A 56,947-nucleotide genomic window follows, 5' to 3' on the forward strand; every position below is an offset into this window, starting at 1 on the left:
GCTTTATTTATCAAGGGTCCATGGCCAATTTTACTCTGCGAAGTTTGAGATATTGACTCCCAGCCGGGGGTCTTTTTTTCTTTAGCTCTTTTCGAAAATATTGTTGCTTATGCACTCTGTCTGTTTTTCTGATATAATGAATACGAACGTAAGTTTGTATTCAAGGGGGTGTACGCATGAATTGGGCAAATGCTTATGAGCTTTTCGATGAACTACCGAAATCGGAGCAGTTGCATGCAGCTGCGAAGCGTAGGTGGCGGGTAGTTCACGAGTACATTATATTTTATACAAGAGGAGATTGTAGTTGGTGAGTGACTTGAATAACGAAAAAATACCGAAGGAAGCGATCCAAGCATTTAAAGTTGTAGAGGAGTTGCTTGGTAGTGCAATAGTCGGGGTATATCTATTTGGTTCTGCAGTAACTAGTGGCTTACGCATTAATAGTGATGTAGATGTCTTAGTGGTTGTAAATCAAAGTTTGACTGAAGTAATTCGCAGAAAACTAACAGACAGACTAATGCATATATCCGGAAAGATAGGAAATTCAGATTCTGTGCGACCACTTGAAGTCACGGTAATAAACCATGGAGATGTTGTCCCCTGGCGATTTCCGCCAAAAAATGAATATATCTACGGTGAGTGGCTCAGGGATGAGTTTGAGAATGGACGAATTCAGGAACCAACTTATGACCCTGATTTGGCTATTGTTTTAGCACAAGTGAGAAAGAATAGCGTTTCTCTTTTTGGTTCTGATGCTTCTGATATACTTGAACCCGTGCCGATGACACATATTCGAAGGGCGATTATGGAATCTTTGCCAGGATTAATTGAAGGCATCAAGGGCGACGAACGAAACGTAATTTTAACCCTTGCACGAATGTGGCTGACAGTGGCTGTTGGTGAAATCTCATCAAAAGATATTGCTGCAGAATGGGCTATACCTCAGTTGCCTAAAGAGCATGCAACTTTACTCAACTTAGCAAGAAAAGCCTATCGCGGAGAGTATGTTGATAAGTGGGAAGGACTGGACAGCGAGGTAATAGCACTCGTTAATCATATGAAAAACTCTATAGAGTCTTATCTTAGTATCTGAACATGCTTTGAAAGACTTAAAAACATGTGAAAATTAAGAAGAGATTGTGAAGTAATGTAGGAACTCTTAACGCTATTGATTATTATTGTCGGAACTGTGAAAATTACCACTTTCCTATAATTTCCTAAAGCTTTCAAGGCGATTTGCCGATAAAATAATCTGTTGTCTAATTTACTGGGTTTGGAAAAATCTATAAACCATGGGGGCTTATGTTTTGAAAAAGTTAAATTCGTTTATTGCGCTTGCGCTGGTATGCTCGATGTTTACCGGTTGTTCTAATCTCAAATTGAATCGTCCGGCTGAGGAGCCAAGCGGTGCGACAGCCTCGGGGGGGGCGGGTTCGAACAAAAACGACGGGGCGAACAGCGAGGCTATGGAGGTCGAGAAGTATAACGCGTATGTGAATCTCAATAATTACATGACAAGTCGCTTTGATCAAGTGTTAAACGACTATTTTGAAAAGCTTGGGGACGGCGAGCAGCCGATCATCGAAAAAAACTTCAGCTTCACCATGCTGTCGATTACGGCCAGCAACAAGACCGACTTGAACAATCAATTCGGCTTCGCCGAGAAAACGCCTGCCTTTTCGGCCGTTGACCCTACTGTTGTCAAGCTGAAGCCAGTGATGAACGACCTGATCGTCATCCTGTCCGAGGCTCACGATTACTACGAAACCAAAGGGTATGTTGACGATAACTTTGCCAAGTCTAAGGAATTGCATACGAAGATCGTTAAGGCGAAGGACGCTTATTATGCTGCCGCAAACGAGTTCTTGAAGGCAATGACAAGCTTGGGAGCCGAGAACAGGCAGAAAAGTCTGAAGAAATACCAGGAACAGGACGAGCAGATCCGATACAGTGCTCTGAAGTTTTTAGCGGATGCCGAGGCGCTGTCCGCCGAGATGGAGGGGCAGGGAGTGACAGCCGCGAACATTCTGGATCTCAATATGGATAAGTATAAGGCGAAGTACGACGTGCTGCTCGAGGATTTTAAAAATCTGTCACAACACGTGCAAGACGACTCGCGGGTGAAGAAAGAAGAGCTCGATATCCATTCCCTGAAGCGGTATGTGGACGAAGCGAAGAACGTGAAGGTTGCCGCTTCCGAAATCATCGAGCGTGTGAACAAGAAGGAAAAAGTGAGTGATTTCGACTTGAAAAATCGCTTTTTTGTCGAGAATCGGGAAGGCACACCGGAAAAGTTCAGCAAGACGCTTAGTACCGCCATCGACAATTACAACCGCATGAAGTAAGGTTCAGATTTCCCGGACTGGAAGCGGCATGCTGCCTCCAGTCCGAGAACACAATACCCCTGCCTCTCAGTCGACCATATTCATGTTCACATAGACGAGAAGTATGAAATATCCCAGGATAACAAGGGGAACGAGAGCGTTGCCGTAAGGAAGGTTGAGCGCGCCGGTCAAGACGAAGAGCACGCTGACGGTCAGATTGTAGGCCCCGACGATTTTCACCAGCTTCTCTTTATCGCGGACCTGATTTTCGTTGAAACCGGATAAAAAACGGGTATATTTTTTCGCGCCGATCAGATAAGCTAAGAGATAGGTGATGAATCCCAGCAGAATGAGATGATAGTTCATAGGCAATAACCTCCTCGTATCATCGTTATTCATAGCCTTTGATTTCATTATACCAAGGATTCGTCGCCCCGGCATGAAAACATGAAGGGCAGGGGAGATAAATATGAACGCCAGAATCGCGAAGCTGCAAGCTTATATGGAGAGCTGCCAATTGGACGCGGTGCTGATTACGCTGCCGAAGCACGTATTTTATTTGACGGGCTACGCCTCGGACCCGCACGAACGCTTCCTCGGACTGCTGCTCGCCCGGGGAGAGGAGCCGACGCTGGTCGTCCCTGCGCTGGACGAAGAAGCCGCGCGGGGCGCGACTAAGGGTGTCGGCGCGTTCGCGACCCATACGGATACGGATGATCCGTACGCCGTGCTCAAGGGGCTGCTGCCGGGAGGAATCCGGCGGTTTGGCCTGGAGAAGACACATCTGACCGTCAGCCGGTTCGAGCGGCTTGCCGAGGCGGTTGTTGCTTCGGAATACGTCGATGTGGACGAACCGCTCCGCCAGATGCGGGTCGTGAAGTCGGAAGACGAAATCGTACGGTTGAAGCGGGCCGTGTCGCTGGTGGAAGAGGTGCTTCGACGCGGCTTGGAGAAGGTCGCGCCGGGAGTTACGGAGATCGAGATTGTCGCCGAACTGGAGTACCAGATGAAGAAGCTCGGCTCGGAAGGCCCGTCGTTCTCCACGTCGGTGCTGGCGGGGGAAAAGTCTGCGATGCCGCACGGAACGCCGGGACTCAGGAAAATACAGAGCGGCGAGCTGCTGCTGATCGACTTGGGCGTCTTCGCGGACGGATACGCCTCCGACATTACACGGACGTTCGCCGTCGGAGATATCGACGACAAGCTGAAGCACATCTACGACACGGTGCTGCAGGCGAATTTGCGGGCGATTGAGACAGTGAAGCCCGGGGTGACGTACGCCAGCATCGACAAGGCGGCCAGAGATGTAATCGAAGCGGCCGGGTACGGCCCGCAGTTCGTACACCGGCTCGGTCACGGGCTAGGCATCGATATCCACGAGTTCCCGTCGATTCATGCCGGAACCGCCGATCTACTCGTTGCGGGCGCGGTCTTTACGGTCGAGCCGGGCATTTATGTCCCGGGACTTGGCGGCGTGCGTATCGAAGACGACGTCCGGGTGACCGACAGCGGCGTCGAGGTGCTGACGTCGTTCCCGAAGGAACTGACGGTGATCGGGTAAACTCGCATGAAGAAAGGTCTGCTTGCTTGTCCTTCGGACGGCAGGCAGACCTTTTTCGTATTGTTGAAAAAGCGTCTATCCATTTACATCCGACAGACGCTTTTGAGCTCCACCAAAACGCAGCACAATCTCCGTCCCCTCGCCCGGCTCGCTGCGTACGGCAATCTCCCCGCCATGCGCTAGCGTCAATTGCTTGGCGATCGTCATGCCGAGCCCCGAGCCGCTTGTCGTTTCCTCCGTATTCGTGCCGCGGTAGTAGCGATCGAACAGCCGGTTCAGCGTCCTTGGGTCCATCCCCGCGCCGTTGTCGCGGATCGTGATCGAGAAGCCATATCCGGCCTCCTCGTTTACCGCAATGTCGATGGCTGTCTGCGCCGGGTTGTGCTTGATCGCATTGGAGATCATATTGTCGACGATGCGGGTGAACCATTTGCGGTCGATCGGGTAAGTGACCGGGCTGCTTGAAGGGGAAAACGTGATCGCGTAGGAGGCCGCTTGCGGATCGTTCATGAAGGCGACAACCGCCCGGCGCACGACTTCATTCACGTCCGAAGGCTTCCGGTCGAGCGGCAGCGCGTTGTTCTTCAAGCGGTACGTCAAGCTCAAATCCTCGATCAGCTCCGACATGAAATCGGACTTCTCGCGAAGGGTGCGGCCAATCGTTCGCAGCTCCTCCCCGGACCAGGAGTACGGGGCCGATTCGAGCACATGCGCGTAGCCGCTGATCGACGACAACGGCGTCTTCAGGTCGTGGGACACGCCGGTAATCCATTCCTCGCGCGTCTGCTCCAGCCGGTTCCGCAGCTGCTCGCTGTGGGCAAGCTCCAGCCTCAAGCCTTCGAGCGATTCGTTCACTTCCCGGAACAACCGGAAGGACCCCTTCGGCTTCCTGAGCCGATTCCCGCTGCCGCGGAACTTCCCTTTACCCGTCCGGGGCGGCTGCGTATAGTTCCCCGAAGCCAATTGCTCGATGAATTCCAGCATCGCCCGGAACGGACGGCCGAAGCGGACGCCGTATACGTAAGAGAGGAGCGGAATAAACACGGCCAGACTGATAAAATAGGCGAGAAACGCATTCGAAATGATCCGGTCCATCCCTTCCTTGGCTTCGGCGGACATCCCGTCCGAGGTGCGGACAATCCACGTCTGCCGGGTCGTCGGGTCAAAGTGCACCGCTTCCTCTGCCTCCGTCTTCCCAGCCTCGGCGGAGCTCCCGATCCTATCGCCGAGAGCGGCCTCCGGCCGGACGGCCGGCTCCTCCCCGAATGCGTGAAGCAGCTGGCCGTCGGCGTCGTAAATGTGCAGCGAAGCATGCTGCTGCCGCAGCGCCTGCTCGCCTGCCGGCGACAACGTGCGCCCGTCGAAGGCGGGCAGCGTTTGCTGCAGCGCCTGTTCGGCCTTGCGCTTCTCGCCGTAGACGACGACGTATGTCTTGTCGTCCTTCTCCACTCGATTGACGGTCAACGCGTATGGAAAAGAAAGCTTTTTCTTCCAGTAGGCGAACAGCTCTCCCGGCGCGTACTGCCCAGGGACGTCGGCGGGAGCCGCGGATGAGGCGAGCACACGCCCCTCCGGGCTCACGACCTGGAGCCAGCCGCCGCGCTCCGGCAGGGCGGACGCCCATGCGGCATCCATGACGGCTTGGCCGTCCTTCACGGCAAACGAAGAACGGAAATGCCCTAACCCCGGGAGGCCTTCGGGACTTTGTGCGGCGTGCTTATCCGTCTGCAGGCCGATGTAGACGAGCAATACCAGTAAGCCCAGCGTCATGACCCCAATGAACAAGACCAGCTGCGCAACGAATTGAAAGGTAAGCCTGTGGCTGATCCGGTTCATGGCAGCTCCTGAGGCGGGACAAGCTTGTAGCCGAGCCCGCGGATCGTCACCAGATAATCCGGTTGTCCCGGGTCCCGCTCAATGCGCTCGCGGATGCGCCGGATATGGACGATGACCGTATGATCGTCCCCCATGCTGTCGATGCTCCAGACCGCTTCGTACAGCTGGTCCTTTGTAAAGATGCGGTTCGGATGCTTGCAGAGGAAGAGCAGCAGCTGGAACACCTGGGCGGGGCAGGCGACCGGCTTTCCCTCCACGCGTAATTCCCCGGCTAGCTCGTCGACCTGAAAGCGCCCGTAATCGTAGACGAGCGCGTTCGCCCGGGCCGACTTGCCCGGTTCCTCCGCCTGCGGCTTGGAGCGGCGCAGCTGCGCCTTCATCCGCGCGACGACCTCCAGCGGGTTGAACGGCTTCGTAATATAATCGTCGCCGCCCATGGCGAAGCCAGTCAGCTTGTCCAGATCCGAGCCCTTCGCGGTCACGAACAGGATCGGGGCATCCGTCGTTTCCCGGATAAACGGGCAAATCGCGAAGCCGCTTTTATCCGGAAGCATCACATCGAGCAAAATGATGTCGTAGCGCTTCTGTCTGCACCGGGCGAGCGCTGCGGCGGCCGATTCGGCATGGTCGATGCGGCGGAAGCCTTCTTTTTTCAACACCATATCCAGCATCAGCAGAAGAGCCGGCTCGTCATCCACCAGCAAAACAGCCGTTTCTTCCATGTCTATCGTTCCTCTCTATAGTCCAAAGATGATCTATCCTTAAGTATAACGCTTCAGGGTTAACAGAACCTAAACGGCGCGGCGCATCATTCATCTTGTCTTTATCCGGTGTTTCGCCGTTGTTCAGCTCCGTGGGGTATGCTGGTTGGAGTGAAGGGGGAGAGCAGGATGTTGGCCATTTGGAAAAAAGAATTCGTGCAGTCCTTTAAAAGCGTATTTTCGATCGTGACGATTGCGATTTTTACGGCAGTCTCTTATTATTTGTCCGATTTCATAGCGAAGAACGGCGCCATGCTCGGCAAAGAGGTAGCCGAAGAAGGCTATGTCGGTGGCTTGGTACTGCTGATTTATCTCTTTGGGTTTCTATTTATGTTTTCCCTTTTCCACGATACCATAAATCGCGAGCTGGAAAGCCGGACCATCCGTTTTCTGGTGACCAAAACGTCGCGGCTGTCCATCGTGCTGGGCAAGTTTCTCGGTATTTTCACGTACTGGTTCGTCTGCTTGCTGGTATCGTTTGGCATCGTTGCGACGTTCGCAGAGAAGTTTTACTTCAAGTCGTTCGGCCATCTGCTGGTGATGCTTCTCTACATGGTGTCCATGTGCCTGCTGCTGTCCAGCCTGATTCCCAGACGCTCGATGTCGATGTTTACCGGGCTGCTCGTCGGCTTGGCCATCCCCGTGTTTGGGCTGTGGAGCCAGTTTTCCGACAAGGCTTGGTTGAAAATAATCAAGTACGCGACCCCGTATTATTATTTTATCGACGGCGGCACATGGGGCTGGGCGGTCGTTCTGCTGATGGCGGCTGTCATGCTGGGCGGCTCCATCCTGCTGCTGCAAAGGAGGGATCTGTAATGCTTGCGATCCAGACGAATGAGCTGAGAAAATCGTACGGCCCGCACGAGGTGGTGCGCAGCATATCGCTGCAGGTGAACGAAGGGGAGATATTCGGCTTTCTCGGCCGCAACGGCGCGGGGAAGACGACGTTCATCAATATGCTGACCGGCATCGTCCGGCCCTCGGGCGGGGAGTTTTCCATTCTGGGCACGCCCCACGGACAGCTGGACCGCGTCAAGCGGCATATCGGCGTGCTGCCGGATTACACCGAATTTTACGGAAACGACACGGCGCTTGAGCACCTGCGGTATTTCTCAGGTGTGAAAGGGCTGAAGGTTTCCAGCCAGGAATGTCTGGACGTACTGGAGAAGGTCGGCTTAAGCCAGGCGGCGCATGTGAAGACGAAGAAATTTTCGTTCGGGATGAAAAAGAAGCTGGGGGTCGCGCAGGCCATTCTCGGGCAGCCCGCACTGATTTTTCTGGACGAGCCGACCTCCGGGATGGACCCCGAGTCGGCCTTGGAGATGCAGCAGCTCATCCGCACGCTCGCGGACAAGCGGCAGACGATCTTCATGACCTCCCATAATCTCCATGAGGTGGAAAAGCTGTGCACGCGCATTGCGATCATGAAGCGGGGAACCATCACGGGGCTGGGTACGATCGAAGAGCTGCAGCGGACGTTTCAGCCGGGTATGCAGGTGACGGTCAAACTGGCGGCGCAAAGCGAAGAATTGTATGGGAAGGCGCGCGAAGCCTTGCAGCAGCAGGGCGTTTGCCGCATCCAAAGCTGGGACGAGCGGCGCCTCACGGCGGAGATCGCGGACGAAGCAGACATTGCCGCCATCATCCGCGTGCTTTGCTCGTATGAAGTGGACATGTTCAGCGTACAAACGACCCGTTTGTCGCTGGAGGACATATTTATGCTGGATTAGTCCTTGCGGACATTCCCCTCATGGTTGACCATGGAAATAGCCCGTCTTATTATAGGCGGACTGACGGCAGGCCTGGTCAACGAACTGCCCGTTCATTGCTGATCCGCACCCACACCTAAGGTCTGCTTCTTGCCCTCAACCGGGCAAAGAGCAGACCTTATTTTGTCGGGATAACGCTTCCTTCGTATCAACCCTTCAGCGCCCCTGCGGTTAACCCGCCGGTAATTTGCCGTTGGAATAAGCTGTAAGCGATGATGATCGGAATCATCGAGATGGCGAGTCCCGCGAACAAGGGGCCCCATTCCGTACGGTACTGCATCTCCCCCTGCATGAGGGCAATCCCGACCGGAACCGTATATTTTGTCGGATCGTTGATCAGAACGGTCGCCATAATGTACTCGTTCCAGACGGTCAGCGCGTTCATAATGGCGACGGTGACCAGCCCCGGCTTGGATAACGGCAGCATGATGCGGAAGAACGTTCCGAAATACGAGCACCCGTCGATCGTGGCCGCTTCCTCCAGCTCCTTCGGCAGCGATTTGTAGAAGCCGACGAGGAAGAAGACGCCGAAGGGTAATATGCCGATCGCCCCCACCGAATAGACCAACGTCAAGCCCAGCAGCGAATTCGACAACTGCAGCGTATTGAGCAAAAAGACGAGCGGAATCAAGCCAAGAATCGTCGGAATCATCATCGAGGCGACGTAGATGAAATAGAGTAAGCCCCGTCCCTTGAATTCGTAGCGGGCAAGCACATAGGCGGTCGTGGCGGCCATCGCCAACGAGAGCAGCGTGCTGCCCGTGGTGACCAGCGCCGAGTTGATGAAATAATCGCCGAAGTGCGCGCGGCTCCAGACGTTGGCGTAATTTTCGAAGATCAGCGGGAACGGCAGATCCCACGGCTTTCCCTGAAGCACCTGCGAGTTATCCTTCAGCGAGGTGAAGAAGGTCCACAGGACCGGGTAAATGACAAGAATGCTCCATACCAGAGGAAAAAAACGGACGAGCGCTTTCGTTGCGCCATGTGTGGGTTTGCCTGCGGTGGAAGTCCCGGCCATACCCATCCCTCCCTACAATTCGATGGTTTCCCGCTTCAAGAACCGGCCCAAGATCAGCGTGGTCAGCAAAGACAGGATTAAAATCAGGACGCCGATGGTCGCGCCGTAGCTTAAGTGATACTGCTTGAAGCCCATCTGGTACAAATAGTAGCCCATCACCTGCGTCGCGTTGTCGGGACCGCCGTCGGTCATAAGCCGGACGATAATGAACGACCCGTTCAGCGTGGTGATAACAATGTGCAGCACCGAGGTTTTGAACTGCTCCCAGATGAGCGGCAGCGTCACGTTCCAGAACTGATGCCACTGCCCGGCGCCGTCGATCTCCGCAGCTTCGTAGAGCGAGCTGGGAATGGCCAGAATGGAAGCGATGATTAGAATCATGTAGAAGCCCATCCCGGCCCACACGCTCGGAGGTAGCAGCGACCACATGGCGAGCGTTGCGTCGCCCAGCCAGTTCGTCTCCACCGGCTTGTCGGTGAAGAGCGACAGGAACGCATTGAGAAAGCCGAGCTGCGGATTATAGATGAAGCTCCACAGCACGCCGATGACCGCGACCGAAATGATGTTCGGGAAGAAGAAAACGACGCGGTAGAAGCCGTACTCCCGCAGCTTCAGCCGGGTCAGAGCTACGGCGAAGAAGGTGGCGATCAGCATGATCAGAACCACTTTCCAGAAGACGAGAAAATAGTCGTTTTTGATCGCTTGGCCGACAATCTCGTCGGACAGCAGCTCCCGGTAATTGCCGAGCCCGATGAAATTCATCGTTTCCGAGCCGCCGGACCAGTCGAAGAAGCTCAAATACAAGCCGCGGAATAACGGGTAGATCGTGAATACCAGAAACACCGCGAAGGTCGGCAGCAGGAAGGTCGTAATAAAAAGCGCGCGATTCCATTTCATATGACATCCTCCACTGCTAGGGATTGGAAGAAACAAATCGGCAGGAAGAGGTCCTGCCGATCGTTCCCGGGTCGAAGCGCTATTTGCTTCCTCTGACTTTAGCGGCGGCTTTCTCCATGCGGTCCATCCATTCGTCCGGCGTAATTTTCTTTTGCAGCAGCGCGATCGTGGCGTCGCTCTCGGCCTGCTCCAAGTCGGCGTTCAGCTTGAATACAGGGGCGACGATGGTGTTGCTGCTGTTGAAATATTTCATGGCCGTTTTCACGACGCCGCTGGCGCTTGTCGCCTCCAGATCGGCTTTCACGTTCATGATGGCTCCGGTCTGCTCCGCCCAGCGGATAGCCGCTTTCTTCGTGAAAATAAATTGCACGAACGCCTTGGCCGCTTCCGGGTTTTTCGCTTTCTTCGCGATGGCGATATTGCTCGTGTAAGGAATGGCAATGCTCTTGCCGCCCGGCTTCTGCATGACGGAAGGCATGAAGCCGAATTTGAAGTCGGCCGGGACGTCCTTCTTCATTTCGTTCTCCAGCCACAGCCCGTTCGGAATCATGGCGTCTTTGCGCTGGAGGAACAGCATTTGCGAATCGGTGTGGTTGATGCCGAAGGAAGCGTTGTCAAAATACCCTTTGTCCCGCATATCGGCCAGCTTTTGCAGTGTTTTGGCGACGGCGTCGTTCTTGAACGCTTTTTCCTTCGCGGCTTCCTGATCCTTCAAAATTTGCGGGTTGTCGCTGTTCTCGGACACGAAGCCGGAGTTCAGCAGCCCGCCGACGATATAGTACGGGTATTTGCCGGTATGAATGTAGGGATTCATCCCCGAGGCTTTGATCTTCTCGCTGGTGGCGAGGAAGCTGTCCCAATCGGTCGGGACGGTCCAGCCGTTCTTCTTGAACAGCGCTTCGTCGTAGAACGTGCCCCAGGAGCCGAAGACGAGCGGGACCGTATAATGTTTGCCGTTGTAATCTTGAGGCGGGGCAATCAATTGGTCCGTCAGCTTGTCGCCGTCGACGTTCTTCGCGGCCTTCACCCAGTCGGAGATGTCCATGAGCTGGTCGTCCTTGACCATCTGGGTTTCGTTCGATCCGGCTCCGTCGATGTAGACGATGTCGGGCGGATTGCCTTGAATCCAGCGCGGCTTCATTTGATCGTTGATTTGCGAACTGGCCGATTGCTTGATTTTCAGGTCCGGGTACTTCTTCTGGAACTCGCCGATCACTTCTTTCCACCAGCTGTCGCCGTAGCCGCCGACAAAGTATTGGATCTCGAAGTCGCCCGCGATTTTGGCGCCTTCCGCCGGCTTGGCCCCGTCGGCGGGCTTGGCGGCTTCGCCCGGCTTGGCCGTGTCGGCCGGTTTCGCCGCCGGAGCGGCCCCACAGCCGGCCAGCGAAAGCGCGCAAAGCAGGGAGGCCATGCCCAGGGCCGTGCTTTTGGTTAATGCTTTTCTCATCTTTCGAACCCTCCTAAAAGTTGATCTTTAAGGCACACATTGATTGCGTAACCTTATCTTAGGAGATTTGGCGCGAAAGCTCCATTGAATATCTTCCAAGAGTTCTTTATTTTTTTATGATAATCATCACACTATTCCTTGCTTTTCGTGAGGGCGATCTGCTGAAGCTGATCGAGGGCGTCTTGGGGCGGCATGCGGTCAACCAGCACGGCTTGGCCCATTTTTCGCGTTCCGTCCATGACCTTCTGCCAGGCAGGGTGGTTGACCGGATAAAATTTGGCCGTCTGCAGCGCTTCGAGGCTGTCTTTGACGTTCTTGTCCTTGGCCGCAAGCTTGTCTCCTACGGACTTGGTTACCGGCAGGAAGCCTTCGCGCAGAATAAGATTCTCGTAGCGCGCGTCGTCATACAGAAAGCTGATGAATTTGGAGAGCGCCTCTTTGTTCGTATGGTCCGTCTTGAAGGACACCAGCACGTCCTGCACGCCGAAGGAGATGGGCGGGGTTCCGTCCTTGACCGGCATCGGTCCGATCCCCCATTTCAGACCGGGAAATTCTCTGGGAACGACGGATGGGAAGTAATTGCCCGAAATCATCGTCCCGAGCTTCCCGTTCCCGAGAATGCGGTGCTTCTCGTCGCGCGTTGTGACGGTCGGTTCGGTATCGGTCAGCCCTTGGTCATAAAGCGATTTCAGAAAGGTCAGCCCTTCGACGTTCTCCGGCGAATTGATCGTCCACTGCCCGTCCTTCATCCAGCCTCCGCCCGCGCCGAAGAAGAAATAGGACAAGTAGGCCTGGCTTTCGTTGTCCGTCAAGTCTAGGCCGAAGCCTTCTGCTTTTCCCGTCTGCTTGATTTTCCGCGCCGTCTCGACCAGCTCGGACCATGTTTTCGGCGGCTCGGTCAGCCCGATTTCGTCAAAAATGTCCTTGTTGTAATACAGGTTGCGGACGGTGGCGAGATAAGGGATCGCGTATTGGGCGCCGTTCCAATGATCCATTTGCAGGAACTTCGGCGAGAGGTTCGCCTTCAACCCCGGGGACAGGATATCGTTCCAGTCGTTGAGCAGGCCGTCCTTGGCAAAATGGGCGTACACGTTCGTGTTCAACAGGTCCGGCGGCTGATTCTTGCTGATCATGTTCGTATAGACGCCGTCGAGAATGTCCCAATTCGCCACCTGTAGTTCGACGTCAATGTTCGGATGTTTCGCTTCGAAATCTTTCACAATGCTTTCCAGCAGCGGTCGCGTATCTGTGCTGTACTCCGCCGCTAGGAACTGGATCAACGCCTTCTGCTCCGCCAGAGCGGGAGAAGGGGAAGAATCGATCCCGCAGCCGGCTAACAGCATCAGCAGCAGCGCGGCCGACACGGCCGATGCGGCGGGCTTCCGTCGATTCATTCGGTCCACCTCGATTCTTGAATTGATCGCCCGAGCCGGGGCATGGTTTTCCTCACCTTTCCACAAAAGGGAAGAGCAGCTTTTGATTTTCCGGATCGTACATGTTCTCCTTGGTGACGACCGTCGAATCAATGTTGTCGCGCGGGTTCGCTTTTCTCCCGTCAATGAGCTCCACGGCCGTCTTCACGCCCAAATATCCGAGGTTAAAGGGCTTCTGGACCAGCGTGGCATGCAGCGCGCCTTCCTCCAGCAGCTTGATCTCATAGATCGAAGCGCCGAAGCCGACGAGCTTGACCGCGGCGCCTTTGTTCAATTCCTTGATCGCTTTGGCGGCCCCCAAGGTAGCCGTTTCGTTCAGGCAGATCACGCCGTTAATCTCCGGGTAGTCGGCCAGCAGCTGCTTGGTCACTTGGTAGGCCCGTTCCTCCTGATTCGTGGTATACCCCGTGCCGGCGACAACCGCCGCCGGGTTGGCGGCGAGCGCCTCCCGAATGCCGGTTTCCCGGTCTGTAGCAGTGGGCGAGCCGTTCTTGTCGCTAAGGATTGCGACGGCGGGTTGGCCATTCGTCATAGAGGCCAATGCGCGTCCGGCTTTTCTGCCTGCGTCCAGATTGTTGCTGGCGATAAAGCTGTCGCCAAGATTACTGTCCAACGGCGAATCGATCACAACCAGCTTGATTCCGGCTTGGCGGACCTTTTCCGCCACAGGAATCAGCAGGTCGGCGGCGGCAGGGGCCAGCACGATCGCTTGGGGCTTCTCCGCAATCGCCTGCTCCACGAGACCGATCTGCTCGTGCACGTCGGTTTCCTGCAGGGGGCCGCGAATATCCGCTTTCGCTTGAAATTCTTTGGCGGCCGTCTTCGCCCCGGCTCGGACTGTCTGCCAAAATTCCGTGCGGATATCGTTGCTCTTCATAATGACGATAATGCTCTTGTCCTTGCCGCTTTCGGTCCGGACGGACTGGAGCAGGATAGCGGCATAGACGCATAAGGCCAAGAGAGGTATTAACATCCATACGATTTTTTTATGCGTCAGCATCGGCTGCTCCTTTCCTACTCGATTTTCGGGATCGTCAGCGTGACCCGGGTGCCCTTCTCCGGCTCACTTTCGAAGCTCACGCCGTAGCTCGTCCCGAAATAAAGCTGAATCCGTTCGTGTACGTTGGCAATGCCTACGCCATTGCCGCTTTCCGTTCCCGTCTTGGGCACCAGAATGTGCCGCAGCCGGTCCGGCGTCATCCCGAGGCCGTTGTCCTCGATGGTGAACACGATCTTGCCGTCCTTCTCTCTGCCTGCGATGGTGATGAGCCCGCACCCCGGTTTGTTTTTGATCCCGTGATAGATGGCGTTTTCGATGAAAGGCTGGAGCAAAATTTTGATTGTTTTGCAGGCCATAATGTCTTGGGAGACGTCGATCCGGTAATCCAGCTTTTCCTTGTACCTCATCTTCTGGATCAGCAGATAGCTGCGGATATGCTCAATTTCGATGACGATGTGCACGAGCTCGTCGCTTTTGTTGATGCTGGCGCGGAACAGTTTGGCGAGCGCGGAGGTCATGAGCACGACTTCCTCGTGCTTCTTGCCTTCCGCCATCCAGATGATCGAATCGAGCGTATTGTACAGAAAATGCGGGTTGATCTGCGCTTGAAGCACCTTGAGCTCGCTTTTGCGCTTCGTTTCCTCGTTGCGGATGATTTCGCTCATCAGCTCCTTCGTGTGGCCGACCATCAGGTTGAATGTGCGCCCGAGCTGGCCGATCTCGTTCTCCTGTTCGATCTCGGCGCGGATGTCGAAGTTGCCTTTTTCCACCTGCTTCATTTTATCCTGAAGGTTCTTGATCGGCTTGGAAAACCGGTGCGAGAGCACGAACGACAGCAGCAGGGTGATCGCCAGCCCGAAGACGGCCAGCAGCAGGAACGAGCTTTGAATCGTGTGTTTGTTGGTGACGAGCTCGTCCGTGTAGGCGACGCCGACGATTTTCCAGCCGAATTTCGTATCGTGGACCGAATAGATGCGCGATTCGTCGCCGTCGTACGCGACGAAGCTGTTCGCATGCATCACCTCGTCGATCAGCTCGCTCTTCAGGTTGCTGTAGATGAGCTGCTGCTGCGGGTGGTAGACGATGTTGCCGCCGTTGTCGACAATGAACACGTAGCCCCGCTTGCCGAGGTTGACTTGGCTGCTGATTTCGCTGATGACGCTCAAGTTGAGATCGACGAGAAAAATACCTTCTCCTGCGATCCCGTCGGTGCTTTTCAGCTCCCGGCTGAGGGAGACGACCCAGCGGTATTCGTTCTGGATCACATGCTGGACGTGGGAGGAGGAGACGACTGGCTTGCCGCCTTCCTGCTTCGCCTGTTTGTACCAGAGCTGCTCCTCCGGCTTCGCGTTCGGATTGAGACCGGTGCTGCGCCGGTCCGATACGAACTTGCCGTTGTAACCGAACACCATGATGGAGGCGATGTCCTTGCGGGTGTACAGAATCGACTGGAACATGTCCGAGATCCGCTTCTCGTACACCCGGCGGTCGGCCTCGCTGATGAAAACCGTGTTGGAGATAAAATATTTGATGTCTTTATTCGTTAGGGCCAAAGTGGAGATGTTCTCCATATTCGTGAAGTAGGACTGGATGTTGGCGCCGACCTGCTTCATGACTTCCGAGAGGTAGGCTTGCGAATTTTTCTCTACAGCGTCGGCGGATAGCCGGTAGGAAATGAAGCTGGTGATGCCGACAGAAACGAGAATCAAGCAGGAAAAAGCCGCGGCGATGCTGGAACGGATGCTCTTGAACTGGAACAAGGGAGACGGCCGGCGGAGCACAGGCTTCATCGGCGGGGCTCCTTGGCCGCGTTGTCCCGGTATTCGGTCGGCGTGAGGCCGGAGTGCTTCTTGAAGATCAGGCTGAAATAGTTCGGATCGGCATAGCCCACCTGCGCCGCAATCTCATACGATTTGAGCGAGGTATGTAGCAGCAGCTCCTTCGCCTTGTCGATGCGCACCCGCGTCAAATATTCGACGAACGTTTCGCCGAGCTGCTGCTTGAACACGGTGCTGAAATAGCTGGTGCTCATGAGCGTATGCCGGCACAGCTCCTGCAGGGAGAGCTTATCGTTCGCGTAGTGCTCACGGATATACTCGGTGGCCCGCAGCACCTGCGTATGCGTCAGGCGGTTCCGCTGCTCGGAGATTTGCTCCAGCGCCAGGCTTAGAATGTGCTTCAGCCAGTCCCGGATTTCGTCCAACGTCTTGAACCGGTACACGTCCGTCAGCCAATTGCGCTCGCCTATGGCCGCGCGCGGCTCGTCCGCTCCGAGCTCCCGGACCGTATTCATCAGTGTGACGATCACCGATTGGATCTGCCAATAGCATGCTTCGATCGGCATCCGGGATGTTTTCAAATGGGCAACCAGCTGCTCGATCAAGCGGTGAACGTCTGCGGTTGTGCCGGTTTTCACGGCGGAGGCGAGCAGCCGGTTCCATTCCGCGCCGTTGTCCGGAGCGGCGGGCGGCTGTCCCTCCATATCGACAATGCCGATCACTTGATTTTTGCCGAGCAGCAGCCGGTATTCGAGCGCGGACAGGGCGCTTTTGTAAGCGTGGGGAAGCTGCTCCAGCGAGCCGCATACGCATCCGACACCCAGGCTCACCGTCAATTTCAAATATTTCTCGACAAACTGCCGGACCGTTTCGGCGAGCTGGTACGCGAGCTCGTACAGGGGCACTGCCGCAAGCCCGGCCACGATGGCCACGACGCGCTCCTCGCGGGTGCGAAAGGCAATTCCGTTCTCCTGGCCCACGATTTCTTGGACCATATTGTACACGGCAAAGCGCAGCAGTTCCTGATCTTGGTCGGAGGGCAGGTGTTCGCTGCTGCCGAAGTCGTCGATATCGACGACCATCGCCACATAATCGGGCAGAGGCTCGGGAAGCCCGAAATAGCGGAGCCGCTCCCGGATTTCGGCATCCCCCATACCGGCCGTCGCCCATCGTTCGAGAAAGCGTTCCTTGAGCAGGGGCAAACTTTGATTCAGCTGCATGTGCAGGTGCGTCAAATCTTCCCGCTGGCGGGTTTCTTCGTCGAGCTCGCCTTTCACCTTCTTCAGCAGCGCGCGAAGGTCGGCCGCTGTAATCGGTTTCAAAATAAAGTCGTAAGCTTTGAGCCGCAGCGCTTGCTGCGCATAATCGAAATCGTCGAAGCCGGTTAGGATGATCACCTTCACGAAAGGGTATCGGGTCCGGATCAGCCGCGTCAGCTCCAGCCCGTCCATAAACGGCATGCAAATATCCGACAGCACGAGGTCCGGTCTGAGCTGCTCCATCGCTTCCCACGCTTCCCGGCCGCTTGCATAATCGCCGACGAGCTCGAAGCCAAGCCCGTTCCAATCGATATGCTCCTTGATGCCCTCGCGTACGATCGCTTCGTCATCCACAATCATGATTTTGTACATGCGCACCCCCGCGTTTCCAGCGTAACTTTGTGTTGAGTGTACTGTAAAAAGGGAATTTCCGGCAAGGGGGCGGTTCGCGCTTTTGTATTTTTTTGTAGAAACTTAACAGTTCGCCGCCCGGAATGGACGGTAATCAAAACCGCGTGCGGATTTTCCAGACGGACGGCTTCACGGTTTCGTTCAAAATGAACGCCCTTCTTAAACCGGCGTGGAAATGGTCATACTGACATCATGGAGCAAGCTGCGAGTAAAAAATTTCATGGATAGGATTGACAAGGGGGTTGCGATGATGCATAATAACATATGAACACATGCTCATATATTAAGTATACGGTCGGAACGCCGCAGCGGATCGCCTGTATCTTGGGAGGGACGATTTATGCACAGTCATAACCATGGCGCTCATGCGCACGACCATGGACATGGTCACGGTCACCATCACGGCCATGGACACCATCATCACGATCATGCCCGGGATGGCAACAAAAAAGGGCTTATCACCGCTTTAATCATTACGTCGGGCGTTTTGCTGCTGGAGTTTTTCGGGGGGCTTTTCACGAACAGCCTGGCGCTGCTTTCGGATTCCGGGCATATGCTCAGCGATGCCGGCTCGCTTGCGCTCAGCTTGATCGCGCTCAGCTTCGCCGTGAGACCGGCTTCCCCGGCCAAGACGTACGGCTTTTTCCGCTTTGAGATTCTGGCGGCATTGTTTAACGGAATTTCGTTGTTTGTCATCGCCGGCTTTATTATGTGGGAAGCGTACGGCCGCTTCTTTGACCCGCCGGAAGTCGCCAGCGGCTCGATGTTGGCGATCGCCTCCGTCGGACTGCTTGCCAACCTGCTCAGCGCGTGGGCGCTCATGCGGAAGGGCGACGTGAAGAACAACGTCAACCTGCGCAGCGCTTATCTTCACGTGCTCGGGGACGCGCTCGGCTCCGTCGGCGCCATTCTCGCGGGGCTGGTGATGATGGCCTTCGGCTGGTACGTCGCCGATCCGATTATCAGTGTGCTTGTTTCGCTGCTGATTCTTAAGAGCGCTTGGGGCATTATCTCCCATACCGTGCACGTGCTGATGGAAGGAACGCCGGCCGGCGTCAGCCAGCAGGAAGTGAAACAGGCGCTGGAGAACATCAAGGGCGTGGTAAACGTGCACGACCTTCACATCTGGACGATTACGTCGGGCCTCGATTCGTTCAGCTGCCACCTGCTGATCGAGGACGATCGGGAAAGCCAAGAGGTGCTGCAGCAGGCAATCAAGCTGATGGCGGAGCGGTTCAATATCCACCATGCGACAATCCAGATCGAGAACTCGGCTATACGCCACGAGGAATTGCGGGTATAAAAACGGCCGTTTCTTCCCACATTAACAGCAACCCTGTATGTGGAAAGGATGACCAAGCATGACCCGTTACGAATACGACTCCAGCCTTCAATCGCAAAATCCGGTCTCGCAAGCGCAAAATTCGGTGGAAAAGGCACATAACGCCGTAACTCAAGCGCAGAGCCATCCGTCCGCCCAAATGATCGAGCAGGCCGAAACGGCCGTGGAAAAAGCCGAGCGCTCGATCGCCCAAGCCGGGCATGACGAGAATAAGCCTGCCGTAGAGCAAGCGGATGCACAGCTTGCCGAAGACCAATCGGCTCTGCAAAGCTTGCAGCCGATGGAAGAATAGCGGCTGAAGCAAGTCTCAAGACCCGTTAGCTCCTCCTCTTTATGAGAGGTGGGGCCGACGGGTCTTTTTTCAGTTCGATGCAGCGTATAAACCTTTGTCGCCGCATCGCATTTGGCTTTTTCTTTGTGCTACAATGGGAGAATACGGCACGTGCTTTGAGGCACGCGAGGAAGAGGAGGACTGCATTTGGAATCGTGGCAGTTAACGGCGGAGTTGATTTTGGACGAGAAGGCGGCGCTGAGCGAAGGTCCGGTATGGGATCACCGCAGCGGGCGGCTGCTGTGGGTCGATATCGAGGGAATGCGGATTCATCATTATGATCCGGTTCAAGGAACGGACCGTTCGATTCAGCTTGACCAGCGGGTCGGGGCTGCGGTGCCGAGAGCGGAGGGCGACGGTCTGGTGCTTGCGCTGGAGCATGGCTTCCATCTGTTCGATATCGCGACCGAGCGGCTGACGAAGCTCGCCGACCCGGAGGCGGGGCTTCCGGAAAACCGGTTTAACGACGGCAAGTGCGACGAAGCCGGACGCTTCTGGGCAGGGACGATGAACTGCGAGAACAGCGACCCGACGGGGGCACTGTATTGTCTGGAGCCTGACGGGTCGCTGCGGAAGGCGATCGATGGCGTGAGCTGCTCCAACGGGCTCGGCTGGAGCCTCGACGGGCGTACGATGTATTACATCGACTCGCCTACCAGGCAGGTCGTCGCGTACGACTACGAGCCGGCAGCAGGGGCGATCTCGAACCGGCGCACGGTAGTCACGATTCCGGAAGGTGAGGGCATTCCCGACGGTATGGCCGTCGATGGCGAAGGGATGCTTTGGGTTGCCCAGTGGGGCGGCTGGCGGGTGTCCTGCTGGAACCCGCAGACCGGCGAAAGGCTCGGCTTCGTCCGCGTCCCGGCTGCGCAGGTGACCTCCTGCGCGTTCGGCGGTCCGGACTGGGACGAGCTGTACATTACGACGGCCCGGACGGGGCTGAGCGAGGAACAGCTGGTGCAGCAGCCGCATGCCGGTGGCTTGTTTCGTGTCAAGACGGGCGTAAAAGGCAGACCGGCTTGCTTTTATGACGGATAACAACAGGACGATGGCAGGCGAAGACGTCTGGGGTGAGCGTCACCCGTTCATCCAGCAGATCGAGCGCCGCCTATTGCCGGAGCTGCGCATCAAGAGTGAGCAGCCGCACGATCCGATCGTCGTATACCGCGTGCCTGACCCTTGGCGGTTGGTGGGCGCGGGCAACTATGCGGCGGTTGTGGCGCATCCGGATTACCCGGAGTATGTGGTGAAGATATATGCGCCGGGACGGCCGGGACTGGAAGAGGAGGCCGTGGTGTACCGTCGTTTGGGGCGGCATCCGGCATATTCGGAGTGCCTGTATTATGGCGACGGCTATCTGGCGCTCCGGCGGTTGAACGGCATCACGCTGTACGATTGCATCCGGAAAGGCATCCCGATCCCCCGGCAGGTGATCGACGATATTGACGAAGCGCTTGCCTATGCGGTTAGCCGAGGGCTTCGTCCGCACGACATTCACGGCAAGAACGTCATGATGCGGGACGGCCGCGGCGTGGTGGTGGACGTGTCGGATTTTTTGAAGCCGGAGCCGTGCAGGATGTGGGACGATCTGAAGAAAGCGTACGATCGGTTCTACCTTCCGCCCTTGCGGCGTGTCCCGATTCCCGGCTTCGTGCTCAATGCGGTCCGGAAAGGCTACCGTTTGCTCAAAAGATAAAAACAAAACTTTGGCGTACTTCAAGCGGGAGGCAAAGGCGATGTCTATATTTAAGAAAGTGCTTGCAAGTGTAGGGATCGGTTCGGCGAAGGTGGACACGAGGCTGGAACATACGCAGGTTTCACCCGGAGAAACGCTCGGCGGAGTCGCGCATATTCAAGGCGGTCAATTGGAGCAGCAGATCGGGAGCATCTACGTGTATTTGAAAACGGAATACTTGAAGGAAGATGATGATGGTAAGAAAATGACCTATACCGCGGAGATCGCCAAATACCACATCACCGACGGCTTCCTTCTGCGGCCTGGCGACAGCTTTGAGATTCCGTTTGCGCTGGAGATTCCCGAATACGCTCCGCTGACGCATCGGAACACGCCGGTCTGGGTGGAAACGGGCCTCGATATCGACAGGGCGATCGATCCGACCGACCGGGACCAAATCGAGATCGTAGCCGGCCCGAACGTGCTTACCGTGATGGGGGCGCTGGATGAGCTCGGCTTCCGTCTCCGCGAGGTCACGAACGAATACGCGCCAAGCTTTGGCGGGCCGGCGCCTTTCGTGCAGGAGTTTGAGTACGTGCCGACGACACATTTTCGCCGCGCTCTTGATGAGCTTGAGGTGCTGTATTTCCCAAGGGGAGACGATCTGGAGTTGTTCTTACAGATCGACCGCCGTGCCCGGGGCTTCCGGGGAAGATACGAAGAACAAATGGGGCTGGACGAAAGCTTCGTCCGCGTGACCATCCCGGGCGGCGAGCTGCGCCGGGGCTCGACCGTCGTTGCCGGGCAGCTGCAGGAACTCATTTCACGTTATTGTTAAACGAATCGATGGTCAGGAAGTTCGTTTCCTCGGGAAACGGGCTTCTTTTTTTCATGGCGGCAAGCAGGAGAAGAATGTACGGCTAGCGAAAAATGTAAAGATTAGGATAATATCCGGACCTTAGGAGAGAATACATATGGCTGAACCGCAAGTAAATATACTGATTGTCGACGATCGGCCGGAACATTTGCTCGCTATGTCTTCCATACTGCAATCTCCTGATTATCGCATCGCCACCGCCAATTCCGGAGAGGAAGCGCTGCGGCAAGTGATGCAGGAGTCTTTCGCCTTAATTCTGATGGATATTGAAATGCCGGGAATGAATGGCTTCGAAACCGTTAGCATGCTGAAATCGCAAGAGCGGTACAGGTCGATTCCCGTGATCTTCGTTACGGCGCTCAGTCAAGCGACGGAGCACATGGTACGAGGCTATGAAATCGGAGCGATCGATTTTATATTCAAGCCGGTGCAGCCAGTTGTGTTAAAAGTAAAGGTCAGACAGTTCGCAGGCATCTACCGGGACCGCGAGCAGCTTAAGGCGCAAAAGGAGCTGATCACCCGGCGCACGATCGACCTGGAGCAGGCGCATGCCCAGCTTCTGGACAATACGGACAAGCTGCGACAGATGGAAGCGATGGCCCGGGCCATCAGCGAGACGTCGACCGATGCTTTCTTGACCGTCGATGTGCAGGGAACGATACTGTCGGCCAATCCCGCCGTCCGGCCGCTGTTCAGGTACAACCCGGAGGAACTGATCGGGAAGCCTGTGTGGCAGGTCGTGCCGTACACCGAGCGGCTGTTCGGCTCGGGGGAAAGCGGCTCCCTGCTGCCGGATTGCGGCACGAGGGAAGCGACGGACGTTACGGCCGTACGGCGCAGCGGCGGGACGTTCCCCGCCGAGCTGCAGATCGGAAGCGCCTGTATCGGCGACCGGACGATCTACGTCTGCTCGGTTCGCGACGTGACCGAGCGCAAAATGCAGTATATTCGCATGGAGCAGGCCGTAGAGCAGCGCACGTATGCGCTGCGCGAAGCTAACGGAAGACTTCAGGCGGAAATCCGGCGCCGGCATCAGGTAACCGAGCAGCTGCTGCGATCGTATGACCGGATCAACGATATTTTGGAGAGCATCACGGACGCGTTTTACGCGCTTGACCATGACGGGGCGATCGTCTACATGAACCGTTCGGCCGAGCAGCGTCTCCGCATCGTGAAGGAGCAAGCGCTGGGCCGGCCGTTCTGGGATTATGCGCCGGTGGAGCGCTCGAAATGCTACGATTTGTTTCTTCGCGCAGCCTTGGAGCGAGCGCCGCAGCGGGCGGAATTTTATTCGAACCTGACAGAAAGCTGGGTCGAGGTGAGGGCTTTCCCGTCGTCGCTCGGCATCAGCTTATATATTCAGGATACGAACGAGCGGCGGCGCATGGAGCAGGATGTCCGGGAATCGCAGGAGCGGTTTTATACGATTTTTCAGGCGACGCCTTGTCTGATGGCGATTCAATCGTTAAGCGGCCGGACGTATCTCGACGTCAACGAGAGCTGGATGAAGCATACGGGATACACGTATGAAGAAATGACGTCGGGAGCCGCCAATCTGCAGATGACGCTCTTCTCGGACGAAGGGCTGGTCGAGACGGCCCCCGTGGATTTCGCCGATACGGTGACGGACGTGAAGGTACAGTATGTAACCAAGGCGGGTGAGCGGCGGACAGGACTGTTGTCCACAGAGATCATTGAGACGCCGGATGTGCCGTGCGTGCTGGCGGTTATTACTGATATTACGGACCGGGTGGAGCTGGAGAGGGAAATGGCGCGGCTGGACCGGCTGCATCTGATCGGAGAAATGGCCGCAGGCATCGCGCATGAAATCCGCAATCCGATGACGACCGTCCGCGGCTTTCTCCAACTGATGAGCGCGAAGAAAGCCCTTCCGCCCAAGGACATTATCGACGTCATGGTGGAGGAATTGAATCGTGCCAACGGGATTATCAGCGAGTTTTTGGCGCTGGCCAAAAACAAGACCACCGACCGCCGTCCTCAAAATCTGGCTCAGGTGATCGAGGCCATCGGTCCGCTTATTCAAGCAGAGGCGACACTGGCTGATAAGCAGCTTCACCTGCGGCTCGATTCGTGTCCCGAGCTGGAGCTCGACGAGAAGGAGATGCGGCAGATGGTATTGAATCTCGCGCTGAACGGGCTCGAAGCGATGGACGCCGGAGGGCGGCTCGAAATCGCCACTTACACGGAAGAGTCGGAGGTCGTGCTGGCGGTCTGCGACCAGGGCCACGGCATGGACAAGGACGTACTGGCCAAGGTCGGGACTCCGTTCTTTACGACGAAGGAGCGAGGGACGGGGCTCGGTCTGGCGGTCTGCTTCAGTATCGCCGCCCGGCACGGAGCCAAGCTGACGTGGCAGACCGGACCGGAGGGCACGGCATTCTATGTCCGGTTCGCGGTACCGCCTGAGCCCGTCGCCACGAACGACCCGTAGCCGATTCCTTCGGCGCAATGTATAAAAGCGGCTTCCGTTTTTCATATTAACTAGGGATAAGCTGGAAAAGAACGCGATCCAAGGAGGAACGACCCATGTCCAAAAGCTTAACGGAAGTGCTGAACACCCAGATAGCGAACTGGAGCCTGCTGTTCATCAAGCTCCATAACTACCATTGGTATGTGAAGGGACCGCAATTTTTCACCCTGCATGCGAAATTCGAAGAGCTGTATAACGAGGCGGCCCTTCATGTGGACGATTTGGCCGAGCGGCTGCTGGCGCTCAAAGGGCAGCCGGTCGCCACCATGAAAGAAATTTTGGAGAAAACGACCCTGCACGAGGCTTCCGGCAGCGAGAATGCCGAACAGATGGTCCGTTCCATCGCCAACGACTTCGGAACGCTGATCGGGGAGCTGAAGGAAGGGATGGCGATTGCCGAAGCGGCGGACGACGAGACGACCGGCGACATGCTGCTTGCGATCCACAGCGCGCTGGAGAAGCACGTTTGGATGCTGGAGTCGTTTTTGGGAAAATAGCGTCCCGGATAAGGGGCATGGCGACTTGCGGATGGTGCAGGAAGCCGTGCCTTTTTTTGTCAAAATCGGCCTGATTGCGCGCTGCCGTTGTGTAATCGTCGCTTCGGCGGGAAGGCTTGTCGCATATACTGTAGAGCGGAACCCAGTCGGCAGACCGCTCGCGGCGCTGCTCAGCAAAGGAGTGACAAAAACAATGAATGCGAGTCCGAATAAAGACGGGGAGCGTTTAATGAAGGTTGAAACCCGGCTCGAGAACATCGAAGTCGCCGTTACGCGCATGGAAGAAAAGCTGGACAAGTGGCATGGCAACTATATATCCCGTGTGGAAATAAACGAGATGCTGCGCGCTCGCGACGAACGTCTCGAACGGATCGAAAAAGAACGGCTGGCCAACAAGCAGCTTTACCCCGGCTGGATCAGTAGTCTCATTGCTTTTGCCGCATTGCTTGTTGCGTGGTTCCACAATAAATAAAGCAGGAATGAAAATCGCTCGGACAGGTCGCTTTTCCTTGCGTCGTTTGGGTATAATGGGATGAAAAGGGATGGGAGGCTCCGGCCCCTGGCCCTTATCTTCGAACGATTTCGCGTACCGTAGCGGGACTGCTTTGTGGGCAGCCGTAGAAGGACGACGATTAAGATCGTCCGGTTGCCCCGGAATTTAAATCAAGGACAAACGGATTGGAGAACGTGAAACAGGATGCAAGAGCGGGAATTGACGGAGTTAACGGGCCGATTGTTTCAGGAGGGGACGCTGATCCAAGCGACGCTGAGCCAGGTGCGGCGAAGCGATCCGGACGGCTGCACGAAGGTAACGGTGAAGCCGGTACAGCTCAAGGGGGCTTTGCACTATCAATTCAGCTCCTTCTGCGGCCCGAAGGTGCTGCACGAAAATTTGGCCCCGGAAGCGGCGGAGGCGAAGCTGAACGCGCTGCTGGCCGAGCAGTTCCGGCAAGGGCTGCTGCAGACGGGTGAGGCGGATTATCAGGTGCTGGTCAGCAAGAAAGGCAAGCTTGGCATTCTCCGCAAGCCGCCGACCAAGCAAGCGGTGAGCGGAGCGCCCGCCCATAACCGGAAAAAGAACTATGTGCTGGAGGAAGGCGTTCTCGTTCCTTTTCTGATCGAGCTCGGAATTATGAACGCTCAGGGGAAGGTGCTTGCTCCGAAATACGACAAGTTCCGCCAAATCAACCGGTTTGTCGAAATGATCGCCGATATTTTGCCGCATTTGCCGAAGGACCGGACGCTCACCATCGTCGATTTCGGCTGCGGCAAGTCGTATTTGACGTTTGCGATGTATCATTTTCTGAAGGAGATGCAGGGCTTCGACCTGCGCGTCGTCGGCCTTGACCTTAAGGAGGATGTGATCCGGCACTGCAGCGCGCTTGCGGAGAAGCTCGGCTATGACGGGCTGCGGTTCCTCGTCGGCGACATCGCCAAGTATGACGAGCTGCGGCAGGTCGACCTGGTCGTGACGCTGCATGCCTGCGATACGGCGACCGATGCGGCGCTGGAGAAGGCGGTTCGCTGGGGAGCCTCGGTCATCTTGTCCGTGCCTTGCTGCCAGCACGAGCTGTTCCAGCAGGTGCACAGCGACGTGCTCGGCCCGCTGCTGCAGCACGGTATTTTGAAGGAGCGGTTTACCGCGCTGGCCACGGACGCGATCCGGGCGAAGCTGCTTGAGCTGGTGGGCTATAAGACGCAACTGCTGGAATTCATCGACCTGGAGCACACGCCGAAAAATATTTTAATCCGGGCAGTTAGCAGCGTGCAGCCGCCGAAACCCGCCGAACGGGCCAAGCTGGCGGAGGAGTACCGGGACTTCCGGAATTTCCTGCAGGTGGAGCCCTATTTGGAACGGGCGCTGCAGGACAAGCTGGACCCGTGGCCAAAGCCGTAACGTAACCGCTATAAACAAGAGAGGGAATCCCATGTCATAAGCGGGATTCCTTTTTTCAACCCTGTGCGGGGCAGCTGTGCTACAATGAGGCTGCTTGGATGTGAAACGAATCAACGGGAGGCGATACATCGATGGCAGCAGATAAGGAACGTCCCCGCTTGACCGGCTTGCCGCCGGTTGCGGATGAGCGCTGCCGGCTGTTGATTCTCGGATCGATGCCGGGGGAAGCGTCCTTGCGGGCGCAGCAGTATTACGGCCATCCGCGCAACGGCTTCTGGCCGCTTCTCTACGCGCTGCTGGATGGCGGTGAGCCGGCTGCGGCATACGAGGAGAGGCTCCGCTTCGCGTTATCCCGTGGCGTAGCGCTATGGGACGTGCTCGCGGCGTGCGAGCGCGAAGGAAGTCTCGATACGGCGATCCGCCGTCCGGAGGCCAACGACTTCGCGGGGTTCTATGCGGCGTACCCGGGCATCCGCCATGTTTTCTTCAACGGCAGCACGTCGGCGGACCTGTACCGCAGGCAGGTCATGAAGGAGGCCGCGGACGACGGCAGGAGCTATGAGCTGCTGCCGTCGTCGAGTCCGGCGCGGGCCATGCCGCAAGCGGCCAAGCTGGAAGCATGGCAGCCTGTGCGGGAGGCTTGGTTTGCCGTACGTGGCTAGCGGCATAGCAGCCGGACTATTCCTTCTCCTTCTGGGTGGCTCCGATCTGATTGACCGTCGTTTTCACTTGATTGATCGTATCGTTTACGAACTCCATATCTTGATTGTCGGCTTCCATCGAAGCCGTGCTTTCGTAATTGCCTTCGTGCTTTTTATTTTCCGACATGCCGTTTCCTCCTTTCTTCATAAGCTTTATCGCCAGTTCATGCTTAACGTGCGCAGCCTGCCCGGAAAATATTCTCTTTTTCCGAAAGACATACTAAGTGAAATCCCATTTCTGCAAGCGACGAGAGGAGGGTGCCGGATGGCAAGACAGACGGGCAAAGTTCCGTTCGGATATGAACCGCCGAATGAGCGGGACACGGACCGCGGAAGCTTGTGGATTTACGATGCGTTCGAGGACTATACGGAGCAGGAGCTCGTACGCGTCCTTGCGCTGGCCAGCGGGCGCGGCATCGCCAAGGTGGTGTTTTACCCCCTGCATGAGGAGACGGTCCGGCGCATGGAGAAACGGCGTTCCGTAGCTCCTTATCACCGGAGGGTCGAAGCGCTGCAGGCGCTGCTAGCCTCTTCGGATACGGATGTCGATTATGTCGTCGAACCGTTCGAGGGCAAGCGCAAAAAGTATACTCCCGTTGACACGGCGTTCCGATTCCTGGAAGAAAAGTACGCTGCTCCCCATTTCGTCTGGGTGACCGGGACGACAGCCGGGCTGCTCGCGGGCTACGAGTCGTTCGAGACGTGGATCAAAAAAATCCGCTGGTTCGTGAGCGCGGGGGGAAGCCCGGTCACGCATCCCCGGCTGCATGCATACGCCAACCGCTGGGACCCGGTCTGAAGGCCTGGTTCGGTCCGCATCCCCTGAAAATGGCATGAAAGCCCGAAGCCTATAATGAACTCTGTTCGGAAAACCACGGGCGGCAGTTTTCAGCGCTTGTCACAGGGGGAAAGAAACGATGGGGAAACTAAAAAAAACGGTCGTGTGGGTTATGGCAGGCGCGCTTTTGGGCGGGCTGATTTATGGTGTCACTTGGGCGGGAGATGCACCCGTATCGGCTGAAATATCGACAGAAGCCAAGGGACGGTTCGTCAGCCTGACGGACGGCAACAAACAAATCAATATGTCTTACGACGGAACGGAAAAAATCTATCCGCTGACATCAGACGTGTGGGTGTACCGCAATTTGCAAAAAGCGGCGATCACGGATTTGAAGCCGGGCGATTCGCTGGAAATTATATTGAACAGCAAAAATCAAGCCGCCTACATTAAGGCAGTCGCGCCCGAACAAGCCGCTGCGCCGCAGAGCCCGGCCCCGCCGACCGCCGAGCCGAACGCGGCGGCGGCACAAGGCGCAGGCGCATCGCCGGGGCCAGCCGCGCCTGCGCCTTCCGGCAGCACGGCCGTCGTACCGCCGGTCGGTCCGGCGCATACGCCTGCGGCTTCGACTTCGACTTCGGTCGACCGTCCGGCTGCCGCGAAACCGGCTAAGCCAGCGGTAAACGGAGGCTGGCCTTGGGAACGGCTGTCGTTGGAGCTGAAAAGCCGGGAGCTGGCTTTGAAAGTAAAGCAGGAGCAGACGGACAAGGGCGATGAAGCCGACATTTATATCCAAACCAAGGATCGTGCGGTGATTCATCTGAACGGAGCGCAGGCGGAGCAATTGCTTCTTCTGCTGATGCAGGGGCTGCCGTCGGAGAAAGACGCTTGGGAGAAGGCGCTCAAGCAGCACTTGGCGGCGCAGTTCAAGCTGAAGGACGATTCGCCGGATTGGAAAATCGACGTGAAGTGGAAAGACGACGCCAAAGTCGTCCGTATGCCGCCCGTACAAGCCGGGAAGCCGGAGCCTGCCGGCCACGGGGCGGACAAGGAGCATGGCAAAGGCAAAAATAAGGGGAAAGATAAGGATAAAGTGAAAGAAAAGGAAAAAGCGAAAAACCGCGATAAGTACGACGATGAGAATGACGACGTTCAAGGCAACGATGACTGATCGGAGCGCTTCCGCTTTCCCGCCTACAACCGGCAGCCCGCCTGGAGATGATAACGCTCCGGGCAGGCTGCTTTTTTTTGCTGCGATTCTCTTAACCGCCTAGTCCTCGGGAGTCCTGTCCAAGTACAAGCGGGAGACAGGAGTGGCGTCTCCACGCCGTACTTCTTCCTCCGTCGCCTTTTCCTCCAGCGGATCGTGCGTATTCATGCCTGGGGCGATGGTCGGTTCGTGGGGCCGCCGCGCCTCTTCCTTCTTGCCGGTCACAACTTCCTCTCCCCTTCCGTCTTGGAATAAGCAATCAGCGTAATCGGACTGCCGGTCAATTCGGCCAGCCGCGCTTCCGCTTGTTGAATGATATCGATGACTTTTTCCTGCTCGGGAAGCGGGGCGATTTCGTAGTCGGTCGTTTCGATTTTCACGGGCAATGGGCCTCCTGTAAAGGATTATATCGATTTCCCGGTTAGAATTCCCTTCGCGAAAATCCCGCATGCGTGGAAGGGGATGGAAACCAATCTGGCAAAAAACATGGATCGACATCAAACCGCTGTGTTATATTGAAGCTACTGTTAAGGGAACACGTTGAAAGGCCGAAGGAGGAAGGAACCGCATGAACTGGAACCGCTTGGCCGTGATGGCGAGCATCGTGCTCGCCGTGCTGATTTCGTCGATGGACACAACGATCATGAATACGACGATGCCGCGGATTGCGGAGGAGCTTGGGGATGTGAAGCTGTACGCGTGGAGCTTCGCTTCTTATATGATTTTATGTACGATCGTAACGCCGCTCAGCGGCAGGCTTTCGGATTTGTTCGGACGCAAAAAAGTGCTGGCGGTCGGTATTTTGGTCTTCCTGCTCGGGTCTGTGCTCTGCGGTACGGCAGCGACCATGTTGCAGCTCGTGCTGTACCGGGGGCTCCAAGGGCTCGGCGCGGGCGCGATGATTGCGTTCCCGGCCATTATCGCCGGGGATTTGTTTCCGGTCGAAGCGCGGGGCAAAATTCAGGCGTTTTTCACGGGCATGTGGGGCATCTCGTCGGTGCTGGCGCCGCTGCTCGGCAGCTTGTTCATCGAGCATTTGAGCTGGCGTTGGATTTTTTATATCAATATTCCGATTTGTCTGGCGTCGCTGCTGCTGCTTGTCCCATATCGGGAAGTGTACGAGGCCCGCAAGAGCCGGATTAACTACTGGGGTGCTTTATGGTTCGGACTCGGCATCGGGCTGCTGCTGTTCAATACGGTAGTGAGCGAGGGCTTTCTGCTGTATACGGCGGGCGGCGTCTTGTGTTTGCTGCTGTTCGTGTACAACGAGCGGAGACACCCGTCGCCGATTATGCCGATGGCGCTGCTTAAGAACGGCTCCGTCTCCTGGATGAACCTGAATGGCTTCTTAACGTGCGCGGCGTTGTTCGGCACGTCCAGCTACATTCCGTTTTATTTGCAGCAGCACGGGTACTCGCTTTTCGTCAGCGGGCTTTCGCTGCTCGGCATGTCCGTCGGATGGGTTCTTGTAGGCGTCCCGGCCGGCAAATGGGTACTGCGCTACGGCTACCGGCCGCTGCTGTTTACCGGCAATGTTCTGCTGGTGCTGTCCGGGCTGCTGCTGCTGTTTTTGCCCGACCAAGGAGGCTTCTGGTACGTCAATGCGATCTTGGTGCTGCAAGGACTGGCATACGGGCTGCTCTATACGGTATCAATCATCGGGGTGCAGCAGCTTGTCGCCGCCGATCAAAAAGGGATTTCCACGTCGCTGCAGGTCTTCTCGCGGAATATCGGCACGGCGGCCGGGGTTACGATCATGGGCGCGCTTCTGACATCCGCGCCGGCTTTTATGACCGGCATCCACCGGTTGTTCCTGTACGGGTTTATCGTCAGTTTGGTAGCGCTGGTGTCCACGATATTTCTTTTTACGCGCCGCACGGTGTTGATTTCCGGGAACGGGACTTGAGGGGCGACGGCGCAAAAAGCCGGCAAATGAACAAAGGGCGGTCTGCTTAATGCAGACCGCCCTTTGTTGTCGCGTAGCCTTTCTTTAGTCGAGGTACCATTCGCCAGACCAAGGATCTTGTACCCAGCGGGCATGTTGGTAATAATGCTGCCCATGCATATGATGATGGTGGTGCGGATGGAAAACGTGCGGATGGAAACCATGCGGATGGAAGCCGTGGGGATGGAAACCATGCGGATGGAAGCCATGGGGATGGAAACCATGCGGATGGAAACCGTGGGGATGCACATGATGGGGATGCCAGTGACCGTGTGGCCAGTGATGATGAGGATGATGCGGACGGATGTAGTCGAACTCCTCTGCGGTTTCGGTTTCGATTATCGTCTCTTGAGACATGTTGATTTCTCCTCTCTGATTAGAACATACTCCACCATATGTCAGAGAGGAGGAATTGGGCACTTATCCATCTGAAAATGGGCTCAATCACCTTGTTTTTTTCTTAACCAGCCGGGACGGTGCGCTTCCGGCTTGCCGCCGCGTTCCTGCGGCTCCACGGTTTCCGGCGCGCGCCCGTCGCTTCCGAGCGGTAAGCGCAGCTGCGCCTCCTCTATGGCCCGGCGCACTTCTTCGGGTATCGGAAAATCCGTCACCGGGGCATCCTTCAGCGCTCGGGTCATGATTTCCCGAAACAGCTGCGCGGGCACCGCTCCGCCCGTCGTCAAATAATGGGTCTTGTCCGTCTGATCGTACCCCAGCCAAATCGCCGCCGTCAGCTCAGGAGTGAAGCCAACGAACCAGGCGTCCTTAATGCCATTCCGGCCGATGGCCTCGAATTCGGTCGTTGCGGGCAACTGCGTCGTCCCTGTCTTGCCCGCGGCGGGACGGCTGCCGATCGCGGCGGCGATCCCCGTTCCTTGCGCGACGGTCTCTTGAAGCAGCCTCGTCAGCGTATAGGCGTAGAGCGGTTCCGTCAGCTTCGTCGGCTGCGGCTTGGCCTCGACGAGTGTATGGCCGTCCTTGGTCGTAATCTTGGTGATGGCGTGAGCGTTCTGCATCATGCCCTGATTGGCTATGCCGCCGTATGCCTGAGCCATCTGCAAGGGCGAGACGCCTTCGGACAAGCCGCCGAGCGCGAGGCTTAAGTTGCGGTCCGCTGGAGGCAGAGCGATCCCGGCTTTACGCACGTAGTTCATTCCAGCGTCGATGCCGATTTCATTCAGCAACCAGACGGCCGGAATATTCCACGAACGCAGTACGGCCTCCCGAAGCGAGACTTCGCCCCTCGTTTGTCCGTCCCAATCCTTAGGACGGTACCCGGAAATGTCGAGCTGCCCGTCATATAAGATCGACTCCGGGGTATAGCCAAGCTCAAGCGCAGGTCCATAGACCGCCAGCGGCTTAAACGACGAGCCGGGCTGCCGCTTCAGCTCGGTGGCCCGGTTGAAGCCGCGGTAGGTCTGATCCCCTCGCGCGCCGACGATCGCACGGATGCCGCCGGTTCGCTGGTCCAGCACGACCGCTCCGCTCTGCACCGGGCGGTCGGGAGGACTTTGTGGGAAGAGCGCATCGGTGCGGTACACCTCTTCCGCCGCCTGCTGCACCTTAAGGTCCATCGCCGTATGAATCCGCAGGCCGTGCGTCAATATCTGCTGCTCCGCAAAGCCGTAAAGCTTCTCGGCTTCATCCATGACATAGTCGACGTAAGAAGGGTGCCGCCCCTTAAGCGACTCTCCGTTGTTCGGCTTTAACGCAATCGGCTCGGCGACGGCCTTGTCGTAGGCGGCGTCGCTGATGAAATGTTGCTCCTTCATCAGCGACAGCACGAGGTTTCGCCGCTCCAACGCCTTGTCCGGATGCCGCACCGGAGAGTAGTGCGAAGGGGCTTTGGGCAGACCGGCCAGCACGGCCGACTCGGCAAGCGTCAGCTGCTGAACGGATTTGCCAAAGTATTGCTGCGCCGCCCCTTCGACGCCCCAGCGCCCTTCGCCGAAGTAAATGCTGTTCAGATACAGCTCCAAAATTTCGTCTTTGCTGTAAGCAAAGTTGATTTTTATCGCGTAGCCGAGCTCCTTGAATTTGCGGTTGAATGATTTGTCCGAGTCGAGAAACAAATTTTTGGCAAGCTGCTGCGTGATCGTGCTGCCGCCTTCCTCCAGCGCCCCGGCTTTCAAGTCGCGGACCAGCGCGCGGCCAATCGACCACACATCGAAGCCGGCATGATCGTAAAAACGCCGGTCTTCTACCGCAACGACGGCATTCCGCAAATCCAGCGGAATTTGGCCGAGCGGCACCGGCACGATTCGGGACGAGGACAGCTGCGTCACCGGTTGCCCCCCGGCATCCATCACGAAGCTCGGCTCGGGGAGCGGATGCTCCAGCTTGCTGATATCCAGATCGCGCACCCATACGGCGGCAGCGCCAAGACCGGCCGCAAAGCAGAGCAGCCCCGCCGTCCACAGCCACCGCCTTCCCCGGAAACGGCGCGCTTTCTTCGTCTCTCTCGCCGCCGTACCGCCGCTCTTGCCCGGCGCAGGCTCTCGCGCCTCGCGTGCCGCGGGTCGGAAATCGCCTGCGCTAGTATCCTCTTGCCCCGCACTGCCGGCTCTGCGCCACGTGGATCGTGCTGCCTGCCGGGCTTCGTCCGCCGCGCGGCTTCCTGCACCGGAGGCTCTATACGACTGCCCCTTGCCCGTACCCTCACGTTTCGGCGAAGAGCCCGTGTCTGGCTTTGTTTTTGGCCTCCAACGAAACATCCGGGATAAGCTCATGGCTGATGGTCCCCCTTTTTGTTTGCCACGGAATGTTCGCTGCTTCAGCGTAAATGATCCAACCTATTAACCTATTCGCGCCGGACGCCTTGTTTTGGCAGGTGGACAAGCAAAAAAGGAGCCTCCGAAGGAAGCTCCAAGCGATCTGATATGTTCCTCCAAGCGGGGGATCTCATTGCATGGGGTCCGGCATCATGCCCTTTTCCATCACCTGCGAATTCGTCGGGAGGCTTGCCATCACTTTGCCAAGCTGTCTGACCTCCTTCTCGTTGTTGGCCATCTTGCCGTTCATCGCTTTGCCGATCGGTGTCGATTCGGTCGGCCTCGTTCAAGTCAACGCGGGTCTGGCCGTTCTCCTGCGTGTGCGTATAGATACGGTACGGATATTCCTGCAGTGAAGCGGAATCGCGAAACGTCAATTCATACGTGCTTCCTTCCCGGGACGGCAGTTCGGTGAATCCCATCGTTTTGAGCGTAGCGTGCACATGGGAAAAGGGCTTGGTGATCGACGGCAGCGTTTTTTTGCGGGTCATAGAGCAACACTCCTCGATTCGTTATTTTCTGCCAGACGGCAAGACGCATCCGTGTACCCTTTTATTACACCGTTCGGATAAGGATGAAACGTTGTATGGTACTAGATCGTCATTCTTTTTCGAATAAGTATAGAAGGACTGGGGGTGTTGGTATGCGCGGCAAATCGCTGCGGTTTATTTTATTTCTTATGGTGGCGGTGACCTTATCGGCTCTGGTGTACGGGTACGCGTTTTCCGATAACAACAGCTTTGTCGGTTCCAGCATCGATGAGCAGTTTCCCGTGCCGGCGGAGGCGCGCAAATCGGACGTTCCGTTCTCCAAGCCGGGAGTCGTCTATGTCCGCTACAACATGAAAGGTATCGAAGAAAAGGAAAGTATTCCCGACTTCTACGCGAATGAGATTCGCAAGTGGGGGTGGAAGGAAGACAAAGAGGAGCAGGTGGGGGCCCTGCGCGTTTTTGTAAAGGACGGCAAAACGATGAATATCACGACGCACACCGGCTATTTCACTTTGTTTACCAAAAAAAGCTCCGCAGGGCCGCACACAGCGGTTACCGGTTCGCCGCGAGCCGCAGTTTCCAAGCCGCAGAGCGCGCCTGAGCGGTAACTCCCTGCGGCCAAGGGCCGTACTGAATGTGAGGATTCACGCTATGGGGCAAATGCTTGGCGGCTCCATCCCCGTTATTTTCATTTTTTGCAACGAAAAACCCGCATGGTATAATGGAGCGATAAAGTCAGGACAAGCGGAGTGAGAACAATGAGAATCAACAAATACATTAGCGAAACCGGAATTTGCTCCCGGCGCGAAGCGGACCAGCTGATCGAGGGAAAGCGCGTCACGATTAACGGCCAGCTAGCTGAGCTCGGAAGCCGGGTGAGCGAAGGGGACGACGTGCGGATCGACGGAAAATCGGTCAGCGAGAAGACAAAGCACGTCTACATTGCGCTCCACAAGCCGGTCGGCATCACCAGCACGACGGAACGGCACGTCCGCGGCAATATCGTGGACTTTGTGGGTCACCATGAGCGCATTTTCCCGATCGGACGGCTGGATAAAGATTCCGAAGGATTGATTTTGCTTACGAACGACGGCGATATCGTCAACAAAATATTACGCTCCGAGCACGAGCACGATAAGGAATACATCGTGACGGTGAACAAACCGGTCACGCCGATGTTTTTGCAGGGAATGGCGAGCGGCGTACGGATACTCGGGACCGTCACCAAACCGTGCAAAGTGAGCCGCATCGACGACCGGACGTTTCGGATCTTGCTGACGCAAGGACTGAACCGTCAAATCCGACGGATGAGTGCCGCCTTCGGCTACGAGGTTCGCCGGTTGAAGCGGGTGCGCATTATGAACATCAAGCTGGCCGGGCTGCCGGTAGGGCAGTGGCGCGATCTGACCCCGGAAGAGCTGGACAAGCTGATGAGCGCCATCGGGCATCAGCCGTAAGTTTTATGCTACACGTTGAATTTGTAGCCGATCCCCCGCACGGTATGGATGTATTTCGGATCGGTGGGGTTCGCTTCGATCTTCTTGCGCAGGTTGCTGATGTGTACGAGCAGTGTGCGCGTGTCGCCGTTGCTGTCCACGCCCCAAGTCATTTTATACAGCTGTTCGAGCGGGAGCACCTTGCCGGGCGAGCGGGCGAGATGCAGCAGCAGGTCGAATTCCTTGGAAGACAGCGGCACGAGCCCGCCGCTTGCTTTCACGGTTCGGCTGAGCAAGTCGATCTCCAGTCCCGGAAACGACAGGTACTGGGAATCTTCCTTGTGCTGCTCAAGCAGCTGGCTGCGGCGCAGATGCGCTTTGACCCGGGCGACGAGCTGGCCGGGACTGAACGGCTTCGTAATGTAATCGTCTCCGCCGATGCTGAACCCCAGAATGATATCCATATCCTCGCTTTTGCAGCTCAGAAATAAAATCGGCGTATTATAGGACTTCCGGATTTGCCGGCATACTTCGATGCCGTCCATTTCGGGGAGCAAAATGTCGAGAATCACCAGATCCGGATGATGCTCCCGCACCATGGCAAGCGCTTCCGCTCCATTCCCGGAATACAGTACGTCATACCCCTCCTTACGCAAATAAAGACTGATTAATTCGATAATCTCGGCTTCATCGTCGACGATGAGTATTTTTTCTCCAGGCATCGATTTCTCCTCCAAAAGATGATGCGGCGAAACATGATGTTTCTTTGAAACGATCAGAATCATACCTCGCCGGACTCGATACTGGATTCTGATATGGCAGCGATAAACGTCCCGAAATCCTCCAAAAGTGAGCCGTTTATCCCGGTTTCCAAAAAATGCAGTTTAAGGTACGATAGTAGAATGGAAGCCCATTTGAACAACAGGAAGAAAGTGGTATCCATTTCCAGAAACTATTCTTATTATTATAAATGGTTTTGGGTGTTTATTTCCATAGTTTTATTGGCCGCCGGTATCGCCGGTATCGGCTATTGCCTTTCCTCTGCCGAGAAGTCCGCGCCCCGTGCCGTTCAAGGGATCATAGACCTGGAGCGCTACGGCTTGGAATCTCATGGAACGGTCCGGCTGGACGGTGAATGGAAGATGTACTGGATGCGCCTGCTAACGCCGGAAGAGCTGGCCTCCCCGGAGCATGCTGCGGGGGAGCAGGCGACCCTGATCGCTCTTCCCGAGGTATGGAATCGTGTCCTTGTGGACGGCGTGCAGTCGGGCGGATCGGGTTATGCGACCTTTCACTTGAAAGTGATGCTGAATGGCCCCGCCTCAGATCTGGGGCTGAAGCTTCCATACATCCGGACGGCCTACAAGGCCTGGGTGAACGGTGAGCCGGTCGCAAGCAGCGGCACGGTCGGAGAAGACATCCTGACTTCCAAGCCTCTATATACCCCGAATTTGATCCGGTTCCGTCATGCAGGTGGGCCACTGGATATCGTCATTCAGGTTTCCAATTACCACCACCGGCTCGGGGGCATCTGGAAACCGGTCGAGCTCGGCTCATGGAGCACGCTCGACAGCAAGCTCCGGAGAGAGCTTGCGATCGAGACGTTTGTGATAGGAAGTCTGCTGTCGATGGGGCTGTATCACATCGGTTTGATTGCGCTCAGGCGCAAAGAGAAAGGATCGCTGTATTTCGGCCTTTTTTGTTTGTTGATCGGCATACGGGCCTTCTTTACAGGCGAAGGCGTGATGTATTATTTTATCCCCGAGGTGCCTTGGCTGACGGAGCTGCGCATCGAGTACGTATGCTTTTACATGGGCGTGCCCGTCATGATCATGTTCATGCACGCGCTGTACCCGCAGGAAGTGCGCCCCGGCATCGTCCGGACTATTCTGGCGCTTGGCGTAGCGTTCTCGGCTTCGGCATTTTTGATTCCGCCCCCATGGGTGACCTATACGACGCCGGTGTTCCAGTTCATTACGCTGCTCACCAGCGGCTGCCTGCTGTTCGGCCTGGGACGAGCCCTGACTCGCAAAAGAGACGGGGCTCTGTTCGCCGCGATCGGCGCGGGCGCTTACGTCGCCACGGTGATACTGGACATCATGTACTATAACCAGTGGATCAAGCTTGGCGAGGTTTCGGCGTATGGCTTGCTTGTCTGCGTGTTCATGACCTCGTTCATTCTGAGCGCCAAATCGGCCAAGGCTTACGTGGAAGTGGAGACGCTATCGCGGCAAATGCGCGAGATGAACACCGGTCTGGAGCACAAAATTCGCGAGCGGACCGCCGAATTGGAACGCATCAACCGCAGTCTGGAGCGGATGAACGACGACTTGGCGCGGATGGAAACGTCGAGGCGGCACCTGCTCAGCAATATCTCACACGATCTGGGAACGCCGATGACGCTGATTCAAGGGTACGTGGAAGCGCTCATCGACGGCGTCGTCTCGCAGCCCGACCAGCAGCAAAAGTATTTAAAGCTCATCCATAACCGGATTACGGGCTTGAACCGGCTCATCGCCGATTTGTTCCAGCTCTCGAAGCTGGAGGCCAGACAGATGGATTTCGATATCCAGCCGGTGAGTACGGACGATTTTATCCGCTATTTCGACGAGCGCTATGAGCTGGAGCTGGCCGGCGCCGGGCTTAAGTTCGAGACGGTTGTCTACTCGCTGCGGCCCGAAGCCCACCGGCAGGCCGTGGTCAAAATCGACGTCGACCGGATCGATCAGGTGCTGACCAACGTGATTTACAATGCGGTCAAGCATACGCCGCGCGGCGGGCTGATCCAGCTTCATTTTATCGTGGACGAGCATTCGCTTGTTATGCAGGTGCAGGATAACGGCCCGGGCATCGATCCGGAAGACTTGCCGCACATTTTCGACCGTTTCTATAAAAAAGACAAGTCCCGCAACACGGCCGGCGGCGGCAGCGGCCTCGGGCTGGCTATCGCCAAAGAGATTGTCGACTACCATGGGGGCCGGATCTGGGCGCAAAGCCACGTAGGTCAAGGCGCCTGCATCGCCTTCATGCTGCCCCTCGCGAAAGGGGGTGAATAGAGACTCGTACGTCAGCGCCGCCAGAAGCGAATCGCATGCGTGACGCTTAATCGCCGGAGCCTGGGGGATGCAGCAGCGAGCTGCGGTAATCGGTCGGCGAGAGCTGGTAGTGCCACTTGAACTGCTTCGAAAAGTACAGCGGGTCCTGGAAGCCGACCGAAGACGCAATCTGCTCCACGGTCAGCTCCGGGCGCTCCCGCAGCAGATGGCGCGCTTTGTCGAGCCGGAGCCGGAGCAGGAACGTCACAGGCGTCAGCCCGGTCTGCCGCTTGAACAGCGTCGAAAGATACGCGCGGTTGTAGCCGAGAGACTCGGCCATCAGCTCGATCGTGATCGGCTCCGCATACTGCTTGGATAAATATTGCAGCGCCCGCTGCACCGTTTGCCCCGCCGCGGTCGCCTGCTCCGGCTCGTCCCCGCGAAGGGGGTGAAGCGCTTCCGCGAACTCGGCGAACAGCAGGTGCAGGCAGCCGTTTGCTTTCAGATTGGCACCTGCGCCGCGGTGCTGAAACGCCAATTGCACTTGGCGGAACAGGACGCCGATCGAGCGCTTTCGTCCGGTATGGACGACCGGCTGGTGCGAGCTCAGGCCCGTATCTTGCAGCAAGCGCCCGGCAAGCTGCCCTTCGAAGGCGACCCAACGGTAGTGCCACGGATCAAGCGCATCGGCCATATAATTGACCAGCTTGCCCGGCTCGATCAGGAAGCTGTCTCCGGCGCCAAGCTCGTAGGTTTGTCCTTGGCAGACGTAGGTGCCCTTGCCAGATAACACATGATGCAGCAAATAATAATCGACTACCTTCGGTCCGGGCTTATGCCCCGGCTTCGTTTGGCTGTGGCCGGCGAACAGGACCGTCAAAGGGCTGTCTTCCGGCGCGGGGTACGGGTTGGATACGACAAAGTAGGTATCGGGACGTTTGACGGGCTCGGACACGGCGCGAACTCGCCTCCTTTTGGGCATTGCCCCGGATACGTTCAGTATAGCACGAAGGAGGGCGTCTGTGCGTTCATGATCTAACATTTTTCCATGCCATCCTGACATCGTTCCATAGTGAAAACCGATTGTCCGGTCTATACTTGAGGCAAAGCTTACTATAGAAATTTCGCTATATCGAACGTATCTTCTTAAATCCATAACGAGGTGAACCGTCATGACGGGAGTCAAAGCATTGCAGGAGCAGTTTGTCGAGCTGTACGGAGGAGATAGCTCCAATCCGATCCGGGCGTTTCATGCGCCGGGGCGCGTCAATCTGATCGGAGAGCACACGGATTACAACGGTGGCTACGTTTTTCCGGCCGCTCTGACGTTTGGCACGACGATGCTGATCCGGAAGCGGGAGGACGATCAGGTGGGCTTCGCTTCCACCGACTTTCCGCTGCACAAGCATATTTCCATTCAGCAGGTCGAATTCCGCGCCGAAGACGATTGGATCAATTACCCGAAGGGCATCATCCGCGAGCTGCAAAAGCGGGGGCTATCCGTCGGCGGTTACGATATTTTGTACAGCGGGGCAATTCCGAACGGCTCCGGCCTTTCCTCCTCAGCTTCTATCGAAGTGGTGACGGCCTTCGGCCTGCTCGCAATGGAAGGGCAGCCGACGGACAAGGTGGAGATCGCGCTGCTGTCGCAAAAGGCCGAGAACGAATTCATCGGCGTGCAGTGCGGCATCATGGATCAATTTGCAGTAGCGATGGGCAAGAAGGAGCATGCGATTTTGCTCATGTGCGATACGCTGGAATACAAGCATGTGCCATTCGTCAGCGGCGAATACAAGCTGGTGATCGGCAATACGAACAAAAAGCGCGGGCTCGTCGACTCCGCCTACAACGAGCGGCGTTCGCAGTGCGAGCAGGCGGCGAAGCATTTGGCTGCCGAATATCCCGGCCTGACGCTGCTCGGTCAGCTGTCGCTGGAGCAATACCGGAGCGCGCAGCATCTGATTCCGGACGAAACGGTGCGCAAGCGGGCTCAGCACGTCGTCGAGGAGATCGACCGGGTGTTGCAGTCCATCGAGGTGCTGGAACGGGGGGACCTGGCGGCGTTCGGCCGGCTGATGATCGGCTCGCATAACTCACTGCGCGACTTGTATGAGGTGACCGGCGTCGAGTTGGACACGATGGTCGAAGCGGCGCTTGCTGCTCCCGGCGTACTTGGCTCGCGGATGACGGGCGCCGGCTTCGGCGGCTGCACAGTATCGTTGGTGCATCAAGACAGCGTGGAGCAATTTGTCGGCGAAGTGGGCCGTGTGTATAAGGAGAAGACCGGCTTGACCGCGGACTTCTATGTGTGCGACATTGGGAATGGCGTGCAGGAGCTGCAGCTATAGGCATGATCGTCTGGCGATGAACGGACGGAATCAAACATTCGGATGGACGGAAGGAGAGGCTTAACTATGGCCATTATGGTAACCGGAGGCGCGGGCTACATCGGCTCGCATACGGTAGCCGAGCTGCTGTCAAAAGGCGAAGAGGTCGTTATCGTCGACAATTTGCAGCAAGGACACCGGAAAGCGGTGCTTGGCGGCAAGCTGTACGTCGGGGACATTCGCGATGCGGACTTTTTAGACACGGTATTCCGCGAAAACGACATCGACGCCGTCATTCATTTCGCAGCAAACTCGCTCGTCGGCGAAAGCATGCAGGTACCCGGCAAATATTATCATAACAACGTCTACGGGACGCTCTGCCTGCTGGAGAAGATGAACGAATACGGCGTCAAAAAAATCGTGTTCTCGTCCACGGCGGCGACGTACGGCGAGCCCGAGAACATTCCGATTCTGGAGTCGGACCGGACGCTGCCGACGAACGCTTACGGCGAAACGAAGCTCGCCATGGAGAAGATGATGCGCTGGTTCGATACCGCGCACGGCATCAAATACGTCTCGCTGCGCTATTTCAATGCAGCAGGCGCGCACGAAAGCGGCCGGATCGGCGAAGACCATTCGCCGGAGACCCATCTGGTGCCGATCATTCTGCAGGTGGCGCTTGGCAAGCGCGCGCATATCTCGATTTACGGCGACGATTATGCGACGCCGGACGGCACGTGCATCCGCGACTACATCCATGTGACCGACTTGGCGGACGCCCACATTCTCGCGGTGGAAAAGCTTCGCGCCGGCGGGGACAGCAGCGTATATAACCTGGGCAACGGCAAAGGCTTCTCCGTCAAAGAAGTGATCGACATCGCGCGCGAAGTGACGGGACATGCGATTCCGGCCGTCGTCGAAGCCCGCAGAGCCGGAGACCCGGCGGTGCTTGTCGCCTCCTCGGAGCGCGGCAGAACAGAGCTCGGCTGGCAGCCGAAGCGGGACAGCCTGCAGCAAATCATCGCCTCTGCATGGGCTTGGCATCAAGCGAATCCGGACGGCTACGGCAAGTAAAATGACGGGTGCGGGCGTTCGGGCCGAAGGCCGGCCGATCCGAAGGAGTGGAGAACAATGGAACAAAGACAGATGGAAACCGAATTCGGCTCTCCCGACCGGAAGGCGGCCTATCGGGTCGAACGACTGCTGCAATTTGGCCTGAAGCGCGGATTGCTGGAGCCGCTGGATGTGTATGCGGCCCGCAACGGGCTGCTCGATCTGCTGTGTATCGGCGAGCCGTACGAGGGCGATCTGAACGAGCCGGTAGCGGACAGCGCATTGGAGCTGCTGGAGCCGCTGGTCGATTACGCGGCCGAATCGGGCCTGCTTGAAGAGAACAACACGACGGTACGCGATCTGCTGGATGCCCGTTTGATGGGGCAGCTCATGCCTCGGTCATCCGAGCTTGTGCACCGGTTCTGGACGACCGCGAAGTTGGCCGGCATCGAAGCGGCGACGGACGATTTCTACAAGCTGTGCATCGATTCGAACTACATCCGTATGGACCGGATCGGTAAAAACATGTATTGGCTTGCGCCGACGGAATATGGGGATATCGAAATTACCATAAACCTGTCGAAGCCCGAGAAAGACCCGAAAGAAATCGCGATGCTCCGAAACGCGCCGCAGAGCCATTACCCCAAATGCCTGCTGTGCATCGAAAACGTAGGCTACGCCGGCAGACTCAATCATCCGGCGCGACAGAACCTGCGGGTCATTCCGGTTGAGCTGGCCGGGGAAACGTGGTACTTTCAATATTCGCCTTACGTGTATTACAACGAGCACAGCATCATTTTCGACCGGGAGCACCGGCCGATGAAGACGTCGAAGGAGACGTTCGAGCGCCTACTCGATTTCGTGGAGCGTTTCCCGCATTATTTCATCGGCTCGAATGCCGACCTGCCGATCGTCGGCGGATCGATCCTGAACCACGATCATTTTCAAGGCGGACGGCATAAGTTTCCGATGGAAAAGGCGGGCGTCGAGGAGAGCTTCAGCCATCCGGATTATCCCGGCTTGAAGATCGGCATCGTCAAATGGCCGATGTCAGTCATTCGCCTCTCCGCTCCTAACTGCGATCCGTTGTTGAAGCTCGCCACGGCGATTCTGGATGCGTGGAAGTCTTACAGCGATCCGTCGCAGGACATCTTCGCGTTTACGGAGCAGGCGGGCGTCAAGGTGCCGCATAACACGATCACCCCCATTGCCCGCAACAATGCGAGCGGGGAGTACGAGCTCGATCTGGTGCTGCGCAACAACCGGACCAGCGAAGAGCATCCCGACGGCATTTTTCACCCGCACAAGGAGCTTCACCACATTAAGAAAGAGAACGTCGGCTTGATCGAGGTGATGGGGCTCGCCGTGCTGCCGGGTCGTCTCAAGGACGAGCTGGAGCTGGCGTCCAAGCTGCTGACCGGGGAGGAGAAGCTGGACGGGAAGGTGACGCGCGATCCGTCGCATCCACTGCACAAGCATGCCGAATGGCTGGAGGAGCTTGTCAGCCGTTACGGTACGGCGATGCCGGAGGAGGACGCGAGGCAAGCGCTGCAGACGGAGACGGGGCGCAAGTTCGCGGACGTGCTGCGCGACGCGGGCGTGTACAAGCGCAGCGAGCAGGGAATGGAGCGGTTCCGGGCGTTTTTGCGGCACCTCGGCGTGCGGGCTTAAGGCGGGAACGGAAGACAGCCCGTTATGACGAAACCTAAAAAGACCCCCATCCGGGACGCCGTGTTGACGGAGTGCCGAATGGGGGTCTTGCGCTTTTTAATGGAATCAGGACTATCCGGCCTGGGAGTCTTCGTCGCCGGAAGGCTGGCGCGTTTTCGGCTCGATCTCGATCAGATCGGGCTTCCGGGTGATCTCTTCGACCTCGATGCCGTTTTTGGCGAGCGTGTTGGTCAGGAAATTTTCATCCTGTGCCGGGAAAATGTACGCCGGATGCCGATCGGTGTTGCTAAGCAACTGCTCGGCCACCTGCAGCAGCTTATCCATCGAGAACGGCTTGCGCAAAAACTTTTCGATATCCCTCTCGTGATAATCCTGCGGCGGCTCCAGAGCCGTGGATACGATCACCGGGGTCCGGTAAAACTTCGGATGGCGATACAGCTCGCCGATGAAATCCCAGCCGTTCTTCGTTCCCTCCAAATGAATGTCCACGATACACAGTCTTGGACCGCCCTCTTCGATCCGGTGCAGGGCGAGAATGCCTTCCTCGGCCGAACGCACGTGCATCGTCGGGATATGCAGCTTGGCGAGCGCCACTTGAATCAGCTTCGCCAAATTATCGTCATCCTCCAAAATCATGATGCTGTTGTCCGCCGTTCCGACCCGGTAAGCTTGGAGCGTCACCGTGAAGGTCGTGCCTGCGCCCATCTCCGATTCGAACGCGACTGTCCCTTCGTGGCCTTCGATGATTTCCCGCACGATGGATAGTCCGAGGCCTGTTCCGCCAATCTGCCTGCGGTCGGAATTGTCGACGCGGTAAAATTTGGAAAACAGCTTATCCTTGGCTTCCTCCGGGATACCGAGCCCGTAATCCTGGATCAGGAATTGTACGGCTTGACCATCCTGCCGGAGCGTCAGATCGACGCGCTCCGCCTGAGGCGAATATTTGATCGCGTTGCTGAGCAGGTTGTGCGCCACCTGCTTCAACCGGTCCGCATCACCGCGCACCCATACTTCGTGCAGCGGCAGATGCAGCGAGAGGTCGTGGCTTTGCTTGCCTCGCCATTGCTCGACCACCTCTTGCAGCAGCTCTCCCAGCTCCACCGGAGCAAAATGATAAATTTGCTTGCCGGATTCCATCCGCTGCAGATCCAAAAAGTCGTTGATCAGCGTCGAAAGCCGGGTCGCCTCTTTATAGACGGTTTGCAGGTAACGCTGCTGCTTCTCCGGCGTAAGCTGGCGATGAAGCAATATCTCGATAAAACCGAGGACGCTCGCAAGCGGCGTTCGCAGCTCGTGCGAGACGATGCTGATGAATTCGTTTTTCATTTCGTCGACTTTCTCTTCCTCGGTCCGGTCGCGGAACACGAACAGGAAGCCGAGCTCCTCGTCGTGGCGTTCGACCATCATTCGGATGGCGTACAGCTCCACATATCTTTGCTGATCCTCCCCGTCGGTGAAGGAGAAGCGCTCCGTCAGCTTGTTCAAGTCGCCGCGCAGCAGACTGCGGATCGATTGGGAAACGCGGGCGAAGCTTGGCGAGCTATCGAGCAGCTCCTGACTGATCTCGGTGATCGACTCGCCGGTGCGTCCGCTAAGCCGAAGGAAATCGTGCATGCGATGATTGAAAAACATCAGCTTCCCTGAAGCGTCGCACATCATCATGCCCTCGTGGGTCGATTCGAGGACGTTGTTGATCAGGTCGCGTTGCTCCTCCATGGCCGCCTTCTCCTGTTGAAGCTGCTCGTAGAGCGCCTCCAGACGGGCGGATTGACGGCGGCGCTCCTCGTTCATTTGCTGCGTCAGGAAGGCAAGTCCGAATTGGCGGATGAGCCCTTTGGCCAGCCGTGTTTTTTGCTCGTCCGGCGAAGTTAGATATCCGGTCAGCAGCAGGAAGCCGGTCGGTTCATGCTCATCGTTGAACAGCGGATAATACCGGTCTATCGCGTGGGTGATGCTTTGATGGAAGCCGCGTTCCTGCGCGGTGGCTTGACGCACGCTCTCCAGCGGCATTTTCTCCTTCAGGACGCGCCGTGCCAGGCCGAACAGCTCGCTTTCCAGCATGGCGGGCAGCGTCGACGGATAGCCGATGGAATAGGCAACCCGATAAGCCACTTCCGTCCCGTCGCCGCCCGGCGTTTTCAAGACAAGCAGAGCTGCGTCAAGCTGCAGCGATTGCAGCAGCGCCGGGAGAGAAGCGTTCAAAAAGTCGGCCATGTTCGTCGAGCCGGTCAGCTTTTCCTGATAGCTGCTGATGGCCTCCAATTCCAGCTCGCGCTGCGACAGCTTCTCCAGCGTCGCTTCCTGCTCCTCCTGCTGGGCAACGATCTCTTCGTTCTGCACCTCTAAGCTTTCCGCCATGAACCGGTACGTTTCCTCGCTTTTGCGCAGCGCCGCTTCCGCCCGATTGGCCCGGTTGAAGAGAAAGAGTGAGAACAGGCCGACGATAATGGCGATCCCGCTCCCAATCAAAACGATGACGCGCCCCCGTTTATCTGCGGTTTGAGCCGATGTATACGCTTCCGATGCAATGAGATCGATCTCGGCGGTCAGCTTCGTATGAATTTGGCGAAAGCGGTCCATCTGGTTTTTACCCATGGACACCCGCTTGATCGCATCGGGCAGTTTCCCGGCGCGAATCAACTCGATTTGGCTGGAATAATGCTCCTGCAGCCGCTGAATTTGCGGGATCGCGTCGCCTTCCATGACACCGCGCAAGCCGGGGTATTTTTTTTGAAAATCAGCCATAGCAAGCAGGTCGTCCTGCATCTGGGCTTTGCCGAAATCGTAGGGCTCCAAGTACTTTTCGTCTTCCGTCACTTCGTAGCCCCGCAGCCCGGATTCCATATTGACCAGGTCAGCCAGTAAGCTTTCGGCCAAAATGTTTAGCGGAATCACTTCGTTAACGACTCTGTTCAATTCCTTTTCCGTACTGGAGGATGCGACAAAGCTGGAGATGCTGATCGTCACGAGCAGGAAAACGACGACGATAACGTAACCGAGTGAAATTTTTGATCGTGTGATGTTCATGGCGGAGCCACCTTCTCGGTATATAGACATTTTTTGTACGTTCCTAGTTCGACAAAAGCAGGGTAAATCCTCTATAGCGAACAATGCTATTCGAGCCGGAACGAAAAAATTATTGTTGTTTCGCCGAAAAGGGAGGCTTATATCAACGTGAGTCGAAGGATGTCAGGAAGTGAAAGAAAAGGAAAGGAGGATAGGGGAAGGACGCGTGTCGTCAAGCCGCATGCTGGAGTTGGCGTCCTTACTTGATTCGGATTAGGCTGTGCTTGAAGCGCGAGAAAAGGAGGACTTGCCACAGGTCTTCGTTTCCTGCTGGCGGCGAACGGCGGAGCGGCTCAGGCGCGCTCCACCCATTCGCTGCGGAGGGAGAACAACTCTCTCAAGTCGTCCGTCGACAGCTCGGTGATCCACTGTTCGCCGGTGCCGACGATTTGCTGGCTAAGCCCAAGCTTCTTGTCGATCATCTCGTCGATGCGTTCCTCCAGCGTCCCCAGCGTGACGAATTTGTGCACCTGCACATGGCGCGTCTGGCCGATCCGGAAGGCGCGGTCCGTCGCCTGGTTTTCCACGGCGGGATTCCACCAGCGGTCGAAATGGAACACGTGATTCGCCGCGGTCAAGTTAAGTCCGGTCCCGCCGGCTTTGAGCGACAGCAGGAAGATGCCGGAATCGTCCTCCTCCGGCGGCACTTCGCCTTGGAACGTTTCGATCATGCGGTCTCGCTCCGCCTTGGAGCTGCCTCCGTGAAGAAAGGACACCTTGCCTCCAAACTCTTCTTCCAGCACCCGCCGCAGCAGATGTCCGGTCTCCACGAATTGGGTGAAAATGAGGCACTTGTCGCCTTCCTGCCGCAGCTCCTGCACCATTTCCAGCAGCCGTTCGACCTTGTTCGACCGCTCGCGCAACGGAGCCCGGACGGCATCCTTGGCGAGCAGCGCCGGATGGTTGCAGATTTGCTTCAGCTTCGTCAACGCGGCGAGAATCATCCCGCGGCGTTCCATGGCCGACAGCTTGTCGATCCGCTCGAACATGTCTTGAATATAGTTTTCGTACAGTGTCGCCTGCTCGGCCGTCAGCGAGACGTACGTTTTGTACTCGTACTTTTCCGGCAGATCGAGTTGAATGGACGGGTCCTTCTTGACGCGCCGCAGCAGGAAGGGCCGGATCAGCCGCTGTACCTTGGCGATCAGCTCCTTGTCCTGCGTACGCTCGATGGCGCCAACGTACCGCTGGGTGAAATCGCGCAGCGTGCCGAGATAGCCCGGGTTGAGAAAATCGAAGATCGACCACAGCTCGGTCAGCCGGTTCTCGATCGGGGTCCCGGTCAGGGCGATCCGGTGCCGCCCGCCGAGCTTGCGGATCGACTGCGCCTGCTTTGTGTAGGCATTCTTAATGTTCTGTGCTTCGTCAAGGCAGATCGATTCCCATGAAACGGAGCCCAGCTCCGTCTCGTCCAAATGCGACAGCGTGTACGTCGTCAGCACGAGGTCGCTGTCGCCGCAGCTCTCGGCGAAGCTATTTCCTTTGGCCCGGGCAGGCCCATAATGCAGATGTACGCGCAGGTCCGGCGCGAAGCGCTGCAGCTCCTTCTGCCAGTTGCCCAGCACGGACGTCGGGCAGATCAGCAGGGAAGGGGCGGCTCCGCCGGTCTGCGGCGTGTCGGCCGCTTGGGGATCGGCGGCCAGCCGGTGCTCCCGGAGGTGCAGCAAATACGTGATCATCTGGATCGTCTTGCCGAGCCCCATGTCGTCGGCCAGACAGCCGCCGAGGCCGCACTCGCGCAAGAATACGAGCCACGAGATGCCTTCCACCTGATACGGCCGAAGCTTGCCGCGGAAGCTGTCCGGCGGCTCCAGCAGCGGAGGGCGCTTCGCGTGGTTAAGCAGATCGACAAGCTCCTGAAGCTGCTCGTCAAGCTCGACTTCCATGTTGAGCGTACGGTGGAAGTCTTTGTCCTCTTCGCCTTCGCTGGAGCCGAGCAGATGAAGCTCCAGCACGTCGCGGAACGACAGCCCTTGCTTCTTCTCAACCTGATGCATGACGCGCTGGAGCTGGGCGAGATGAACCGGGTCGAGCTGTACCCACTGCCCGCGGATTTGCACGAGCCGCCGGTTCTGCTCCAGCAGCTCGCGGAATTCGGCTTCGGTTAGCTCGACGTCGCCCAGCGCGATTTTCCAATCGAACTGCATGAGCTGATTCAGGCCGAACATCGACTGCGGGCCGGAGCCGACCGACGATTTGATCTTCGCTTTGAGGCGTGGACGCCATCTGCGGATGCGTTCCCACCATGCGGGCAGGATGACTGAATAGCCCGCTTCCATCAGACGCAGGCTGCCTTTGGCCAGCAGCTCCCACGCCTCGTCCGGCGTCAGTGTGCTGCGCAGCCCGGCTTCGCCCTCGGCCAGCCACGGCAGCATGCGCCGCCATTTCGCCGTATCTCGCGCTGCGCGGCCGAGATGCGGGCGCCACTCGGCGGGGAGCGCCTCTGCCGCAGCGGCCGCCATAGCTTCGCGGTTCGCGGCGTTGTCCGCGGGCACTTCCGCTTGCGCCGTTATGCCGCCTGCCGCATCGCTTGCGGCCCCGTCCGCGGCCGTCCCGCCGGACTCCGGCTCCGCCGCGGTCCAACCGGCGACGGCGGACGGGGCCACTTCATGCTGCACGTCCTTGTCGCTGCGGTCCTGCAGCACGACGCGCAGCGGCCATGCGCCGCCGGACTCCGCCGGCTCTTCGAGCTTCAGGCACGTGCGGAACGGCGTGCCGTCGGACTGCCAGCCGATGGAGATGAGCCAGTCCTCTTCGTCCATCCATAGCTCGGCCGCTTGCCCGCCCCCGCGTCCAAGCAGCGGAAACGAGCGCTCCAGTTGCTCCAGACTCTGGCGCATGACGCCGTCCTCCTGAATCCACGCCGGGATGAGCAGATCCAGCCAATGCTGCGCAACCGGCGAGGCGGACCAGGCCGCTGCCGCCTCGGGCAGCTGCAGCTTCCAGCCGAGCTCTCCGGCCTTCCATTTGGCGAAATCCGGCATGAAGCGGCCGTGCGTCAGCGCTTCCTTGACATAGGGCGCAAGCTGCGTCAGCTCTTTCAGCTCGCGGCCGAAGGCGAGCCGCTGGTGCCGGACGATACCCGGGGCCGCAAAATAGTCAAGTGCTTCCAGCACAGGCAGCAGCAATCCTTCGACGTTCTGCGACTCGATGACTTCGATGAACGTTCCGTAGAAGGAAGGCTCGTGCCAAGCGAACAGCCAGTCCCGCAAATCATAAGCGTCGCAGACGCCGCCGTTATAGCGGGCGCCCCACAGGAAGAAGCCGCCCTGTGGCGCCCAGCGCACGTGGACGTGGGTGAGGCCCGTATCGGTCATGGAATCCATTTTCCTTTCCTCAGCTCTTCCTGCAGCGCGCGCAGGCGCGAATATTTCATCGCCAGCCGGTAAATGAAATCTTCCCAGTCGTTCGACCGGTTCAGTTTTGTGTATAGGGTGTGCAGCTTTTTCAGCAAGTGAACGGCTTTTTTGTAGGCTATCCGGTTTTTCTCCGCGATGCCACGCTCTACCGCCTGATGAAACAGAGGCAGCATCAGCGACGGGTCGTGCTTTTCGACCGTTTGCAAATCCAGCGAGTACAAGTCCAGCGGCGAGACGCGATTCGAGAGCTGCAAGTCGATCCAAGCCTTATAGCGCTCCGCCTGCATCAAGTAAGCCGTATAGAAACCGTACGTCCGCGGCAGAAGCGCGATCATGACCGACACCCACTCGCCGTCGTCGGTCTGCCGCTGCACCGCTTCCATCCAATATTGGCAAAACTGCCGCAGCTCCTCCTGCTGGGCCCGCTGCACGACAGGCAGCATCCAGCGCAGCCAAGCCAGCATCTGGTCCCACGCTTCTTCCTCGTAGCAGCGGTGTAGATAGAGGAAGTAGTCCCGCGCTTCCCGCTTGGACAGCGCTTCGAGCTTCTGCCGCGCCGCGTCGTCGTCGCCTTCGATCACGGCAAAATGCGCCTCCGCCAGCAGCAGCGCATCCCGCCGCCTCGGCATCAGATCGAGCGCTTCCAGCATGAGCCGCAGCCGGGCGCGCTCCTCCGCCATCCATGTGGGAAAGCTTGTCATCCGCCACCAGACGCTGCGGTATACGGTAGACCACGACAAAGGCGATTCCTTCCCCGACAGCGCCGCTTCCGCCAGCAGGCCGAGCGTCTCCTTCCAGGGAGCCGAAGCTTTTTCCGCCAGCAGCGCGACATCGAGCCGGGGCACAAGCCGCAGCAGCTCCTCCAGACATTGGCGGCTGACCGTCCGGCAGCCCGTTTCGATATAATAAGAAAGGTAAGACGTTTTCGTCTCCTGATAAAATTGTTCGATTTTCCGCATCACGAAGAACAGCACATGAAGCGCGTACAGCTCCCGCAGCGGCTGCTCCCAGCTTTCGCCGTGGCGCGTCAGCTTTTCCTTGACTGAGCTGTAGAACAGCTCGATCGACTGCTGCTGGTTAAGGGAAAAGCCGTAAAACTGCTGGTCGAAAAACTTCTGCCACTGGGCCGGCGTGTGATCCGGGGCCGGAGGCTCGAACCGGTCCTGCCGCTTCTCCGCAGCCTTGGAGACCGCTGTCTGCTTGGCCTGCTGCCGCGAGCGCACGGCGGCGATCGCTTGCTTGAGCTGCTGCAGCAGCAGCTCCGGACGGCCGAACGGCGCGTACAGAGCAAAAGCGACTGCGGCCATGTGCTTGCAGTTGTCCCCGTCCGGGCAGCTGCATTCGCTTTTGCCGAGCTGGTCCAGATCGAGAATCACTTCGTAGCGCTTCGTACCGCGCACCAAAGCATGCACTTCCACGCCATGCTCCAGCTCCAGCTCCGCCACTTGTCCCTTGTGGTAATAAGCCCATCCGCGCTCAAGCCTGGCCGGGTCGAAATTGTCGCGCAGATGCCCGATCAGTTCGTTTATTCGATTTTTCGGAATCTGCAGCTTCAGCATGTTTCGCCCACCGCCCTTTTTGTCTATCCTTATAGTGTACCAGATTTTGCATCGAAATGCGTGCGGGATCAAGGCCGAAACTCGATTTTTCCTTGTACACGGCTTTATGTCTTCGGTTGCGGGCGGTCTGGTTTCCGAGTACAATGAGTCAAAAGGATTGCCAAACAGGATTGCAGTTGCCGTCCGCCCGTCCGCGAGCCGCCGTCTCTTCGGAGAGTATGGACTTACGGACAGGGCGAATCCGATACGCGGAAACGAGGGTGGCAACGGGAAAGGCGGAGAACGATGGGCATTAAATTCGGCAGGGAATACCGCGACATTATCGACGATTTCACGATTGCGCTGCAAGAAATCGAACGCTGCCACGAGTTTCTGGACATGTCGGCCGAGGACTGGGACGAATTGAACGAAGGCGAGCGGAAGGAGTGCATCAAGACGCTGGCCGACGATTTATTCTACGGGCTCGGAACGGAAGCGCAAATGAGCGTCAGCGACTGTACCGTCACGCACGACCCGAAGCGGCATGTCATCCGCATCGATCGAGGGGAAGCGCTAACAAGGGTCATACACTTGGTATAAGGGGAGCGGCAGGGCATGGGGAACAAGCTGACGGCGGAAGAAGTGAAGGCGAGGCTATCCGGCCTTGAGGGCTGGATGGTAGAAGAGGGGAAGTGGCTGGTGAAAAAATACCGCTTCCCCGCCTTCGCAGGCAGTATCGCGTTTGTGAACCGGATTGCAGAAATCGTGGAAGCCATGAACCATCACCCGATGATCGCCATCGATTATCGGATGGTGACGCTCCGCCTGACCTCGTGGCATGCGGGCGGATTGACGGAGCTGGATTTCGCGAGCATCGCCCGGTATGACGAGGCTTATGCCGGAAGCGCAGACGAACGCACGCCGTAGCGCTTGCTTTAGCCTCCTGCCTCGGCCATAGCTGCAAGCACGCGTGTGCGCACTTCGGCCGGCAGCGGCTGCCGCAAGGCGGCCTCCAGCCGGTCCCGCTGGATGCCCTGCCGCTTCAAAATGTCCGCGATCCGGAGCAGCGCTTCTTTTTTCATTCGATGATCTCCGATCTTAGCTTGCTCGGCTCAAAAATTCGCGAATTTGCGCGATATGATGCCGGTCGTGCCAGACGAAATCCGGGATGTATTCCGAGATGACGAACGGTTTGCCGTCCAAGTCCGGAAACGATCGTCGGAATTCTGTCTCGGACAACCCTTCCAACGTATCCACAAGGCGGCTGCGCCATAACATGAGCTCCTCTGCGAGCTTGCCTCCGGATTGATCCCGCCCGTATTGCGCCGCCCGAGCGTTAAACGCTTCGAAATCGAGATGCTTCAGCGTCAGCGGCTTGCCTTCCGCAATTTTGCCGATCGCCGACTCGTAGAAATATTGGTCCCATAGCAGCAGATGCCCAACTACTTCCTTCATCGTCCACTTGCCGGGCGCCAGAGGCTCGTCCCATATCCGCGCGTCCACGCTGCGGATTTCTTCCGCAAAAGCGAGCAGCCCGCGAAACTCGGCGAGAAGTTCGGCCTTCGGTTGTGCGTTATTCCCCATTGTCTTGTCCTCCTTTGTTCATTGTATCCGTCCATACCATGCAGTGAAACTCCCCGGACCCTTCCGGCGTCGGGCGTTCATACGTATCCATGATGACAAAACCGGCCCCCTCGTAAGTTCGGATGGCCCGTCGATTCCACGTCAGCACTTCCAGATCGATTTCGTTGTCCGGCGCGCTGCGTTTGGCCTCGCGGACAATGGCGCGAACAAACGCCTCACCGCTGCCTTGGCCGCACAAGTCCGGCCGCAGTCCGAGCCCGAGTCGCGTGACGCCGACCATCGGGAACAACTGCGCAAAGCCGCACAGCTCCCCGGCTTCGTCAAGTACGGCCCGGTACTGCGCTTCGCGGATGTGCGGATCGGCGAATTCCTCGCCGCGTGCAATCATTTGCTCCCACGGGTTCCAATGGTACAAATCGTAGGGAGGCGGATAACTCCATGTACAGACATCGCGTCCGTGATCTTCCCGCATCGGAACGAGACGGAAGCTTTTTGTTTCGTTTTGCATCGTTCCTCCTGCTTGTTGCGCCGACGATTGCGCTTCCGCCGGGCATTTTTCCGTTGTATACTGATAACTATACCGTATTTCATCCCATCTAAGGAAGTGATTGGTTTGAAACATATTGTAAGCCAACCGTGGCTCTTCGAGCATGGTACGGACGATCACATCGTCATCGCGGACTGCCGGTTCACGCTAGGGAAGTCGGAATCGGGGAAGCAAAGCTACGACATCGATCACATTCCCGGCGCAGTGTATTTTGACCTGGAGCGAGACTTATCGAGCCCAATCAAGGAGCACGGCGGCCGCCATCCGCTCCCTGACGTGCAGGAGCTTGCGGCGAAACTGGGCCAAGCGGGCATCCATGCCGGCTCCACCGTCGTCGCTTACGACGATCAGGGCGGAGCGATGGCTTCGCGTTTATGGTGGCTGCTCACCTACCTTGGTCACGACAAGGTGTATCTTTTGGACGGAGGCTACAACAAGTGGAAGGAAGCGGGCTACCCCGTCACCGACGAGCCGCCGATCCTGCGCGAGGCCGTATTTACGCCCCACGTGCGCGAAGACTTGACTGTCAGCGTCGAGCAGGTCAAGGAACGGCTGGGCAAGCCCGGCGTGGCTTTGATCGATTCCCGCGAAGCTAAGCGTTACCTTGGTATCGAGGAGCCGATTGACCGGATAGCTGGACATATTCCCGGCGCGAAGTCGTATTTTTGGAAGGACGCCTTGGACGAGACCGGCGCTTGGAAGAACGAAGCTGCGCTGGCCGAGAGTTTCGACGGGCTCCGTCAGGCGGAGGAGATCATCGTCTACTGCGGCTCCGGCGTTACGGCCTGCCCGAATGTGATCGCACTGAGCAAAGCGGGGCTGAACAATGTGAAGCTGTACCCCGGAAGCTGGAGCGATTGGATCTCGTACGAGGGGAATCCGATTGCGACGGGGGAAGAGTAAGAACCGAGAGGCCGCGCGGACGCGGGTTTGGGGGCTGTGACAGGTTGCGGGGAGGCAGGCTGTCGCAGCCCTCTTTGGGCTTTTCTGTCAACAGTTTGCAAACAAGAACCCGACGAAAGCAGTTGCAAGCGGCACGGAGCCAGCCATAGCAGGGTAGTCGGGTCAGGTGGTTGTTGAACGCTTGGAGGCTTTGCTTCCGGTCATCCACAAGCGGGTTTGGCTTCGCCGTCCGTGCCGAGCAGGAGTTTGATCGCCTTTGGGAACACTTTGGGAGTGGTCGCAACGGAGCCAGAGTCGTTCCGCCGCGCAAACCGTCACGACTGGGATCCGTACGGAGCAAGAGTCCTCCCGGAGTCCAACACCGCCGGAACCAAACGGAGGAACAGCAAGAGCAAGCTAGATTCAGCCACAGCATGGGTGCTCGCTTGGCTTCTCTTGCTTGCTCTTGGATTATTATTCAGCCACTCCCCCTGCAAGGCATCGCTTTTGTTGCTGTTGGGGATTGCCGGGGTACGCTTGGGGTACGTCGGGGGTAACATTGCCTCATGATCGCTCGTGACGGCTTTGGCGCTTGGGGTATGCTAGGAGTCTGTCCGACGAAACAGGAAATCACCCATGCCGTCTCGAAACCGGCAACCTGTCACAGCCCCCAAACCCGCGTCCGACGCGGCCTCTCGGCTCTTATTCTTCTCCCGTCGCGATCGGGTTCTCGCTATATGAAATCCAATCGCTCCAGCCTCCCTCATGAGGCTGGTTTTCGCTTCAGGAGCAGCTGCGCAAGCAATTCCAACTGGCCTTCGATGGAAATCGGATCGAAATAAGAAAAGCTTGCTTTATCCAAGACATGAACCTGGCCTTGCCAAACTGCCGGAAGACTGTGCCAAACCGGGCTGTTCTCCACGTATTTGATCCCCTCTCCTTCATCCGCAACGAAAAGGTAATCGGCATTTCCCGCATATAGCGGCAGCTTGTCAAGCGGCAGATTCTGAACAATTTGCAGACCGCTGTCAATCGCTTCGCGTTGTACGGGGTCGGGAATACTGAGCTTCAGACCACGGTAAATTGGCCAACCGCCGCGGCCGTAATTGTCGCCGAACACCGAAAACCGCCGGCCTTCCCGCTCGAATCTCACGATAGCCGCCGTCGCTTGACCGCTCACGATCCCGGCCAGCTTTTCCCTCACCGCCGCCGCCCGTCGCTCAAACCGCGATTGCAGCTCACCGGCGGCATGCGGCTTATTGATCAATTCCCCGATAAGCCTGGTATCTTCGTAAATGCTGCGCCGCCCTTCGTAAGGAAGCATGACGGTAGGCGCTATTTTGGACAAAGACGCATAGTCTGCAAGGTTGTGGTCATTAATTAGGATTAGGTCCGGCTCGAGCTGTGATACGGTTTCCAGCGACGGCACGCATCCGATATCCACGATGTCCTTCTCCATCTCCTGCAAAAAGACGCTGCCACCCCACCATGTTAAATTCGCCCCGATCGGCTTCACGCCGATGGCCAATAATACATTGGCGTAATAGAGCGCAACGACTCGCAGCGACTGACGCGTATGGCGGACATATTGCCTCGGCGATTGCCCAACCATTTGCTTAAACCGCCGGCTAAAATAATAAACATCCTTAAAGCCTGCGCTCTGTGCAATTTGCTGCAGGCTTTCACTGGAAGTAAGCAGCTTCTTCTTGGCCTCGTTAAGCCGCAGCTCCGTCATGTAATCCAAGGGGCTCAGGCCGGTCAGCTGCCTAAATAGATGCGTATACTGGCGCGTTCCGATATTGGCTTGCCGGGCCAGCGCTTCTACGTTCACGGCGGCAGCGTCCAGCCGATGCAAACCGTCGATCGAGCGCCTGACTGCTTCCCTGGATTGCATCTTATCGCTTGGCGAATAATTGCTGCGATACAGCTCATAAAGAAGCTCTTGCAGC

52 protein-coding genes and 1 pseudogene (1 of these 53 cut by a window edge) are annotated in these 56,947 nt (G+C 57.3%); 28 read left to right on the top strand and 25 right to left on the bottom strand.

The annotated features are described in order from the left end of the window. Positions 1-307 precede the first annotated feature (307 nt). Together ant(9) and BLO51_RS14890 are read left to right on the top strand one after the other, a co-directional pair. Positions 308-1,093, top strand: coding sequence for an aminoglycoside nucleotidyltransferase ANT(9) (gene ant(9), locus BLO51_RS14885; protein WP_090673084.1), 786 nt, complete (start codon positions 308-310; stop codon positions 1,091-1,093). 214 nt (positions 1,094-1,307) lie between these two features. Then, positions 1,308-2,345, top strand: a complete 1,038-nt coding sequence (locus tag BLO51_RS14890) for a YiiG family protein (protein ID WP_090673231.1) — start codon at positions 1,308-1,310, stop codon at positions 2,343-2,345. 66 nt (positions 2,346-2,411) lie between these two features. Here BLO51_RS14890 and BLO51_RS14895 read toward each other — a convergent pair whose 3' ends face one another. Next, positions 2,412-2,690, bottom strand: coding sequence for a DUF3784 domain-containing protein (locus tag BLO51_RS14895; RefSeq protein ID WP_090673086.1), 279 nt, complete (start codon positions 2,688-2,690; stop codon positions 2,412-2,414). A 103-nt stretch (positions 2,691-2,793) separates the two neighbouring features. On the opposite strand from BLO51_RS14895, the gene BLO51_RS14900 reads away from it, so the two are divergent. Then, the gene (locus BLO51_RS14900; RefSeq protein ID WP_090673088.1) at positions 2,794-3,885 is read left to right on the top strand and encodes a M24 family metallopeptidase; all 1,092 of its coding nucleotides are present in this window, start codon (positions 2,794-2,796) and stop codon (positions 3,883-3,885) included. Between the two features lie 75 nt (positions 3,886-3,960). Here the strand turns inward: BLO51_RS14900 and BLO51_RS14905 are convergent, their stop codons facing one another. Both BLO51_RS14905 and BLO51_RS14910 read right to left on the bottom strand, forming a co-directional pair. Next, complete coding sequence (locus tag BLO51_RS14905) at positions 3,961-5,721, bottom strand: sensor histidine kinase (protein WP_090673090.1); 1,761 nt, start codon at positions 5,719-5,721, stop codon at positions 3,961-3,963. Further along, entirely contained in the window at positions 5,718-6,443 is a 726-nt protein-coding gene (locus tag BLO51_RS14910) for a response regulator transcription factor (RefSeq protein WP_090673091.1), read from the bottom strand. Before BLO51_RS14910 ends, BLO51_RS14905 begins: the two co-directional genes overlap by 4 nt. Before the next feature lie 168 nt (positions 6,444-6,611). Between BLO51_RS14910 and BLO51_RS14915 the strand changes: the two genes are divergently transcribed. Then, positions 6,612-7,298: an ABC transporter permease gene (locus BLO51_RS14915; RefSeq protein ID WP_090673093.1), complete on the top strand. Its 687-nt coding sequence runs from the start codon at positions 6,612-6,614 to the stop codon at positions 7,296-7,298. Beyond that, a complete protein-coding gene (locus BLO51_RS14920; RefSeq protein WP_090673095.1) occupies positions 7,298-8,212 on the top strand; it encodes an ABC transporter ATP-binding protein in 915 nt (304 codons plus the stop codon). Before BLO51_RS14915 ends, BLO51_RS14920 begins: the two co-directional genes overlap by 1 nt. Positions 8,213-8,399: 187 nt before the next feature. Here BLO51_RS14920 and BLO51_RS14925 read toward each other — a convergent pair whose 3' ends face one another. The 7 genes from BLO51_RS14925 to BLO51_RS14955 all read right to left on the bottom strand — a co-directional run bounded on the left by BLO51_RS14925 (position 8,400) and on the right by BLO51_RS14955 (position 17,455). Then, positions 8,400-9,269 (bottom strand): carbohydrate ABC transporter permease, encoded by an 870-nt coding sequence (locus BLO51_RS14925; RefSeq protein WP_174551256.1) that lies wholly within the window; start codon positions 9,267-9,269, stop codon positions 8,400-8,402. Between the two features lie 12 nt (positions 9,270-9,281). Further along, the gene (locus tag BLO51_RS14930; RefSeq protein WP_090673097.1) at positions 9,282-10,166 is read right to left on the bottom strand and encodes a carbohydrate ABC transporter permease; all 885 of its coding nucleotides are present in this window, start codon (positions 10,164-10,166) and stop codon (positions 9,282-9,284) included. A 79-nt stretch (positions 10,167-10,245) separates the two neighbouring features. Continuing rightward, positions 10,246-11,613 carry an extracellular solute-binding protein gene (locus BLO51_RS14935; RefSeq protein WP_090673099.1) on the bottom strand — a complete coding sequence of 456 codons (1,368 nt, stop codon included), beginning with the start codon at positions 11,611-11,613 and terminating at the stop codon, positions 10,246-10,248. A 131-nt stretch (positions 11,614-11,744) separates the two neighbouring features. Further along, a complete protein-coding gene (locus BLO51_RS14940; RefSeq protein ID WP_090673102.1) occupies positions 11,745-13,007 on the bottom strand; it encodes an extracellular solute-binding protein in 1,263 nt (420 codons plus the stop codon). A 52-nt stretch (positions 13,008-13,059) separates the two neighbouring features. Next, positions 13,060-14,046, bottom strand: a complete 987-nt coding sequence (locus BLO51_RS14945; protein ID WP_090673104.1) for a substrate-binding domain-containing protein — start codon at positions 14,044-14,046, stop codon at positions 13,060-13,062. Positions 14,047-14,060: 14 nt separating this feature from the next. Continuing rightward, positions 14,061-15,836: a cache domain-containing sensor histidine kinase gene (locus BLO51_RS14950; protein WP_090673106.1), complete on the bottom strand. Its 1,776-nt coding sequence runs from the start codon at positions 15,834-15,836 to the stop codon at positions 14,061-14,063. Continuing rightward, entirely contained in the window at positions 15,833-17,455 is a 1,623-nt protein-coding gene (locus BLO51_RS14955) for a response regulator (protein WP_090673107.1), read from the bottom strand. Before BLO51_RS14955 ends, BLO51_RS14950 begins: the two co-directional genes overlap by 4 nt. Before the next feature lie 379 nt (positions 17,456-17,834). Between BLO51_RS14955 and BLO51_RS14960 the strand changes: the two genes are divergently transcribed. From BLO51_RS14960 to BLO51_RS15005, 10 genes are all read left to right on the top strand, one after another. Next, positions 17,835-18,797 carry a cation diffusion facilitator family transporter gene (locus tag BLO51_RS14960; RefSeq protein WP_090673109.1) on the top strand — a complete coding sequence of 321 codons (963 nt, stop codon included), beginning with the start codon at positions 17,835-17,837 and terminating at the stop codon, positions 18,795-18,797. Positions 18,798-18,855: 58 nt separating this feature from the next. Further along, the gene (locus BLO51_RS14965; protein ID WP_090673111.1) at positions 18,856-19,128 is read left to right on the top strand and encodes a hypothetical protein; all 273 of its coding nucleotides are present in this window, start codon (positions 18,856-18,858) and stop codon (positions 19,126-19,128) included. Between the two features lie 186 nt (positions 19,129-19,314). Further along, complete coding sequence (locus tag BLO51_RS14970) at positions 19,315-20,205, top strand: SMP-30/gluconolactonase/LRE family protein (RefSeq protein ID WP_090673113.1); 891 nt, start codon at positions 19,315-19,317, stop codon at positions 20,203-20,205. Next, entirely contained in the window at positions 20,195-20,863 is a 669-nt protein-coding gene (locus tag BLO51_RS14975) for a serine/threonine-protein kinase (protein WP_245719676.1), read from the top strand. Before BLO51_RS14970 ends, BLO51_RS14975 begins: the two co-directional genes overlap by 11 nt. A 40-nt stretch (positions 20,864-20,903) precedes the next feature. After that, positions 20,904-21,680 carry a sporulation protein gene (locus BLO51_RS14980; RefSeq protein WP_090673115.1) on the top strand — a complete coding sequence of 259 codons (777 nt, stop codon included), beginning with the start codon at positions 20,904-20,906 and terminating at the stop codon, positions 21,678-21,680. Positions 21,681-21,816: 136 nt separating this feature from the next. Then, positions 21,817-24,171 (top strand): PAS domain S-box protein, encoded by a 2,355-nt coding sequence (locus tag BLO51_RS14985; protein WP_090673117.1) that lies wholly within the window; start codon positions 21,817-21,819, stop codon positions 24,169-24,171. Between the two features lie 95 nt (positions 24,172-24,266). Further along, entirely contained in the window at positions 24,267-24,707 is a 441-nt protein-coding gene (locus BLO51_RS14990) for a Dps family protein (protein ID WP_090673120.1), read from the top strand. 25 nt (positions 24,708-24,732) lie between these two features. Next, entirely contained in the window at positions 24,733-25,179 is a 447-nt protein-coding gene (locus BLO51_RS14995; RefSeq protein WP_090673122.1) for a hypothetical protein, read from the top strand. A gap of 225 nt (positions 25,180-25,404) precedes the next feature. Beyond that, positions 25,405-26,604, top strand: a complete 1,200-nt coding sequence (locus BLO51_RS15000) for a class I SAM-dependent methyltransferase (protein WP_090673123.1) — start codon at positions 25,405-25,407, stop codon at positions 26,602-26,604. Between the two features lie 131 nt (positions 26,605-26,735). Then, a complete protein-coding gene (locus tag BLO51_RS15005) occupies positions 26,736-27,266 on the top strand; it encodes a DNA-deoxyinosine glycosylase (protein WP_090673125.1) in 531 nt (176 codons plus the stop codon). 16 nt (positions 27,267-27,282) lie between these two features. Here BLO51_RS15005 and BLO51_RS29230 read toward each other — a convergent pair whose 3' ends face one another. Further along, on the bottom strand, positions 27,283-27,432 hold the full coding sequence (locus BLO51_RS29230; RefSeq protein ID WP_167670216.1) for a hypothetical protein: 150 nt from the start codon (positions 27,430-27,432) through the stop codon (positions 27,283-27,285). A gap of 138 nt (positions 27,433-27,570) precedes the next feature. Here BLO51_RS29230 and BLO51_RS15010 point away from each other — a divergent pair, with 138 nt between their 5' ends. Together BLO51_RS15010 and BLO51_RS15015 are read left to right on the top strand one after the other, a co-directional pair. Further along, positions 27,571-28,104 (top strand): hypothetical protein, encoded by a 534-nt coding sequence (locus tag BLO51_RS15010; protein WP_090673127.1) that lies wholly within the window; start codon positions 27,571-27,573, stop codon positions 28,102-28,104. A gap of 118 nt (positions 28,105-28,222) precedes the next feature. Beyond that, on the top strand, positions 28,223-29,254 hold the full coding sequence (locus tag BLO51_RS15015) for a hypothetical protein (RefSeq protein WP_090673129.1): 1,032 nt from the start codon (positions 28,223-28,225) through the stop codon (positions 29,252-29,254). 99 nt (positions 29,255-29,353) lie between these two features. On the opposite strand, the gene BLO51_RS29235 is transcribed toward BLO51_RS15015, so the two are convergent. Both BLO51_RS29235 and BLO51_RS29240 read right to left on the bottom strand, forming a co-directional pair. Continuing rightward, positions 29,354-29,518: a hypothetical protein gene (locus BLO51_RS29235; protein WP_167670214.1), complete on the bottom strand. Its 165-nt coding sequence runs from the start codon at positions 29,516-29,518 to the stop codon at positions 29,354-29,356. After that, positions 29,515-29,673 (bottom strand): hypothetical protein, encoded by a 159-nt coding sequence (locus tag BLO51_RS29240; RefSeq protein WP_167670215.1) that lies wholly within the window; start codon positions 29,671-29,673, stop codon positions 29,515-29,517. Before BLO51_RS29240 ends, BLO51_RS29235 begins: the two co-directional genes overlap by 4 nt. Positions 29,674-29,861: 188 nt before the next feature. Between BLO51_RS29240 and BLO51_RS15020 the strand changes: the two genes are divergently transcribed. Next, entirely contained in the window at positions 29,862-31,199 is a 1,338-nt protein-coding gene (locus tag BLO51_RS15020; RefSeq protein ID WP_090673131.1) for an MFS transporter, read from the top strand. 84 nt (positions 31,200-31,283) lie between these two features. Here the strand turns inward: BLO51_RS15020 and BLO51_RS29610 are convergent, their stop codons facing one another. From BLO51_RS29610 to BLO51_RS15035, 3 genes are all read right to left on the bottom strand, one after another. Continuing rightward, positions 31,284-31,595 carry a hypothetical protein gene (locus BLO51_RS29610; protein WP_090673133.1) on the bottom strand — a complete coding sequence of 104 codons (312 nt, stop codon included), beginning with the start codon at positions 31,593-31,595 and terminating at the stop codon, positions 31,284-31,286. Positions 31,596-31,678: 83 nt separating this feature from the next. Further along, positions 31,679-33,967 carry a transglycosylase domain-containing protein gene (locus BLO51_RS15030; protein ID WP_090673135.1) on the bottom strand — a complete coding sequence of 763 codons (2,289 nt, stop codon included), beginning with the start codon at positions 33,965-33,967 and terminating at the stop codon, positions 31,679-31,681. 71 nt (positions 33,968-34,038) lie between these two features. Then, a complete protein-coding gene (locus BLO51_RS15035) occupies positions 34,039-34,500 on the bottom strand; it encodes a hypothetical protein (protein WP_245719677.1) in 462 nt (153 codons plus the stop codon). Positions 34,501-34,652: 152 nt separating this feature from the next. Here BLO51_RS15035 and BLO51_RS15040 point away from each other — a divergent pair, with 152 nt between their 5' ends. Both BLO51_RS15040 and rluF read left to right on the top strand, forming a co-directional pair. Beyond that, positions 34,653-35,108: a hypothetical protein gene (locus tag BLO51_RS15040; protein ID WP_090673137.1), complete on the top strand. Its 456-nt coding sequence runs from the start codon at positions 34,653-34,655 to the stop codon at positions 35,106-35,108. Between the two features lie 150 nt (positions 35,109-35,258). Further along, entirely contained in the window at positions 35,259-35,957 is a 699-nt protein-coding gene (gene rluF, locus BLO51_RS15045; protein WP_090673139.1) for a 23S rRNA pseudouridine(2604) synthase RluF, read from the top strand. A gap of 8 nt (positions 35,958-35,965) precedes the next feature. On the opposite strand, the gene BLO51_RS15050 is transcribed toward rluF, so the two are convergent. Continuing rightward, on the bottom strand, positions 35,966-36,658 hold the full coding sequence (locus BLO51_RS15050; RefSeq protein WP_090673141.1) for a response regulator transcription factor: 693 nt from the start codon (positions 36,656-36,658) through the stop codon (positions 35,966-35,968). Between the two features lie 582 nt (positions 36,659-37,240). Here BLO51_RS15050 and BLO51_RS31195 point away from each other — a divergent pair. After that, positions 37,241-38,473: pseudogene (locus BLO51_RS31195) on the top strand (7TM diverse intracellular signaling domain-containing protein); the annotation flags it as partial. 18 nt (positions 38,474-38,491) lie between these two features. Beyond that, a complete protein-coding gene (locus BLO51_RS31200) occupies positions 38,492-38,992 on the top strand; it encodes a sensor histidine kinase (protein WP_425415812.1) in 501 nt (166 codons plus the stop codon). Positions 38,993-39,038: 46 nt separating this feature from the next. Here the strand turns inward: BLO51_RS31200 and BLO51_RS15060 are convergent, their stop codons facing one another. After that, positions 39,039-39,953 (bottom strand): AraC family transcriptional regulator, encoded by a 915-nt coding sequence (locus BLO51_RS15060; protein ID WP_090673239.1) that lies wholly within the window; start codon positions 39,951-39,953, stop codon positions 39,039-39,041. A gap of 190 nt (positions 39,954-40,143) precedes the next feature. Here BLO51_RS15060 and BLO51_RS15065 point away from each other — a divergent pair, with 190 nt between their 5' ends. The 3 genes from BLO51_RS15065 to BLO51_RS15075 all read left to right on the top strand — a co-directional run bounded on the left by BLO51_RS15065 (position 40,144) and on the right by BLO51_RS15075 (position 44,022). Next, positions 40,144-41,319: a galactokinase gene (locus BLO51_RS15065; protein WP_090673143.1), complete on the top strand. Its 1,176-nt coding sequence runs from the start codon at positions 40,144-40,146 to the stop codon at positions 41,317-41,319. Positions 41,320-41,385: 66 nt separating this feature from the next. Continuing rightward, a complete protein-coding gene (galE, locus tag BLO51_RS15070) occupies positions 41,386-42,372 on the top strand; it encodes a UDP-glucose 4-epimerase GalE (RefSeq protein WP_090673145.1) in 987 nt (328 codons plus the stop codon). Positions 42,373-42,429: 57 nt separating this feature from the next. Beyond that, positions 42,430-44,022: a UDP-glucose--hexose-1-phosphate uridylyltransferase gene (locus BLO51_RS15075; RefSeq protein WP_090673147.1), complete on the top strand. Its 1,593-nt coding sequence runs from the start codon at positions 42,430-42,432 to the stop codon at positions 44,020-44,022. Positions 44,023-44,133: 111 nt separating this feature from the next. Here BLO51_RS15075 and BLO51_RS15080 read toward each other — a convergent pair whose 3' ends face one another. The 3 genes from BLO51_RS15080 to BLO51_RS15090 all read right to left on the bottom strand — a co-directional run bounded on the left by BLO51_RS15080 (position 44,134) and on the right by BLO51_RS15090 (position 52,006). Continuing rightward, positions 44,134-47,049 (bottom strand): ATP-binding protein, encoded by a 2,916-nt coding sequence (locus tag BLO51_RS15080; protein ID WP_090673150.1) that lies wholly within the window; start codon positions 47,047-47,049, stop codon positions 44,134-44,136. Positions 47,050-47,381: 332 nt separating this feature from the next. Next, a complete protein-coding gene (locus BLO51_RS15085) occupies positions 47,382-50,414 on the bottom strand; it encodes a DEAD/DEAH box helicase (protein ID WP_090673152.1) in 3,033 nt (1,010 codons plus the stop codon). Further along, entirely contained in the window at positions 50,402-52,006 is a 1,605-nt protein-coding gene (locus tag BLO51_RS15090; RefSeq protein ID WP_090673154.1) for an SWIM zinc finger family protein, read from the bottom strand. Before BLO51_RS15090 ends, BLO51_RS15085 begins: the two co-directional genes overlap by 13 nt. A gap of 285 nt (positions 52,007-52,291) precedes the next feature. Here BLO51_RS15090 and BLO51_RS15095 point away from each other — a divergent pair, with 285 nt between their 5' ends. Further along, entirely contained in the window at positions 52,292-52,585 is a 294-nt protein-coding gene (locus tag BLO51_RS15095; RefSeq protein ID WP_090673156.1) for a hypothetical protein, read from the top strand. 15 nt (positions 52,586-52,600) lie between these two features. Continuing rightward, a complete protein-coding gene (locus BLO51_RS15100) occupies positions 52,601-52,912 on the top strand; it encodes a 4a-hydroxytetrahydrobiopterin dehydratase (protein WP_090673158.1) in 312 nt (103 codons plus the stop codon). 8 nt (positions 52,913-52,920) lie between these two features. Here the strand turns inward: BLO51_RS15100 and BLO51_RS29245 are convergent, their stop codons facing one another. The 3 genes from BLO51_RS29245 to BLO51_RS15110 are packed head-to-tail and all read right to left on the bottom strand — an operon-like array spanning position 52,921 to position 54,077. Further along, positions 52,921-53,067 (bottom strand): hypothetical protein, encoded by a 147-nt coding sequence (locus BLO51_RS29245; RefSeq protein ID WP_167670217.1) that lies wholly within the window; start codon positions 53,065-53,067, stop codon positions 52,921-52,923. A gap of 16 nt (positions 53,068-53,083) precedes the next feature. Next, a complete protein-coding gene (locus BLO51_RS15105) occupies positions 53,084-53,569 on the bottom strand; it encodes a DinB family protein (protein ID WP_090673160.1) in 486 nt (161 codons plus the stop codon). After that, complete coding sequence (locus BLO51_RS15110; RefSeq protein ID WP_090673162.1) at positions 53,559-54,077, bottom strand: GNAT family N-acetyltransferase; 519 nt, start codon at positions 54,075-54,077, stop codon at positions 53,559-53,561. The genes BLO51_RS15105 and BLO51_RS15110 overlap by 11 nt, the downstream gene beginning before the upstream one ends. A gap of 105 nt (positions 54,078-54,182) precedes the next feature. On the opposite strand from BLO51_RS15110, the gene BLO51_RS15115 reads away from it, so the two are divergent. Continuing rightward, the gene (locus tag BLO51_RS15115; protein ID WP_090673164.1) at positions 54,183-55,019 is read left to right on the top strand and encodes a sulfurtransferase; all 837 of its coding nucleotides are present in this window, start codon (positions 54,183-54,185) and stop codon (positions 55,017-55,019) included. A gap of 742 nt (positions 55,020-55,761) precedes the next feature. Here BLO51_RS15115 and BLO51_RS15125 read toward each other — a convergent pair. Continuing rightward, a protein-coding gene (locus BLO51_RS15125) for a helix-turn-helix domain-containing protein (protein WP_167670218.1) crosses the window boundary here: on the bottom strand, positions 55,762-56,947 show its 3' portion. It continues 449 nt past the right edge of the window; 1,186 of the gene's 1,635 nt are visible here — the last part of the coding sequence; its start codon lies off the right edge, out of view — the gene reads right to left on this strand; it ends in the stop codon at positions 55,762-55,764.

It is taken from the genome of Paenibacillus tianmuensis, from assembly GCF_900100345.1.
In the GTDB taxonomy this organism is placed as follows: domain Bacteria; phylum Bacillota; class Bacilli; order Paenibacillales; family NBRC-103111; genus Paenibacillus_G; species Paenibacillus_G tianmuensis.

Excerpts from the sequence above, each read along its gene's own strand:
- galE (WP_090673145.1), top strand. The coding sequence starts at position 41,386 with ATGGCCATTATGGTAACCGGAGGCGCGGGCTACATCGGCTCGCATACG.
- BLO51_RS29610 (WP_090673133.1), bottom strand. The coding sequence starts at position 31,595 with ATGTCTCAAGAGACGATAATCGAAACCGAAACCGCAGAGGAGTTCGAC.
- BLO51_RS15030 (WP_090673135.1), bottom strand. The coding sequence starts at position 33,967 with ATGAGCTTATCCCGGATGTTTCGTTGGAGGCCAAAAACAAAGCCAGAC.
- BLO51_RS14975 (WP_245719676.1), top strand. The coding sequence starts at position 20,195 with ATGACGGATAACAACAGGACGATGGCAGGCGAAGACGTCTGGGGTGAG.
- BLO51_RS14905 (WP_090673090.1), bottom strand. The coding sequence starts at position 5,721 with ATGAACCGGATCAGCCACAGGCTTACCTTTCAATTCGTTGCGCAGCTG.
- BLO51_RS14930 (WP_090673097.1), bottom strand. The coding sequence starts at position 10,166 with ATGAAATGGAATCGCGCGCTTTTTATTACGACCTTCCTGCTGCCGACC.
- BLO51_RS14900 (WP_090673088.1), top strand. The coding sequence starts at position 2,794 with ATGAACGCCAGAATCGCGAAGCTGCAAGCTTATATGGAGAGCTGCCAA.
- BLO51_RS15010 (WP_090673127.1), top strand. The coding sequence starts at position 27,571 with ATGGCAAGACAGACGGGCAAAGTTCCGTTCGGATATGAACCGCCGAAT.
- BLO51_RS14920 (WP_090673095.1), top strand. The coding sequence starts at position 7,298 with ATGCTTGCGATCCAGACGAATGAGCTGAGAAAATCGTACGGCCCGCAC.
- BLO51_RS15035 (WP_245719677.1), bottom strand. The coding sequence starts at position 34,500 with ATGACCCGCAAAAAAACGCTGCCGTCGATCACCAAGCCCTTTTCCCAT.
- BLO51_RS14955 (WP_090673107.1), bottom strand. The coding sequence starts at position 17,455 with ATGTACAAAATCATGATTGTGGATGACGAAGCGATCGTACGCGAGGGC.
- BLO51_RS15015 (WP_090673129.1), top strand. The coding sequence starts at position 28,223 with ATGGGGAAACTAAAAAAAACGGTCGTGTGGGTTATGGCAGGCGCGCTT.
- BLO51_RS14950 (WP_090673106.1), bottom strand. The coding sequence starts at position 15,836 with ATGAAGCCTGTGCTCCGCCGGCCGTCTCCCTTGTTCCAGTTCAAGAGC.
- BLO51_RS14985 (WP_090673117.1), top strand. The coding sequence starts at position 21,817 with ATGGCTGAACCGCAAGTAAATATACTGATTGTCGACGATCGGCCGGAA.
- BLO51_RS29230 (WP_167670216.1), bottom strand. The coding sequence starts at position 27,432 with ATGTCGGAAAATAAAAAGCACGAAGGCAATTACGAAAGCACGGCTTCG.
- BLO51_RS14945 (WP_090673104.1), bottom strand. The coding sequence starts at position 14,046 with ATGCTGACGCATAAAAAAATCGTATGGATGTTAATACCTCTCTTGGCC.
- BLO51_RS14925 (WP_174551256.1), bottom strand. The coding sequence starts at position 9,269 with ATGGCCGGGACTTCCACCGCAGGCAAACCCACACATGGCGCAACGAAA.
- BLO51_RS15110 (WP_090673162.1), bottom strand. The coding sequence starts at position 54,077 with ATGCAAAACGAAACAAAAAGCTTCCGTCTCGTTCCGATGCGGGAAGAT.
- BLO51_RS15005 (WP_090673125.1), top strand. The coding sequence starts at position 26,736 with ATGGCAGCAGATAAGGAACGTCCCCGCTTGACCGGCTTGCCGCCGGTT.
- BLO51_RS15050 (WP_090673141.1), bottom strand. The coding sequence starts at position 36,658 with ATGCCTGGAGAAAAAATACTCATCGTCGACGATGAAGCCGAGATTATC.
- BLO51_RS14895 (WP_090673086.1), bottom strand. The coding sequence starts at position 2,690 with ATGAACTATCATCTCATTCTGCTGGGATTCATCACCTATCTCTTAGCT.
- BLO51_RS15020 (WP_090673131.1), top strand. The coding sequence starts at position 29,862 with ATGAACTGGAACCGCTTGGCCGTGATGGCGAGCATCGTGCTCGCCGTG.
- BLO51_RS15100 (WP_090673158.1), top strand. The coding sequence starts at position 52,601 with ATGGGGAACAAGCTGACGGCGGAAGAAGTGAAGGCGAGGCTATCCGGC.
- BLO51_RS14980 (WP_090673115.1), top strand. The coding sequence starts at position 20,904 with ATGTCTATATTTAAGAAAGTGCTTGCAAGTGTAGGGATCGGTTCGGCG.
- BLO51_RS14960 (WP_090673109.1), top strand. The coding sequence starts at position 17,835 with ATGCACAGTCATAACCATGGCGCTCATGCGCACGACCATGGACATGGT.
- BLO51_RS15105 (WP_090673160.1), bottom strand. The coding sequence starts at position 53,569 with ATGGGGAATAACGCACAACCGAAGGCCGAACTTCTCGCCGAGTTTCGC.
- BLO51_RS31200 (WP_425415812.1), top strand. The coding sequence starts at position 38,492 with ATGGATTTCGATATCCAGCCGGTGAGTACGGACGATTTTATCCGCTAT.
- BLO51_RS14935 (WP_090673099.1), bottom strand. The coding sequence starts at position 11,613 with ATGAGAAAAGCATTAACCAAAAGCACGGCCCTGGGCATGGCCTCCCTG.
- BLO51_RS15065 (WP_090673143.1), top strand. The coding sequence starts at position 40,144 with ATGACGGGAGTCAAAGCATTGCAGGAGCAGTTTGTCGAGCTGTACGGA.
- BLO51_RS14965 (WP_090673111.1), top strand. The coding sequence starts at position 18,856 with ATGACCCGTTACGAATACGACTCCAGCCTTCAATCGCAAAATCCGGTC.
- BLO51_RS15080 (WP_090673150.1), bottom strand. The coding sequence starts at position 47,049 with ATGAACATCACACGATCAAAAATTTCACTCGGTTACGTTATCGTCGTC.
- BLO51_RS15090 (WP_090673154.1), bottom strand. The coding sequence starts at position 52,006 with ATGCTGAAGCTGCAGATTCCGAAAAATCGAATAAACGAACTGATCGGG.
- BLO51_RS14940 (WP_090673102.1), bottom strand. The coding sequence starts at position 13,007 with ATGAATCGACGGAAGCCCGCCGCATCGGCCGTGTCGGCCGCGCTGCTG.
- BLO51_RS15095 (WP_090673156.1), top strand. The coding sequence starts at position 52,292 with ATGGGCATTAAATTCGGCAGGGAATACCGCGACATTATCGACGATTTC.
- BLO51_RS29245 (WP_167670217.1), bottom strand. The coding sequence starts at position 53,067 with ATGAAAAAAGAAGCGCTGCTCCGGATCGCGGACATTTTGAAGCGGCAG.
- BLO51_RS15040 (WP_090673137.1), top strand. The coding sequence starts at position 34,653 with ATGCGCGGCAAATCGCTGCGGTTTATTTTATTTCTTATGGTGGCGGTG.
- rluF (WP_090673139.1), top strand. The coding sequence starts at position 35,259 with ATGAGAATCAACAAATACATTAGCGAAACCGGAATTTGCTCCCGGCGC.
- BLO51_RS15075 (WP_090673147.1), top strand. The coding sequence starts at position 42,430 with ATGGAACAAAGACAGATGGAAACCGAATTCGGCTCTCCCGACCGGAAG.
- BLO51_RS14910 (WP_090673091.1), bottom strand. The coding sequence starts at position 6,443 with ATGGAAGAAACGGCTGTTTTGCTGGTGGATGACGAGCCGGCTCTTCTG.
- BLO51_RS14915 (WP_090673093.1), top strand. The coding sequence starts at position 6,612 with ATGTTGGCCATTTGGAAAAAAGAATTCGTGCAGTCCTTTAAAAGCGTA.
- BLO51_RS15000 (WP_090673123.1), top strand. The coding sequence starts at position 25,405 with ATGCAAGAGCGGGAATTGACGGAGTTAACGGGCCGATTGTTTCAGGAG.
- BLO51_RS15085 (WP_090673152.1), bottom strand. The coding sequence starts at position 50,414 with ATGGATTCCATGACCGATACGGGCCTCACCCACGTCCACGTGCGCTGG.
- BLO51_RS15060 (WP_090673239.1), bottom strand. The coding sequence starts at position 39,953 with ATGCCCAAAAGGAGGCGAGTTCGCGCCGTGTCCGAGCCCGTCAAACGT.
- BLO51_RS14990 (WP_090673120.1), top strand. The coding sequence starts at position 24,267 with ATGTCCAAAAGCTTAACGGAAGTGCTGAACACCCAGATAGCGAACTGG.